62 protein-coding genes (2 of these 62 cut by a window edge) are annotated in these 55,962 nt (G+C 53.6%); 40 read left to right on the forward strand and 22 right to left on the reverse strand.

Annotated elements, in window-relative coordinates; genetic code table 11:
• Positions 1-76, forward strand: partial view of a tail spike protein gene (locus Q1L34_RS12830; protein ID WP_327204560.1) — the 3' portion only. The gene continues 2,135 nt to the left of window position 1, outside the view; only the last 76 of its 2,211 coding nucleotides appear in the window; its start codon lies beyond the left edge, outside the window; its stop codon occupies positions 74-76.
• Between the two features lie 11 nt (positions 77-87).
• Positions 88-342, forward strand: coding sequence for a hypothetical protein (locus tag Q1L34_RS12835; protein ID WP_327204561.1), 255 nt, complete (start codon positions 88-90; stop codon positions 340-342).
• A 48-nt stretch (positions 343-390) separates the two neighbouring features.
• On the opposite strand, the gene Q1L34_RS12840 is transcribed toward Q1L34_RS12835, so the two are convergent.
• From Q1L34_RS12840 to ftrA, 4 genes are all read right to left on the reverse strand, one after another.
• Positions 391-711, reverse strand: a complete 321-nt coding sequence (locus Q1L34_RS12840; protein ID WP_180862630.1) for a hypothetical protein — start codon at positions 709-711, stop codon at positions 391-393.
• 751 nt (positions 712-1,462) lie between these two features.
• On the reverse strand, positions 1,463-1,558 hold the full coding sequence (gene mgtS, locus Q1L34_RS12845; RefSeq protein ID WP_004102377.1) for a protein MgtS: 96 nt from the start codon (positions 1,556-1,558) through the stop codon (positions 1,463-1,465).
• A 148-nt stretch (positions 1,559-1,706) separates the two neighbouring features.
• Positions 1,707-1,922: a DUF4177 domain-containing protein gene (locus tag Q1L34_RS12850; RefSeq protein WP_004862336.1), complete on the reverse strand. Its 216-nt coding sequence runs from the start codon at positions 1,920-1,922 to the stop codon at positions 1,707-1,709.
• 53 nt (positions 1,923-1,975) lie between these two features.
• Complete coding sequence (ftrA, locus tag Q1L34_RS12855) at positions 1,976-2,989, reverse strand: transcriptional regulator FtrA (protein ID WP_306125083.1); 1,014 nt, start codon at positions 2,987-2,989, stop codon at positions 1,976-1,978.
• 68 nt (positions 2,990-3,057) lie between these two features.
• Here ftrA and Q1L34_RS12860 point away from each other — a divergent pair, with 68 nt between their 5' ends.
• The 25 genes from Q1L34_RS12860 to Q1L34_RS12980 all read left to right on the forward strand — a co-directional run bounded on the left by Q1L34_RS12860 (position 3,058) and on the right by Q1L34_RS12980 (position 25,900).
• Complete coding sequence (locus tag Q1L34_RS12860; protein WP_015584265.1) at positions 3,058-3,450, forward strand: rhodanese-like domain-containing protein; 393 nt, start codon at positions 3,058-3,060, stop codon at positions 3,448-3,450.
• A 191-nt stretch (positions 3,451-3,641) separates the two neighbouring features.
• Positions 3,642-4,745 (forward strand): cobalamin-independent methionine synthase II family protein, encoded by a 1,104-nt coding sequence (locus tag Q1L34_RS12865; RefSeq protein WP_004862329.1) that lies wholly within the window; start codon positions 3,642-3,644, stop codon positions 4,743-4,745.
• 175 nt (positions 4,746-4,920) lie between these two features.
• Entirely contained in the window at positions 4,921-6,192 is a 1,272-nt protein-coding gene (urtA, locus tag Q1L34_RS12870) for an urea ABC transporter substrate-binding protein (protein WP_004862326.1), read from the forward strand.
• Positions 6,193-6,329: 137 nt separating this feature from the next.
• Positions 6,330-7,895: an urea ABC transporter permease subunit UrtB gene (urtB, locus tag Q1L34_RS12875; RefSeq protein WP_088402557.1), complete on the forward strand. Its 1,566-nt coding sequence runs from the start codon at positions 6,330-6,332 to the stop codon at positions 7,893-7,895.
• Positions 7,895-8,968, forward strand: coding sequence for an urea ABC transporter permease subunit UrtC (gene urtC, locus Q1L34_RS12880; protein WP_088402556.1), 1,074 nt, complete (start codon positions 7,895-7,897; stop codon positions 8,966-8,968). Before urtB ends, urtC begins: the two co-directional genes overlap by 1 nt.
• Positions 8,968-9,765 (forward strand): urea ABC transporter ATP-binding protein UrtD, encoded by a 798-nt coding sequence (gene urtD, locus Q1L34_RS12885; protein ID WP_004862320.1) that lies wholly within the window; start codon positions 8,968-8,970, stop codon positions 9,763-9,765. The genes urtC and urtD overlap by 1 nt, the downstream gene beginning before the upstream one ends.
• Positions 9,766-9,774: 9 nt before the next feature.
• Entirely contained in the window at positions 9,775-10,473 is a 699-nt protein-coding gene (gene urtE / locus Q1L34_RS12890; protein WP_015584267.1) for an urea ABC transporter ATP-binding subunit UrtE, read from the forward strand.
• A gap of 793 nt (positions 10,474-11,266) precedes the next feature.
• Positions 11,267-11,500 carry a Flp family type IVb pilin gene (locus Q1L34_RS12895; protein WP_004862315.1) on the forward strand — a complete coding sequence of 78 codons (234 nt, stop codon included), beginning with the start codon at positions 11,267-11,269 and terminating at the stop codon, positions 11,498-11,500.
• Between the two features lie 105 nt (positions 11,501-11,605).
• On the forward strand, positions 11,606-12,478 hold the full coding sequence (locus Q1L34_RS12900; protein ID WP_032717495.1) for a CpaB family protein: 873 nt from the start codon (positions 11,606-11,608) through the stop codon (positions 12,476-12,478).
• 65 nt (positions 12,479-12,543) lie between these two features.
• On the forward strand, positions 12,544-13,956 hold the full coding sequence (locus Q1L34_RS12905; RefSeq protein WP_071359435.1) for a type II and III secretion system protein family protein: 1,413 nt from the start codon (positions 12,544-12,546) through the stop codon (positions 13,954-13,956).
• Between the two features lie 36 nt (positions 13,957-13,992).
• Positions 13,993-15,132 carry a CpaE/TadZ family protein gene (locus Q1L34_RS12910; RefSeq protein WP_004862307.1) on the forward strand — a complete coding sequence of 380 codons (1,140 nt, stop codon included), beginning with the start codon at positions 13,993-13,995 and terminating at the stop codon, positions 15,130-15,132.
• Between the two features lie 57 nt (positions 15,133-15,189).
• A complete protein-coding gene (locus tag Q1L34_RS12915) occupies positions 15,190-16,479 on the forward strand; it encodes a TadA family conjugal transfer-associated ATPase (RefSeq protein ID WP_004862305.1) in 1,290 nt (429 codons plus the stop codon).
• A complete protein-coding gene (locus tag Q1L34_RS12920; RefSeq protein ID WP_004862304.1) occupies positions 16,476-17,381 on the forward strand; it encodes a type II secretion system F family protein in 906 nt (301 codons plus the stop codon). Before Q1L34_RS12915 ends, Q1L34_RS12920 begins: the two co-directional genes overlap by 4 nt.
• A 7-nt stretch (positions 17,382-17,388) precedes the next feature.
• Positions 17,389-18,234 carry a type II secretion system F family protein gene (locus Q1L34_RS12925; RefSeq protein WP_048757086.1) on the forward strand — a complete coding sequence of 282 codons (846 nt, stop codon included), beginning with the start codon at positions 17,389-17,391 and terminating at the stop codon, positions 18,232-18,234.
• A complete protein-coding gene (locus Q1L34_RS12930) occupies positions 18,222-19,526 on the forward strand; it encodes a tetratricopeptide repeat protein (protein WP_155407395.1) in 1,305 nt (434 codons plus the stop codon). The genes Q1L34_RS12925 and Q1L34_RS12930 overlap by 13 nt, the downstream gene beginning before the upstream one ends.
• A gap of 35 nt (positions 19,527-19,561) precedes the next feature.
• The gene (locus Q1L34_RS12935) at positions 19,562-20,023 is read left to right on the forward strand and encodes a hypothetical protein (RefSeq protein WP_032717493.1); all 462 of its coding nucleotides are present in this window, start codon (positions 19,562-19,564) and stop codon (positions 20,021-20,023) included.
• A 31-nt stretch (positions 20,024-20,054) separates the two neighbouring features.
• Positions 20,055-20,420 carry a hypothetical protein gene (locus Q1L34_RS12940; RefSeq protein ID WP_004862293.1) on the forward strand — a complete coding sequence of 122 codons (366 nt, stop codon included), beginning with the start codon at positions 20,055-20,057 and terminating at the stop codon, positions 20,418-20,420.
• Positions 20,421-20,464: 44 nt separating this feature from the next.
• Positions 20,465-21,025, forward strand: a complete 561-nt coding sequence (locus Q1L34_RS12945; RefSeq protein ID WP_227499829.1) for a GTP-binding protein — start codon at positions 20,465-20,467, stop codon at positions 21,023-21,025.
• A complete protein-coding gene (locus Q1L34_RS12950) occupies positions 21,025-21,498 on the forward strand; it encodes a roadblock/LC7 domain-containing protein (protein ID WP_004862289.1) in 474 nt (157 codons plus the stop codon). Before Q1L34_RS12945 ends, Q1L34_RS12950 begins: the two co-directional genes overlap by 1 nt.
• Positions 21,491-21,886, forward strand: coding sequence for a hypothetical protein (locus tag Q1L34_RS12955; protein ID WP_004862288.1), 396 nt, complete (start codon positions 21,491-21,493; stop codon positions 21,884-21,886). Before Q1L34_RS12950 ends, Q1L34_RS12955 begins: the two co-directional genes overlap by 8 nt.
• Before the next feature lie 55 nt (positions 21,887-21,941).
• On the forward strand, positions 21,942-22,367 hold the full coding sequence (locus Q1L34_RS12960; protein ID WP_071988520.1) for an A24 family peptidase: 426 nt from the start codon (positions 21,942-21,944) through the stop codon (positions 22,365-22,367).
• 14 nt (positions 22,368-22,381) lie between these two features.
• Positions 22,382-22,882, forward strand: a complete 501-nt coding sequence (locus Q1L34_RS12965; RefSeq protein ID WP_071359430.1) for a TadE/TadG family type IV pilus assembly protein — start codon at positions 22,382-22,384, stop codon at positions 22,880-22,882.
• Complete coding sequence (tadF, locus tag Q1L34_RS12970; protein ID WP_125041299.1) at positions 22,860-23,465, forward strand: tight adherence pilus pseudopilin TadF; 606 nt, start codon at positions 22,860-22,862, stop codon at positions 23,463-23,465. Before Q1L34_RS12965 ends, tadF begins: the two co-directional genes overlap by 23 nt.
• 29 nt (positions 23,466-23,494) lie before the next feature.
• The gene (locus Q1L34_RS12975) at positions 23,495-25,240 is read left to right on the forward strand and encodes a TadE/TadG family type IV pilus assembly protein (protein ID WP_126509640.1); all 1,746 of its coding nucleotides are present in this window, start codon (positions 23,495-23,497) and stop codon (positions 25,238-25,240) included.
• 24 nt (positions 25,241-25,264) lie between these two features.
• Positions 25,265-25,900: a lytic transglycosylase domain-containing protein gene (locus Q1L34_RS12980; protein WP_004862278.1), complete on the forward strand. Its 636-nt coding sequence runs from the start codon at positions 25,265-25,267 to the stop codon at positions 25,898-25,900.
• 72 nt (positions 25,901-25,972) lie between these two features.
• On the opposite strand, the gene Q1L34_RS12985 is transcribed toward Q1L34_RS12980, so the two are convergent.
• Positions 25,973-26,443, reverse strand: coding sequence for a helix-turn-helix domain-containing protein (locus Q1L34_RS12985; RefSeq protein ID WP_032717592.1), 471 nt, complete (start codon positions 26,441-26,443; stop codon positions 25,973-25,975).
• 117 nt (positions 26,444-26,560) lie between these two features.
• Positions 26,561-27,757, reverse strand: a complete 1,197-nt coding sequence (gene ydeE / locus Q1L34_RS12990; protein WP_015584269.1) for an efflux MFS transporter YdeE — start codon at positions 27,755-27,757, stop codon at positions 26,561-26,563.
• Between the two features lie 193 nt (positions 27,758-27,950).
• On the opposite strand from ydeE, the gene eamA reads away from it, so the two are divergent.
• Together eamA and Q1L34_RS13000 are read left to right on the forward strand one after the other, a co-directional pair.
• Positions 27,951-28,850, forward strand: coding sequence for an O-acetylserine/cysteine exporter (gene eamA / locus Q1L34_RS12995; RefSeq protein ID WP_015584270.1), 900 nt, complete (start codon positions 27,951-27,953; stop codon positions 28,848-28,850).
• A gap of 126 nt (positions 28,851-28,976) precedes the next feature.
• Positions 28,977-29,870 (forward strand): LysR family transcriptional regulator, encoded by an 894-nt coding sequence (locus tag Q1L34_RS13000; RefSeq protein ID WP_048023635.1) that lies wholly within the window; start codon positions 28,977-28,979, stop codon positions 29,868-29,870.
• Here the strand turns inward: Q1L34_RS13000 and Q1L34_RS13005 are convergent.
• Positions 29,865-30,467 (reverse strand): LysE family translocator, encoded by a 603-nt coding sequence (locus tag Q1L34_RS13005; RefSeq protein ID WP_015584272.1) that lies wholly within the window; start codon positions 30,465-30,467, stop codon positions 29,865-29,867. The two genes, Q1L34_RS13000 and Q1L34_RS13005, sit on opposite strands and share 6 nt — an antisense overlap.
• Before the next feature lie 325 nt (positions 30,468-30,792).
• A complete protein-coding gene (locus Q1L34_RS13010; RefSeq protein ID WP_015584273.1) occupies positions 30,793-31,191 on the reverse strand; it encodes a MerR family transcriptional regulator in 399 nt (132 codons plus the stop codon).
• Between the two features lie 77 nt (positions 31,192-31,268).
• Here Q1L34_RS13010 and Q1L34_RS13015 point away from each other — a divergent pair, with 77 nt between their 5' ends.
• The 3 genes from Q1L34_RS13015 (at position 31,269) to Q1L34_RS13025 (ending at position 34,974) form a co-directional block, all read left to right on the forward strand.
• The gene (locus Q1L34_RS13015; protein WP_015584274.1) at positions 31,269-31,748 is read left to right on the forward strand and encodes a DUF2938 domain-containing protein; all 480 of its coding nucleotides are present in this window, start codon (positions 31,269-31,271) and stop codon (positions 31,746-31,748) included.
• Positions 31,749-31,907: 159 nt separating this feature from the next.
• Positions 31,908-32,966 (forward strand): 7-bladed beta-propeller protein YncE, encoded by a 1,059-nt coding sequence (gene yncE / locus Q1L34_RS13020; protein ID WP_004862260.1) that lies wholly within the window; start codon positions 31,908-31,910, stop codon positions 32,964-32,966.
• 28 nt (positions 32,967-32,994) lie between these two features.
• Positions 32,995-34,974 carry a TonB-dependent receptor domain-containing protein gene (locus Q1L34_RS13025; RefSeq protein ID WP_327204580.1) on the forward strand — a complete coding sequence of 660 codons (1,980 nt, stop codon included), beginning with the start codon at positions 32,995-32,997 and terminating at the stop codon, positions 34,972-34,974.
• A gap of 50 nt (positions 34,975-35,024) precedes the next feature.
• Here Q1L34_RS13025 and Q1L34_RS13030 read toward each other — a convergent pair whose 3' ends face one another.
• The 7 genes from Q1L34_RS13030 to Q1L34_RS13060 all read right to left on the reverse strand — a co-directional run bounded on the left by Q1L34_RS13030 (position 35,025) and on the right by Q1L34_RS13060 (position 41,758).
• Complete coding sequence (locus Q1L34_RS13030; protein WP_004862255.1) at positions 35,025-35,453, reverse strand: cell envelope integrity TolA C-terminal domain-containing protein; 429 nt, start codon at positions 35,451-35,453, stop codon at positions 35,025-35,027.
• A 167-nt stretch (positions 35,454-35,620) separates the two neighbouring features.
• Positions 35,621-36,733 (reverse strand): M20 family metallopeptidase, encoded by a 1,113-nt coding sequence (locus Q1L34_RS13035; RefSeq protein ID WP_015584277.1) that lies wholly within the window; start codon positions 36,731-36,733, stop codon positions 35,621-35,623.
• The gene (locus tag Q1L34_RS13040) at positions 36,733-37,488 is read right to left on the reverse strand and encodes a glutamine amidotransferase (RefSeq protein ID WP_004862251.1); all 756 of its coding nucleotides are present in this window, start codon (positions 37,486-37,488) and stop codon (positions 36,733-36,735) included. The genes Q1L34_RS13035 and Q1L34_RS13040 overlap by 1 nt, the downstream gene beginning before the upstream one ends.
• Before the next feature lie 13 nt (positions 37,489-37,501).
• Positions 37,502-38,581: a phosphotriesterase family protein gene (locus Q1L34_RS13045; RefSeq protein ID WP_048023633.1), complete on the reverse strand. Its 1,080-nt coding sequence runs from the start codon at positions 38,579-38,581 to the stop codon at positions 37,502-37,504.
• A 7-nt stretch (positions 38,582-38,588) separates the two neighbouring features.
• A complete protein-coding gene (locus Q1L34_RS13050) occupies positions 38,589-39,590 on the reverse strand; it encodes an ABC transporter permease (protein WP_004862247.1) in 1,002 nt (333 codons plus the stop codon).
• Positions 39,591-39,608: 18 nt separating this feature from the next.
• Positions 39,609-40,355 (reverse strand): ATP-binding cassette domain-containing protein, encoded by a 747-nt coding sequence (locus tag Q1L34_RS13055; RefSeq protein ID WP_160873108.1) that lies wholly within the window; start codon positions 40,353-40,355, stop codon positions 39,609-39,611.
• 380 nt (positions 40,356-40,735) lie between these two features.
• Complete coding sequence (locus Q1L34_RS13060) at positions 40,736-41,758, reverse strand: LacI family DNA-binding transcriptional regulator (protein WP_004862242.1); 1,023 nt, start codon at positions 41,756-41,758, stop codon at positions 40,736-40,738.
• Positions 41,759-42,101: 343 nt separating this feature from the next.
• On the opposite strand from Q1L34_RS13060, the gene Q1L34_RS13065 reads away from it, so the two are divergent.
• Positions 42,102-43,055: an ABC transporter substrate-binding protein gene (locus Q1L34_RS13065; protein ID WP_327204562.1), complete on the forward strand. Its 954-nt coding sequence runs from the start codon at positions 42,102-42,104 to the stop codon at positions 43,053-43,055.
• A gap of 1 nt (position 43,056) precedes the next feature.
• On the opposite strand, the gene Q1L34_RS13070 is transcribed toward Q1L34_RS13065, so the two are convergent.
• Positions 43,057-43,929, reverse strand: a complete 873-nt coding sequence (locus Q1L34_RS13070; protein ID WP_048023632.1) for a ribokinase — start codon at positions 43,927-43,929, stop codon at positions 43,057-43,059.
• 26 nt (positions 43,930-43,955) lie between these two features.
• Here Q1L34_RS13070 and Q1L34_RS13075 point away from each other — a divergent pair, with 26 nt between their 5' ends.
• From Q1L34_RS13075 to Q1L34_RS13085, 3 genes are all read left to right on the forward strand, one after another.
• Positions 43,956-44,801: a BtpA/SgcQ family protein gene (locus tag Q1L34_RS13075; RefSeq protein WP_004862236.1), complete on the forward strand. Its 846-nt coding sequence runs from the start codon at positions 43,956-43,958 to the stop codon at positions 44,799-44,801.
• Positions 44,801-45,445, forward strand: coding sequence for a TenA family protein (locus Q1L34_RS13080; RefSeq protein WP_004862233.1), 645 nt, complete (start codon positions 44,801-44,803; stop codon positions 45,443-45,445). Before Q1L34_RS13075 ends, Q1L34_RS13080 begins: the two co-directional genes overlap by 1 nt.
• A 101-nt stretch (positions 45,446-45,546) precedes the next feature.
• Positions 45,547-46,107 (forward strand): nucleotidyltransferase family protein, encoded by a 561-nt coding sequence (locus Q1L34_RS13085; protein ID WP_265796041.1) that lies wholly within the window; start codon positions 45,547-45,549, stop codon positions 46,105-46,107.
• Between the two features lie 306 nt (positions 46,108-46,413).
• Here Q1L34_RS13085 and Q1L34_RS13090 read toward each other — a convergent pair whose 3' ends face one another.
• Positions 46,414-46,995 carry a dihydrofolate reductase family protein gene (locus tag Q1L34_RS13090; protein WP_032717483.1) on the reverse strand — a complete coding sequence of 194 codons (582 nt, stop codon included), beginning with the start codon at positions 46,993-46,995 and terminating at the stop codon, positions 46,414-46,416.
• A gap of 394 nt (positions 46,996-47,389) precedes the next feature.
• The gene (locus Q1L34_RS13095) at positions 47,390-48,193 is read right to left on the reverse strand and encodes a helix-turn-helix transcriptional regulator (protein WP_004862226.1); all 804 of its coding nucleotides are present in this window, start codon (positions 48,191-48,193) and stop codon (positions 47,390-47,392) included.
• A gap of 100 nt (positions 48,194-48,293) precedes the next feature.
• Here Q1L34_RS13095 and Q1L34_RS13100 point away from each other — a divergent pair, with 100 nt between their 5' ends.
• Complete coding sequence (locus Q1L34_RS13100) at positions 48,294-49,742, forward strand: MFS transporter (RefSeq protein ID WP_233446197.1); 1,449 nt, start codon at positions 48,294-48,296, stop codon at positions 49,740-49,742.
• Positions 49,743-50,132: 390 nt separating this feature from the next.
• Positions 50,133-50,717, forward strand: coding sequence for a hypothetical protein (locus tag Q1L34_RS13105; protein WP_004862221.1), 585 nt, complete (start codon positions 50,133-50,135; stop codon positions 50,715-50,717).
• Positions 50,718-50,999: 282 nt separating this feature from the next.
• On the opposite strand, the gene Q1L34_RS13110 is transcribed toward Q1L34_RS13105, so the two are convergent.
• Both Q1L34_RS13110 and Q1L34_RS13115 read right to left on the reverse strand, forming a co-directional pair.
• The gene (locus Q1L34_RS13110; RefSeq protein WP_327204563.1) at positions 51,000-52,361 is read right to left on the reverse strand and encodes a YncE family protein; all 1,362 of its coding nucleotides are present in this window, start codon (positions 52,359-52,361) and stop codon (positions 51,000-51,002) included.
• A 341-nt stretch (positions 52,362-52,702) separates the two neighbouring features.
• Entirely contained in the window at positions 52,703-52,984 is a 282-nt protein-coding gene (locus Q1L34_RS13115) for a hypothetical protein (RefSeq protein WP_004862215.1), read from the reverse strand.
• A gap of 442 nt (positions 52,985-53,426) precedes the next feature.
• Here Q1L34_RS13115 and Q1L34_RS13120 point away from each other — a divergent pair, with 442 nt between their 5' ends.
• Positions 53,427-53,909 carry a glutathione peroxidase gene (locus Q1L34_RS13120; protein WP_004862214.1) on the forward strand — a complete coding sequence of 161 codons (483 nt, stop codon included), beginning with the start codon at positions 53,427-53,429 and terminating at the stop codon, positions 53,907-53,909.
• A 418-nt stretch (positions 53,910-54,327) separates the two neighbouring features.
• Complete coding sequence (locus Q1L34_RS13125; protein WP_004862211.1) at positions 54,328-54,489, forward strand: hypothetical protein; 162 nt, start codon at positions 54,328-54,330, stop codon at positions 54,487-54,489.
• 68 nt (positions 54,490-54,557) lie between these two features.
• Here Q1L34_RS13125 and Q1L34_RS13130 read toward each other — a convergent pair whose 3' ends face one another.
• Both Q1L34_RS13130 and Q1L34_RS13135 read right to left on the reverse strand, forming a co-directional pair.
• Positions 54,558-54,737 (reverse strand): hypothetical protein, encoded by a 180-nt coding sequence (locus Q1L34_RS13130; RefSeq protein ID WP_065906537.1) that lies wholly within the window; start codon positions 54,735-54,737, stop codon positions 54,558-54,560.
• Positions 54,738-55,265: 528 nt separating this feature from the next.
• Positions 55,266-55,962: the 3' portion of a LacI family DNA-binding transcriptional regulator gene (locus tag Q1L34_RS13135; RefSeq protein ID WP_048023619.1), read on the reverse strand. The gene runs 311 nt beyond the window's last position; only the last 697 of its 1,008 coding nucleotides appear in the window; the start codon falls outside the window, past its right edge; it ends in the stop codon at positions 55,266-55,268.

Here is a 55,962-nt window from a genome sequence, read left to right on the forward strand (position 1 = left end):
ATCTGGCGGTGTCCTCAAACTGCAGTTCAAAAATGCCGCCGGAACAGTCACAACATACACACTCACACAAGGTTAACAGGAGGACTCATGTCTTTGATTGTTGATACGGTATTTAAGGGGATTTCAGTTGAGAGCGCAAAAGTCACCGTCGGTGACATCTATATTGCTGACGGACATACGGTGCTGTCTGTAACGGCAAACTGGTCAGCACCAAGTTCATCTGAATTTTTTAAACAGACGACCTATAACTGCCCGTACGATATCACCGGCGCAGACCCGCTAACCCAGGCCTATACCTGGCTGAAAACGCTCGAAGAGTTCAGTGGTGCAACTGAATCTTAATGCTTACCCGCCAGTAATGGCGGGTTGGACGTAGGAGGGGAACTATTACTAATAGTCATCGTCGTCGTCATTAGACAGACATTCGAAATCTGGGTCGTGTATAACTTTGATTTCTTCTGGAACGTCTTGTACGCCGCTGCTATTTACATCATGGTATGGAGTATCCCCAACTTCCACAGTAACTAACCATGTAACATAGGAGCCATCGACTAATGTAGCAGCAAAAACATATTCCCACGTTTCCGTGTCGTCTTTAAATTGGCGATCAGAGGCTTTCTGGGACTCACCGACCTGTTCCGGAGTAACCTGATATTCTTCTTCTTCATAGGTGTATTCAAAATCACCCTGGGGAATAACTGAGTAACTCATGGGGATTTCCTTTTTTTGTACGTACCTTCTGAATGTAGAAGGCATACTGGTTATTGCATTACTATAACAAAATTTCAAGTTGTCATAGGCCGTAACGATAAGAATATTCATTGATCTTTCTGCTGATAGTTTTACCTGAACACCCGGCGGGTTTGGAATGCAACTGCCGGATGCTGGCTGGTGGCGCGCCCCGGCAGCTGGTGGTCGAGGTGATCGGGGGTGGGGTGAAAGCAATTTATAAATACTTTCCGGTGCAACGCGATGATAAAAAAAATCCCCTTGAGCAGGCACCGCCAAGGGGAAAGTACTTCATAACATTATTGCTGTGTGCGACTTTGCGCACTGATCATCTTCTAGGAAAATTCTTAGGTTATCGAGATATATTTAACAGGTAGGAGGAGAGGCTGGGGGCATGTTCTCGTGGTGGTGGCGTTTACCATTATCGATGTGAGAGAGGACAGGTGTCTTTTGTGACGGTTTTTTGGGGCAGATTTTGGGGCAAAATGACGTTTGGGGCACGGTTTGGGGCAATCAAATGTCCGTATTTGTCCGCTATTGTCCATAGGTCAGGTGAGGAGTGCCGTACGCCAGGCTATTCAGAAAACTATTATTGATGGCGAGGTCACGGACTGGGGAACACAACAATATTTTTTCGCGATAAAGATAACACCATGATAAAAAACCAAAAACAGAAAGCCCCCTGGTGCAGTTGCAGCAGGGGGCTTTTACGGGTGGGGATTATCGTCGTTCATCAGTCATCCCATTTGTGGCTTAGATACGCGGCAAGAAAACCAAAGAACAGGATTGTTCCCAGTACTGCCATAAATACATGCATATTTCCCAGCATGATTAACCTCCATCATTGATTAGTGTGCGCTAAGTAGTCCTTATTGAACGTGGTGTACGGTTGTTGCATAAAGAATAACCTGGTCAACCTAAACAAATAATTAACCAGGAAAACTTTTTCGCCGTGAAATAAATAGTGCGGTGAGTGATTAGAGCGGTCGTTCAAGGACGAACAGATAGGCCTCGCGCGACCAGAACAGTCCGGTTCTGCGGCGCTCCACGGACATCGTTTTGACTTCCCAGCCCTGCAGGGTGAACTCATTGAGAAAGCGGCTCATTTTCTCCGGGTCAGCTTTCGCTTCACCAAAAAACATGCTCCCCAGAATCCCCTCTTTGTACAGAACGACTCGACACTCTTTTTTCATCTGACAGGCTCCTTGCGTAATGACAGCAAACTGAAAGCCATTGTGACCGCCTGTTACGATTTTACAACCGCGGCGACAGAAAACTTCTTCCGGTAGGCAGATGGGCTGATGGCGAACTGCTGGCGAAAATGGTGGCGCAGGGTGCCGGCATCGGCGAAACCGCTGAGTTCGGCGATTTTATCGATGCTGATGCGGCTATGGGTCAGATGCTGCTGCGCGCGCTGCAACCGCTCATCCAGCAGCCAGCGGGCAGGGGTCTTACCGGTCGCCGCCTGAAAACGGCGCAAAAACGTGCGAGGACTCATCCCCGCCTGTTGCGCCAGCGACGCCACGGTATGGCTGGCGGCAAGATGCTGATACAGATAATCAAACACCAGCCCCAGGCGCTGACTTTCCCGCGCCTGGGCCACGGGCCGGACGACCTGCTGCGCCTGCGCGCCGTCGCGATGCGGAGAGACAACCAGTCGCCTGGCCACGGTATTGGCGGCTTCAATCCCAAAATCCTCACGCACAAGGTGCAGGCACAGGTCGATGCCGGCGGCGCTGCCCGCGGAGGTCATAATGCCGTCAGAACCCACGTACAACACATCGGCGACGACATCAATCAGCGGGTAGCGCTGGCGCAGATTTTCCGTGTATCGCCAGTGCGTTGTCGCTTTGCGGCCATTGAGTAACCCGGCGGCCGCGAGAACAAATACGCCGGAGCAGATTGAGATAATCCGGCAGCCTCGCGCATGGGCGGCGGCTAAGGCATCACCCAGCGCCGCCGGGATCGGCGCATCGATCCCGCGCCAGCCGGGCACCACGATAGTCTGCGCATCCTGAAGCAAATTCATGCCGCCGTCGGTCATCAGCCGGATACCGCCGGTAGCACGTAGCTCACCGTCATCGACGGCGGCGACCGCGAACTGGTACCAGCGTTCGCCCATCTCCGGGCGGGGAAGACCAAAGATCTCCACCGCGATACCAAACTCAAAGGTGCACAGGCCATCATAGGCCAGCACAACGACCCGATGGCGTGACAACGTCACGGGATGGTTTGTCAGGATTTCAACGTTTTCTGTCATGGTTGCCGGCAGAGGATAAGTGGGCGGATTCATTAAATTAGTGGTACCACAGACAAGGAGAATACGCCATGAGTGTTGTAACTGCTTTTGCCCCAGCCACCTCCAGCGAGGCTGCCGCCTGGTTCCGGCATAAACTGAGTTTTGAAACCGACTGCGCGGATGTCTACAGCGCGATGCGCGACGGGGCCTGCGATTTTGTGCTGCTGCACGTTGTCGGCAGTCCGGAGGCCTTTGCCCGACGGCATCTGCCCGGGGCGCTGCATTTACCGCATCGCCTGATCGATGCCTCCCGAATGAGCGAATGGCCAGCTGAGACGCTGTTCGTCGTCTATTGCGCCGGCCCACACTGCAACGGTGCGGATATTGCCGCTCTCAGGCTGGCTGAACTGGGGCGTCCGGTCAAAATGATGCTCGGCGGCCTCACCGGCTGGCAGGACGAGGGGCTGCCTTTCGCCGACTAACTCACCGCGGCCGGTTTCCTGCGGGGAGTAGGCCGCACAATGAATTTATTTCATGACCGATGAAATTTTCTCGTTTGCCGCTGACGGCAGTGCATGACAGTATCTGGACATATAGCCATCCAGAAGTCTAAAATTCAAATGATGAACTATCACGGCAGGCAACTACTTGTGCTTACCGCTAAGGAGACACCATGCAACGTCAACAGGCCCCGTTCCGCGCGGATATCGTCGGCAGTTTTTTACGTCCAGAGGCAATAAAAGTCGCGCGTCAGCAGCTTGCCGAAGGCGCCATAGATGCACAACAGCTGCGCCAGATTGAAAATGATGCTATCCGCCAGCTGGTCAGGCAGCAGTGTGACTGCGGGCTGCACGTGGTGACCGACGGGGAATTTCGCCGCGCGTGGTGGCACTTCGATTTCTTCGATGGCTTAGAAGGCGTTGAACGCTACGATTCCGACAAAGGGATCCAGTTTAACGGCGTGCAGACCCGGGCACACGGCGTTCGCGTCATTGGCAAACTGGCGTTTGGCGATCATCCGATGCTGGAAGATTTTCGCTATCTGAAAAGCGTCAGCGGCGAAGCACAGCCGAAGATGACCATTCCAAGCCCGAGCGTGCTCCATTTCCGCGGCGGGCGTAAAGATATCGATGCCACGGTTTATCCGGATCTCGCCGACTATTTCGACGATCTGGCGACGACCTGGCGCGATGCCATCCGCGCCTTCTATGATGCCGGCTGCCGCTATCTGCAGCTCGATGATACCGTCTGGGCCTATCTGTGTTCCGATGAACAGCGCCAGCAGGTGCGCGATCGCGGCGACGATCCCGACGAGCTGGCAAAAACGTATGCCCGGGTGCTGAATAAGGCTCTGGAAGGCAAACCGGACGATTTGACCATCGGCCTGCACGTTTGTCGCGGGAACTTCCGTTCCACCTGGATCTCGGAAGGCGGTTATGAGCCGGTTGCCGAGGTGCTGTTTGGCGGCGTCAACGTCGATGCGTTCTTCCTTGAGTATGATAATGACCGCTCCGGCGATTTCGCCCCGCTGCGCTTTATCCGTCCGGGCAAGCAGCAGGTCGTGCTGGGATTAATCACCACCAAAAACGGCGAGCTGGAAAACCCGGAGGGAGTGAAGGCCCGTCTGCAGGAGGCCGCGCAGTATGTTGCGCTGCAGCAGATTTGCCTCAGCCCGCAGTGTGGCTTCGCCTCGACCGAAGAGGGGAATGCGCTGACGGAATCCCAACAGTGGGATAAAGTCCGCCTGGTCACCGGGATCGCCGCTCAGGTCTGGTAACCGCTCTTCATAGCGCAGCGTTGCACCGTTTTGAGGCAACGCTGCCTGTCTGTTTCTCTCCTGCCGCGCCGTCGCGCGCTTTCCCGCCGTCAGCCAACCTGGCACCGTTTTTGCCTTATCACTTCCGGATAGTCGTTCATTCATTTTTCGTTTTTGCGATTTTCAGGAGTGAATCATGCAGCGTCGAACATTATTAAAAGCTTTTGCCCTCTCCGCCTCTACTGTTCTCATGGGCTACTCTTTCCAGGTTTATGCCGCCGACACCATTAAAGTCGGGATTATGCATTCACTCTCCGGGACCATGGCGATTTCCGAAACACCGTTGAAAGACGTGGCGCTGATGGCAATTGACGACATCAATGCCAAAGGCGGGGTGCTGGGGAAAAAGCTCGAGCCGGTGGTTGTCGATCCCGCCTCAAACTGGCCGCTGTTTGCGGAGAAAGCCCGTCAGCTGCTAACCCAGGACAAAGTGGCGGCGGTCTTTGGCTGCTGGACATCGGTCTCGCGAAAATCGGTGCTGCCGGTTTTTGAAGAGCTGAACGGCCTGCTGTTCTATCCGGTACAGTACGAAGGCGAAGAGATGTCGCCAAACGTCTTCTATACCGGCGCGGCGCCGAATCAGCAGGCGATTCCGGCGGTGGAATACCTGCTGAGTGAAGATGGCGGCGGGGCGAAACGCTTCTTCCTGCTGGGCACCGATTACGTCTATCCGCGTACCACCAACAAAATTCTGCGCGCATTCCTGCATGCGAAAGGGATCCAGGATAAGGACATCGAAGAGGTCTATACCCCGTTCGGTTACAGCGATTACCAGACCATCGTTGCCAACATTAAGAAATTCTCCGCCGGCGGTAAAACGGCGGTGGTTTCTACCATCAACGGCGATTCCAACGTCCCGTTTTATAAAGAGCTGGCAAACCAGGGGCTGAAAGCGACCGATGTGCCGGTGGTGGCCTTTTCGGTCGGTGAAGAGGAGCTGCGCGGTATTGATACCAAACCGCTGGTGGGGAACCTGGCGGCGTGGAACTACTTTGAGTCCGTCGATAACCCGACCAACAAACAGTTTGTGGCGGATTACCGTGCCTATGCCAAAGCCCACAAGCTGCCAAACGCCGATACCGTGGTGACTAACGACCCGATGGAAGCCACCTGGGTTGGGCTGCACATGTGGGCCCAGGCGGTAACCAAAGCGGGAACCACCGATGTCGATAAGGTGCGGGCAGCGATGGCCGGCCAGACCTTCAACGCGCCATCAGGCTTTACTCTGACTATGGACGCGACCAATCACCATCTGCACAAACCGGTGATGATTGGCGAAATCGAAAGCAACGGGCAGTTCAACGTCGTCTGGCAGACCGATAAGCCGGTACGCGCCCAGCCGTGGAGCCCGTGGATCGCCGGCAACGATAAGAAACCCGATCATCCGATAAAAACTGCCGCTAATTAAGCGCCTCTTTCCCGGGCGCGAACGCCTTGCCCGGGCGACATAAGTAGCCCCGGCAAGCGCCAGCGCTGCCGGGGCTATCCCGGAATCCCGCGCGACCCTCGTTAGCGTTAACGGGGAAATGACACAAGGAGATACTCATGAGCACATGGCGCATAGTGGGGTATTACCTCGCGCTACTGGTGATGATCGTGCCGTGGCGGGCGCAGGCAGCGGATGCGGATGATTTTGTGACGGCCAACCGTACCCAGCAGGCGCGCCTGCTGGAACAGTGGGCCGCCGCACCCGATGCCCGGCGGCTGCCGCTGCTGCGGGCGCTGAAAGCGGAAACCCTGGTGGCTGATGACAGTGGCCACGCCTTCAGCCAGCAACAGGCGCTGGGGGCCGCGCGCACTCCGCAAGGGGCGACAAAACCGGTTCGCCTCACCAACCGCCTGCGTAACCTGGTCGCCGGGGCGTTGGCCACCCATTTGCTTTTCAGTGACAGTGTCACGGAGAGGGCGGCAGCCGTCAAAACGCTACAGCGGGAGGCGACGCCGGAAATGGCGGGGCTGCTGCAACAACGGCTGGCGGTTGAAACCGATGAGGGGGTTAAAACGCAGCTGGACATTGCGCTGGCCCGCCTGCAGCTTGCCAGCCCGGACAGCGCCAGACGGCTGGCCGCCGTTGAACAGCTCGGTCACGCCGTGGATCCGGAGACTCAGGCGCTGCTGATTCCCTATACCGATCTTCAACATGAGCCTGACGCCCGCGTGCGCGATGCGGCGGCAAACAGCCTGAGCCAGATTAAACAGCGTCTGCTGCTCGGCGATATTCTCGGCCAGGCATTCATGGGGCTATCGCTGGGGTCGGTGCTGCTGCTGGCAGCGCTGGGGCTGGCCATCACCTACGGGTTGCTGGGCGTCATCAATATGGCGCATGGCGAGATGCTGATGATCGGCGCCTACAGCTGTTGGCTGGTGCAGCAAGCGCTGGCACAGCTGGCGCCGCAGTGGCTGGCGTTCTATCCGCTGGTCGCGCTGCCGGTCGCTTTCCTGATAACCGGCGGCATCGGTATGGCGCTGGAACGCACTATCATTCGTCATCTCTACGGCCGGCCGCTGGAGACGCTGTTGGCCACCTGGGGGATTAGCCTGATGCTGATCCAGCTGGTGCGCATGCTGTTCGGCGCCCAGAACCTGGAAGTGGCAAACCCGGCCTGGCTCTCCGGCGGCTTGCAGGTTCTGCCGAACCTGATCCTGCCGTGGAACCGCCTGGCGGTGCTCGGCTTTGTGCTGCTGGTGCTGTTCTTCACCTGGTTAATTCTCAATAAAACCCGCTTAGGCATGAACGTGCGGGCGGTGACCCAAAACCGGGCGATGGCCGCCTGTTGCGGCGTGCCAACCGGGCGAGTGGATATGCTGGCATTTGGTCTCGGTTCGGGTATCGCCGGTCTGGGTGGTGTGGCGCTGTCGCAGCTGGGAAATGTCGGCCCGGAACTGGGCCAGGGCTATATCATCGACTCCTTCCTGGTGGTGGTGCTCGGCGGCGTCGGCCAGCTGGCGGGGAGCGTAGTGGCAGCCTTTGGCCTCGGCATCTTCAACAAAATCCTCGAACCTCAGCTCGGGGCAGTGTTGGGCAAGATCCTGATCCTGGTGCTGATCATCCTGTTTATTCAGAAGCGTCCGCAGGGCCTGTTTGCCTTAAAAGGGAGGGTTATTGACTGATGAGCCAACCAATTAGCTTAACATTAGCGCGCAAGGCGCCGCGATCGCTGCAATGGCTTGGTGTGCTCCTGGTGCTGGGGTTGCTGAGCATGCCGTTTCTGGCGCTGCTGCCGCAGTCACATCCGCTGGCGGTCTCCACCTGGCTGCTGACCCTCAGCGGTAAAATTCTCTGTTACGCGATTGTTGCCGTAGCGCTGGATCTGGTCTGGGGTTACGCCGGTATGCTGTCGCTGGGCCACGGCATCTTTTTCGCCCTCGGCGGCTATGCGATGGGGATGTATCTGATGCGCCAGGCGGCGGGCGATGGTCTGCCGGCATTCATGTCTTTTCTGTCATGGAGCGAGCTGCCGTGGTTCTGGTGGGGAACCCAGCATTTTGCCTGGGCGATGCTGCTGGTGGTGCTGGTTCCGGGCGTACTGGCCCTGGTCTTCGGCTGGTTTGCTTTCCGCTCTAAAATCAAAGGGGTCTACTTCTCGATCATGACCCAGGCGTTGACCTACGCCGGCATGCTGCTCTTTTTCCGTAACGAAACCGGTTTTGGCGGCAACAACGGTTTTACCGGATTCACCACGCTGCTTGGCTATTCCGTTACCGCGACCACCACGCGGGCCGTGCTATTTATGGTCACGGTTTTACTGCTGCTGCTGACGTTAGGGATCGGCTATCTGCTGGCGCAGAGTAAATTCGGCCGTGTCCTGACGGCGGTGCGTGATGCGGAAAACCGGCTGATGTTCTGCGGATACGATCCGCGCGGCTTTAAGCTGCTGGTGTGGACGCTATCGGCGGTGCTGTGTGGCCTCGCGGGGGCGCTGTACGTGCCTCAGGTGGGCATTATTAACCCCAGCGAAATGTCGCCAACCAACTCCATTGAAGCGGCTATTTGGGTGGCGCTTGGCGGTCGCGGCACCTTAATTGGCCCGGTGCTTGGCGCCGGGCTGGTGAACGGAGCGAAGAGCCTGTTCACCGTCACTATGCCGGAATACTGGCAGCTGTTCCTTGGTCTGATTTTTATCATCGTGACCCTGTTTCTACCTCGCGGGGTTATTGGCCTGCTGCGCAAAGGAGACCGCTAATGCAACCGGATGAAGGCCTGTTTACCCGCCAGCAGCCCACGGACCGCTTTCGCGAGCAGACCGACCCGGTGCTCGAGCTGGAGAACATCAACGTCACTTTTGATGGTTTCCAGGCGCTGACGGATCTCTCATTGCAGATTGGCGTGGGCGAGCTGCGCTGTATTATCGGGCCGAACGGCGCCGGGAAAACGACGCTGATGGATGTCATTACCGGCAAAACCCGGCCGCAGAGCGGCAGGGCGCGGTATGACCAGTCGATCGATCTGCTCGGGCTTGATCCTATCGCTATCGCCCGCCAGGGGATCGGCCGCAAGTTTCAGAAACCGACGGTGTTTGAGGCGCTGACCGTCGCCGAAAACCTTGAGCTGGCGTTGAAAGGCGATAAGTCGGTCTGGGCCAGCCTGCGGGCGCGGCTGAACGGCGAGCAGGAGGACCGCATCAGCGACATTCTGCGCCTGCTGCGTCTTGATGGCGAACGCGCGCGCCCGGCGGGGCTGCTTTCTCACGGGCAAAAACAGTTTCTCGAGATCGGCATGCTGCTGGTTCAGGAGCCGCATCTGTTGCTGCTGGATGAGCCCGCTGCCGGGATGACCGATGCTGAAACCGAGTATACCGCCGAGCTGTTCCGCACCCTGGCCGGGCAACATTCCCTGATGGTGGTGGAGCACGATATGGGGTTCGTCGAAACCATCGCTGATCGGGTCACGGTGCTGCATCAGGGCCAGGTACTGGCAGAGGGCTCGCTCCGCGAGGTACAGGCGAATGAGCAGGTGATTGAGGTGTATCTCGGTCGTTAAGGAGAGCGAATGTTACAGGTTAATCAGTTACATCAATACTATGGCGGCAGCCACATTCTGCGCGGGGTCGATTTTGAGGCCCGGCAAGGCGAGGTCACCTGTCTGTTGGGGCGCAATGGCGTGGGTAAAACCACCTTACTGAAGTGCCTGATGGGGCTGATCCCGGCGCGCAGCGGTGAAGTCATCTGGCAGGAGAAAATCATCACCCAGCGTAAACCGCACCAGCGGGTGCAGGCCGGTATTGCCTATGTGCCGCAGGGTCGTGAAATATTTCCTCGCCTGACGGTTGAAGAGAATCTGCTGATGGGGCTGTCGCGGTTTCCGGCCAGCGAGGCCGGGCAGGTACCGGAGGAGATTTATCAGCTGTTTCCGGTGCTGAAAACCATGAAACAGCGGCGCGGCGGCGATCTCTCCGGCGGTCAGCAGCAGCAGCTGGCCATCGGTCGCGCGCTGGCCAGCCGGCCGCAATTGCTGATTCTGGATGAGCCGACGGAAGGTATTCAGCCGTCGGTCATCAAAGAGATTGGCGAGGTGATCCGCCAGCTGGCGAACCGTGGCGATATGGCCATTCTGCTGGTCGAGCAGTTTTATGACTTTGCCGCGGCGCTGGCCGATCGCTATCTGGTGATGTCGCGGGGAACGATTATTCAACAGGGGAACGGCGCGGCGATGGAAGCGGAAGGGGTGCGCGGCATGGTGACGATTTAATACGCGGACTTTTTTAAGGGCTTTGCCGCCTTGAGGCAAGGCCTGTTTACCGTTAACAGGTCCCGTCCCATACGAACAGACGCCTGTTCGCCTTTTATTCTGCAATAAGAATAAAATCCAGCATATTTCATTCCCAGCCGTTAAGTCTGTTTATCTATTCGCTATCTATATGATGGCTCCGTTGATGACGGCGCTGCTATTGCTCAGCGTATGTGGTTAATTGCCTGGTTCTGGACGCTAATTGTTTTGTATAAATTCAGACGCTTTTCTTGTTTTAATTATTTGTTATTTATATGTGTTTCCGATATCGATATTCGCCATATATTGTAAGAGATAAAACCCTTCTTAATTTGCTCAGGAACTGTTTAACCTGCGAATTTAATGACGAAACCAGAGCTTAATACTAAATGTTGATTTTTATCGAATGTAATGGTTGTTGAGTTGTTTATTTATTATGAAATCATCTGCTAAAAATAAACTCTGCCTGCTGCCCCATCACGGTAAGAAATACCGTCGCATAATTCCTGATTTATAAGCAATTAGTCCATTTTTCTGAGGCTGTTTTTTCTACAAATGATCGGTAAAAACGATCGTTATATGTTAAATGATAGCTTTTGACTATTAATTGGATTGAAATCGATCGATTATAAATATTAGCTGGCTGCAGAATTATCAGGCTATTCTTCTACTGCCCGGAAAATATCAATACTGAAAAGATAGATTCTTTTTATGAATATATTTTGGGTGACATATAAATTTAAATATTGAATGATGGTTAATAAGGAAACTGGTAATGCTAAACCGTGTTTATGATAAATATCTGGCTGCCTATACCTGTGTTGCTGGATGCATTTATGATTTTAAAAACAATGAAAAAGGCGTCACCGCCGTTGAGTATGCGATTGTCATCGCTGGCGTGGCCGCTGTTGTCGCCGTTATCTTTGGTTCGGGCGGAACCGTGCAGACGATGTTGTCCGATATCTTTACTAGTGTCAAAGATAAGGTCGATGCCTCTATGACGCCATAAGCCTTTGTAAGTTCATTAGTGGTTTTAATACGGGCATAGCAGGACGCAATGCCCGTATTGATGAATTTCAGATACATGGATACTGTCAACGCAAAGTGGAAAACAATGAATATGAAAAGAGGCGGTCTGCTTGTTTATGTGGTGATGATCGTTGTCGGTATTCTGGGGCTGTTTTTCTATTTTAATCAATCCCGCACGGCTGCTCCTTTGCAGGCCAGTCAGCCAGAAAAAAAACCGCAGCAGACGATAAGCGTGGTGGTAGCCACCCGTGATTTAGACGCCAGAACGATACTACGGGCCGGGGACTTTCAGATTAAAACCGTTACGGTTGATGTCGGCAGTACCGATACGCAGTTTAATCTCGTCGGTAAAAACCTGGATAACTGGGCGTTAAAAAGCGCGGTGCCGGCGAATTCATGGATTTTGCCGGGTTTAATGGTGGCGCCGGGCAGCGATGAATACCTGACCCTGTTTTTACGACCGGGAAATATTCTCTATACCTTTGAGCTAAACAAGTCAGACAACTATTTATTAAATAACATCAAAGCCGGGCAGGGCGTGGATATTTATCTCTCCTATCGTCGGATATATCCCAAACATGAAGATACGCTGGAAGTCGGGGCCGAACAGTCCCGCGAGAAAAATCAGCTTTATAACCGCCTGAAACCGCTGATGGGCAATAAGCGGGTGCTGGCGATTCGCCCGGCAAAAACGGTTGTCAATAACGGCGTCAACGTGGTGGAAAAGGGCAGCCAGCTAGTGGTGGAGCTGCAGGACCACGAGGTCAAGATGCTGAAGGGGCTGGGCGGCGAGCTGGCGAATATTCTTCTGTTTCCGGCCACCACCACTCCGGAGGGGAAATCGACCATTGCGCTGCCCTCGCCAGAGGCGGCATGGCCGGTCAGCGACGACGTGATTTTTAATCTACCTCCCGTTCCAGCAAAGCTCACCTCAGAAATTAACGAGCTTCGAGGCTAAATCGCCGCCTGACGTCGGGTGGCTTATAACACCATGGAACCCCGGATACAGGGATATTTTAAAAAATGACTCAACGTTTGTTCTGCATTAAAAGGCTGTTTGTGCTGCTGATTTTTTGCGTGTTTTCTCTGGGGGCCAGGGCGGAGGTCGTCAATCTCAAACCCGGGCAATCGAAAACGCTGCGCTTCGCTAGCGCCGTTAATACGGTGTTTGTGTCAGACCCGGCCGTTGCCGATTACAAAATCGTCAACGATAAAAATATCGTGCTGTATGCCCGCAAGCTGGGCAGTACTGAGCTGGTGGTCTATGGTCCGCAGGCGAAGATCCTGATGAATCTCAGCGTGGATGTCGACCCTTTTCTGAGCGACATTCGCCAGCGCGTGGCGCGTGAATACCCCGGCAGTACGGTGGAGGTGAAACGCTTCCAGAATGCCGACAAAGCCACGTGGATCCTGAGTGGCACGGTGCCTGATGAAGAGACCCGCGACGGGGTTTATCAGCTGGTTGGCAGCCTGGTGGGTTCCGGCGATGGCGGCGGAAAAAGTAACGGCAGCAACGCCAGCAGTGAAAACACCCGTTTTGCGATTGCCAAAGTCTACAACAATGTCATTAACCGCTTACAACTCCCGTCCTCAAACCAGGTCAACGTTAAACTGACCGTGGTGGAGGTAAGCAAAGAGTTTACCGATAACCTGGGTATCGAGTGGAGCAGCCTGACGCTGGATAGCATTATCAACGGCGGCGGAAATGGCGGCATGACCACCAACAGTCCTGGGGTCTTTAATCTGCTGGGGTTTCGCCGCGGGTTTGATGTCGGAAATATCAGCACCCTGATCAACGCGGTAAAAAATGACTCAATTGCCCGGGTGCTGGCTCAGCCTAATCTCACCGTACTTTCCGGAGAGTCAGCCAGCTTTCTGGTGGGCGGAGAAATTCCGATTATGGTGAAGGATCAGGACTCGGTCACCGTGCAGTATAAAGAGTACGGCATTCGCCTGAATATCACCGCTAAGGTGGAAAAACGCCAGAAGATACGTTTATTTGTCTCCAATGAATTAAGCAGCGTCACCGGTTCGTATGCCTATAACGACTACCAGATCCCAACCATGCGTACCCGCCGTTCCAGCTCAACCATCGAGCTGGCGGATGGCGACAGCTTTGTTATCGGCGGCTTATTAAGCGAAGCGGACAAGGAGTCGCTCACCAAAGTACCGTTTATTGGCGATATTCCGGTGCTGGGGGCATTAGCCCGTAGCTCGATGACCGAAAGAAGCAAAAGCGAACTGGTGGTGTTTGCCACGGTGAATCTGGTGAAACCGCAGTCAGAAGCGGCGGCCCGCAATATGTCGCTTCCATCCTTTCGCCGCAGCTCGGTTGAGAAGCTGTTCTTCAACGTCGGCGTTGACCAGAAAATGCGCGAAGAGCGTTTAAATAGTGATGCCGGACGCTTTCTGGAACAGGGCGGCTTTGCCCGCTAACGACATCGCATCATTGACATATTTCTGGAGTGAAAGATGAAGTTGTTTTCGGATTCTAAAAAGAAAAGCGAGCCGGAAGTCGCGCACAAGGCGAAAAAGGGAGGGCCGCAGTCGATAATCATTATCTCCCCTGATAAAGAGATGCTTTCTGATATTAGCAGTTTGTTATTAATTAATAACTTTAATAACGTTATTGGTCATCCTCTTGATTTTTTTGCCTTGCTGGATGACAGCATCTTGCGCGGCGCTGCGACGGTGATTATTGATATCGGCAGCTGCAATGATGTTACGTTGATCTGTGAAACGGCCACACTGCTGATTCCTGCCAGCGCGCGTCAGGTCTTTCTCGGCCGCAATGACTCGATCGCTTTCGCCCAGGCACTGATGAGCGCCGGCGTTTGCTATCTGCATATTCAGTCCCAGCTGGCACAGCTGGCCGGGCAGCTCCAGCAACCGGACAGCGCCCAGGCGACGCGCAGTATGATGAAAATCAGCCTTCTGGGCTGCAAAGGTGGTGCGGGTACCACGACCGTGGCCTGGCAGCTGTTTCAGGCTATCGGTATGCAGACCTCTATCCCCTCGCTGCTGGTGCAGGGCGCCAGCGGTAGCCGGGATCTTGATTTATTGACCTTCTGTGGTCTACCCAGAGACGGGGCGATTACGTCTCTGGGGCCTCAGCAGTCCGCGCGCATAGAACCCCTGGATGCGGCCTGGACCTATGACGATAGCCACTTCAATGCGTTCAATCTGGTGATGTTCGATCACGGCGTCTATGCCCAACCCTACGAGCATCTTGAGACAGTCTTTACGCAATCCAGCACCTTGATTCTTGTGATTAACCGCGATCTGAGCGCTCTGAGGGTGGCTAAGTATTTACTGGATGAGAAGCAGCGCGTTGACCTGTCGCGCGGTGGTAAAGAACTGCGGGTCTTCATCTGCCTCAATGAGAATCACCCTGCGCACGGCGATGAGCTGCGCAATGATGATATTGAGGAGTATCTCGGTTACCCGCTGGCGGTGATTAATCCGTGGAACGTTAAGAAAAACCAACCGTTGTCGGTGACTCCGCTGTGGCGTTTTACCGCACAGAGCCTGTTGGGTAAATCTGAACAAGAGGCAGCAAAGAGGAGACTATTTCCATCGTTTTTCTCATTACGTCCCGACCGTAAGTCGTAGCGGATAAGCGGACTTCGTCACGCGGTGGGAACATAACTTTTAAGGATGATGAAAGCAATGGATACGGAGAGCTTTGAATCCCTGCTCTATTTTCGCGAGCTTGTGCTTAAGAGCGTTGATTTAGAACGGGTTGATGCATTGCGTCACGACCGCGATGCGCTGTTTCGTGAAATCAGTGAGGTGATCACGCGGCAGGTGAATAGTAGCGGTAGATATTTATCCTCCCGCGCCGGTCACGATCTGTGCGAGCTGGTTACCGATGAGATAACTGGCTACGGCCCGTTACGAGAATTAATGGAAGACGACACTATCAGCGATATTTTGGTGAACGGACCGGATCGCATTTTTGTCGAGCGGTTCGGCAAACTTGAACAGGTCGATAAACGCTTCCTCAACGACATTCAGCTCACCGATATCGCCAGACGGCTGGTTTCGCGAGTAGGGCGCCGGGTCGATGATTCCCAGCCGCTGGTAGACGCGAGGATGCCGGACGGCAGCCGTCTGAACGTGGTGATTTCACCGGTGGCTCTGGATGGTGCGTCGATCTCCATTCGTAAGTTTGGTAAGGGCAAGAAATCGCTGGCCGACCTGGTGGAGTACGGCAGCATGAATGAAATGATGGCCAATTTTCTGGTCATCGCCAGCCGCTGTCGGATCAATATTATTGTCTCCGGGGGGACGGGGTCCGGGAAAACTACGCTGCTTAATGCGATGTCGCAATACATCAATGAAGATGAGCGGGTACTTACCCTGGAAGATGCTGCCGAACTGCGGCTACAGCAACCGCACGTGGTTCGCCTGGAAACGCGAATGGCCGGATCGGAAAACCAGGGGGTGGTGAATATGCGCCATCTGGTGGTCAACGCGCTGCGTATGCGTCCAGACAGGATCATCGTCGGCGAGTGTCGTGGTGAGGAGGCTTTTGAGATGCTGCAGGCCATGAACACCGGCCATGATGGTTCTATGTCGACTCTGCATGCCAACTCACCGCGCGACGCGCTGGCGCGGCTGGAGAGCATGATCATGATGTCCAGCGCTTCGTTGCCGTTGGCGGCCATACGCCGAAATATCGCCTCGGCGGTAAACATTATTGTTCAGGTGTCGCGCCTGCCGGACGGCTCGCGCAAGGTGATCAACATTGCCGAGGTGATGGGTATGGAAGGAGACAACATTATCCTACAGGACATCTTCAGCTTCGGCGCAGAAGCGGATCGCAATGAGTACGGGAAAATTCAGGGGACGTTTACCTGTTTTGGGCTGCTTCAGCGTTCGGCTGTGTACCGTCAGGCGCTGGTTCACGGCCTGCTTGAACCTTTAAAACAACTGTTTGGGAACCGGATGCCATGATGATGATCATTTTTAGCTTTCTGCTGCTGGCAGGCTGTATTCAGCTGGGGCTGTGGTATCGCCAGCAGAAGCGCATGCAGCGTTTACAGCAGGCGGAAGCCGCCCGTAACCGGGTGGAACTGACGAGGCGACTGCTGCGTAATCCGTTGGGCGGGTGGTTATCACGCTTGATGGATGATATGCGTCTACATTTACTGGGCAAGCAGCGCAGTACCGCCTTACGCCACGGGCTGATCCTGCTGCTGGTACAGGCCGTAAGCCTCTACGTTAACCGCAATTACCTGAACCTGAGCCCGATCATTATCCATCCCGTATTATTTGTGCTGACTCTGTACGGCCTCTATCTCAGCAGCAAGAAAAAGATGCGTCTGGAATTTGATGCTCAGTTCGCGGAAGCGTTGAATATCATTAATAGCTCCATCCGCGCCGGTAACTCTGTTATTCAGGGGATTGAGCAGTGCGGGCAAAAGATTGATGGTGTGCTGGGCGAAGAATTCAGACAGATATCGCAGCGCCTGGAAATTGGTGAAGATGCGGAAAGCGTATTTATGGCTTCGTGGCGACGTCTGCCGTTTAGCGAATACTACTTTTTCATCATTACCGTACAGCTCAATATGAAAGGTGGGGGTCAGGTCAAAGAGGTGATGTCGCGTCTGGGGACGCTGATCTCCAACGCCCGGGTGCTGGAGAAGAAAAAATACGCCATGACTTCGGAAGTCCGCATGTCGATTAAGATTTTGACAGCTATCCCCATTTTTTTCTTCTTCTTTCTGAAGTTTCAGTCGCCGGCTAATTTCGACATTTTACTGCACCATCCAACGGGCCAGATGATGCTCTATTACGCTATTTGCAGCATTCTGCTGGGGCTGCTGATTGTCTGGATGATGATGAATAAAGTATAGGTGGCTTATGTTTTATATTATTGCGCTAGCTCTGCTGGTATTAGGCACTGGGGGGCTAGCCCGGATCTGGTTATTGAGGCAGCGTCGGCAGCGTATTTATCATCTGCTGGAGCAGAGTAGCAACCAGTACGCTTTTATCCCACAGGATAATACGACGCCGTTTGAGCGGATAATGAGGAAAACCAGTCGCCTGGTCTCGTGGACCGCGATGTTGGATAAAAATATTGTCGCTAAAACGTTAGTCGTATTCATCGCGACGCTACTGCTGGTATTAGTGAATGCTGCCGGGATTTATACATTTTCTCATGAAACGTTATTTCTTTGCGTAATAGCCTGCGTGGTGGTGGTGATTCTGCTACCAAATCTGGTAAAAGAAATGGTCATTAAAAAACATATGAAAAGGATTTCTGACGACCTGCCATTCGTTATCGATATGCTGGCAGTTTGCGTGCAATCCGGGATGACCATTGAAAAAGCTTTGCGTTATATCGCCGACAATACCTATGCCATTAATCCCAATATCGCCACGCTGTTCGACAGGGCGATGCTCAAAACAGAGGTCAACGGTATTAATGCTGCGCTGGAACAACTCTATGAAGAAGTTCCAGGCACGGAAGTCAGGATGCTATGTTCGACCTTACAGCAGAGTATTAAATATGGCTCATCGATATATCAGGTGTTGATCGATCTTTCTAAAGAGATGCGCGAACTGCAGCTGCTGAATACCGAAGAGAAGGTGGCCAGTCTTTCAGCAAAAATGACGTTGCCGATGATCGCCTTCATTATGTTTCCGCTGTTGGTTATCGTTGCAGGGCCGGGTTTTATAGGGATGGTGTCGGTGTGGGAAAAATAATCTCTCTTACGTCGCTTCTGGCGCTCTTCGTTTTGTGTGGGTGCCAGAGCCAAACTGGCAGCGGCAGTGAACTCGATGATAGTCAGCGTGAATATATTCTCAGTAAGGTCAATAACTATAACGGCTTGATCAAGCTCTACCGTGAAAAGCTCAGCCGTAAAGAGGATAAGGATACCCGCTACCAGCTGGCGGAATACTATTATCTGGCGGAGGATTTTGACTCTTCCCGCCAGTATCTACAGCCGCTCATCGCCAACAATCCCGATGAACGGGCATTATTACTGGCAAGTAAAAACTTGATGGAGTTCGGGGATTATAGAGAAGCGCAGGCGGCGATTTCCGGTGTGCTCAGACAGAACCCCAAAAGTGGTGAGGCCTGGAATATACAGGGGATCCTGCTGGCGCAAGATGGCGATTTTCCCGGGGCGACACGCGCGTTTAATAGCGCGAGGCAGCGCTTTGTCGATGACGATATCGTAATTAATAACCTGGCGATGCTGGCCATTATGCAAAACGATTACGCCACCGCCAGAGACTATCTTTTTTCTCTCTATGGCCGGGGGCATGCGAGCCAGAAAGTGCTGCATAACCTCGTCTACGTGCTGGTGAAGCTCCAGGACTTTAACGCTGCGGAAAGCATCCTGCAGCAGGAAAAGATGGCCGACCGTAGCGACGGGTTGATGGAAGCGCTGGCGAAAGTGAATCCGCGCCCGCGCGCGCCGTCTGCAACATTATCGGCTGCGGCTCCGGTATCGATAGCGGAAAGCGCAGCGCCCGCGGTGAAATCGGGGGAGCAGGCTGGCGGCGGGCCCCTGCTGGTCAGAACGGCGGCCGCTGGACGTACCCCGGTTGCCACTCAGGATGAGCTCGCCCGGTTCCTGGATAATCAGCAGACGGCGAAGCCGGCAGGGCTACCGGAAAAAGCTTCTCTGTCATTAACCAGTAGTCTGAAAGATATCTCTGCGGTTCGCTCCGGGCGCCATCCCGGTTATTTCCGCATGATACTGGAATCGCGGCATGCGATTAATTTCCGTGAACTACCTGGTACGGATAAAAATAAGCGTATTTTTGAATTACAGAATGTCAAACTAGGGAATGCATTGCTGCGAGCGGCTGAGGATATTACCAGGGAACACCCTGATATCAATAAATTGACGTTTTATCAGCATCAGGCGGATGCTGTTTTAATTGAGTTTGAATTTACCCGTTCACTGGCAAAAGCGAAAGTGTTTCGCCTTGCTTCGGATAAGGCGCCAGGAGAGAGACTGGTGTTTGATATTTATTATGGCTGAACCGCCGGGTCTATTTTTATACGGAAATAAATATTATGAAAATTTATGAATACAACGATCTGCTGGTGCAGGTGCCGGCGGGAGTTACGCATCTGATGATCGGCGCGGATGGCGTATTACGCGGCTATCGCAGCAGGCCGGATATGTCATTGTCCCGCCCCTGGGAAACGACGGAAAGTATTATTCCTGCTGTGCTGAACTGGGAAAAATCACATGCTGAGATTGCCGCGCTGCGGGAATATTCGCCGATTGTTATTCACGAGTTTGCGTTGCCAGGAACCGAACGTTTCCGCGTCGGCGATAAATACACGCTACATGCGACTATTAATGAAGAACTCTGTTTGACCTCAGAGGTTCATGCAGTTGTCAGCTGCTATACACCGGGCATGAAGCCATGGTGCCAGATATTAAAACTGAAGGTCGAAGGGCTTTCTATCGACAATATCTTACTGGCAAATGTAAAAGAAGTTCTTCATGACTTAAAGGTCACTGATTAATTATAACAAAATGAAATCACAGGAGAAAATAATGGCTGAAATGGAAAAATTACTGGATGGACTGGTAAACCTTGATGGCGCCCTGGGGGCGGCGTTGGTCGATGCGCGTAATGGCATGCTGTTACACGGTGTGGGCTCCGCCGGTCTGGATATCGAAATTGCCGCCGCGGCCATTACTGACGTGCTGCGCGCCAATATCAAGATGCTGAAATTAATGGCGACCGGGGATGAAGTAGAAGACATCCTGATTACGCAGGGCAAACAGTACCACATACTCCGACCGGTGAGGGCTGTGGATGGGGTATTCGTGTATACCATTCTCGATCGCCGCAATGGAAATCTGGCGCTGGCCAGACGCAAAGTGACGGACGTCGAAGAGGCCATCGTCATTTTATAAGTAACCTCGCCCGCGTAACGCGGGCGGAGGACATAAGGTTCGGGATGATGAAAGACTATAAGGTGATCCTGGTAGGACGCAGCGGCTCGGGTAAGACCACGGCTATCCGTAGCGTCAGTGAAATCAACGTCGTGTCAACGGACGTGCTGGCATCGGACCGCGTCGACGCAGAGAAAGAAACCACCACCGTCGGTTTTGACTATGGCGAGTTGACTATTCCTGGCGGGCAAAACCGGATGCGGCTTTACGGCACTCCGGGGCAGGAGCGCTTCACGTTTATGCGCGATATCCTGGAACGCGGCAGCGTCGGTATTCTACTGCTGGCTGATAATCACCGTCCAGACCCGTTGGCAGAGACTCGTAGCTGGTTGCGGGCGCTGAAAACCGGCCCGTTGGCGGGAAATGCAATCGTGCTGCTGGGTATCGTTAAGTGTGATTTGTCCCCCTTACCTGATCTTGAACAATACCAGCGCTTGCTGCGGGAGGAGGGGCTAACTCTTCCCGTCGCGACGCTGGATGCACGCAGCCCGGAAAGGGTCTTATTTCTGCTGAAGGTGCTGTTTTGCCAGCTTGAGCGTGCCAGAAATGAAGAGGTTTATTCCTGATGACAAGCATACTTCCGTTTGCGATTGAAGATGCCGGTACCCTGTCTACTGAACTCAGCCAGCAGATTCAGCAACTGCTGCTGGAGTTTGCCCAGAATTATCCTGTGATGGGGGAGCTGCTGGTGGCGACCGCCGATGGTTATGAGGTTGCGGCCGTTCTCAAAGAAGAGGACCCTGGGCGTTTACATAAAATCGCGGCGATGACCAGCTCTCTGCTGGGGATTGGCGCTGCGATGCTAAATGAAATCGCGGCCGGAGAGCAGAAAGCCATCACCGTCGAGGGCGAGAGGGACAATATCCTGCTCTGGCAGGTCGCTACGCAGCGTTTTTCGTTATGTCTGACCGTCGTGGCTTCCGCACAGGAGCCCCTCGGGCAACTGTTCTGGCTGCTGCGCCAGTTGGCGGCGGCCATTGCTGAGATCTGCCATGCGCAGCCGGATCTGCCGCCGCTACAGGAATATTATTATGAATGATCCGTTAACGATGTCCTTTGCCGTCAGATTATGCTCGGCAGACATGAGCTGTGGTTTTATTTCCGTATCGCCGGTCCTGGATAACAGATCGGAGTTAATTCAGCAGCGTCTGAAGTGGTATCACCAATGGCTACATTCGCTGTGTAGTCATTTGCAGAAAGAGATACCGATCCCGGAAGATATTTTCTCGCTTCTGCTGCTGCAGGCCGTTGAATTAACGGCCGCCGATATGCTTAGCGATGCCATTGCGCTGGCGCCGGTGCTTTACGATCGCGACAGCAGAATCATCGAGAGTGTGACCAGCTATTATTCCTGGCTCCAGGCATATACGATGCCAGCCCCTGAAAATAATGAACTGACGCAACCAGAGAATCTCTCACCTGAATAAAAATGGTTCTTTTTAATATCGAATTTTTATGATGCATGGAGAATAAGGGATTATTGTGAGTATCGCATGGCTATTGACTGCCGGTATTAGTGGAGTTCTTATCTATATTTGCTATGTGGATATACGCTGGCGGCGGATACCTAACCGCGCCACGCTGCTGATACTGCTGCTCTCCTGTCTCGCAGGATTTACGCATATGCCTTATCCGGCGTTCATTCTCCCCGGCATACTGCTGGCGCTGGGATTTATCGCCGCGATGGCGAAGTTGATGGGCGCCGGGGATATTAAGCTGGTGTGTGCGCTGGCGGTGGCGTTGTCAGTACCGGAGACCGGCAATTTTTTGCTGCTGACGGCCATCGCGGGTATTCCCGTCGCCATTGTCAGCCTGCTCTATTTTTATTTCTTCGCCCGCGAGGAACGCGCGACGGTGCCATATGCGCTGGCCATCAGCTGCGGGTACTGGCTACAGCTGTGGGTATAACCATTGGTGAATGTATGTTTAAAAAGGTAAAAAACGGTCTGCGTCATTATTTATGCGCTGAACATGGCGTTGCTGCTATGGAATTTTCCATGGTGTTTATTCCTTTTATTATTTCGATACTTTTTATTGCCGAGATGTGCCGGGTGGTCTTTATTTCCTCGGCGCTCGATCTGATTATCGCCGAGTCGGGGCATATAGCGGCGATCACCAGAGCGCCAGACAATTATCAGCAATATTTCAACGCCGAAATCAATAAACGCATGGCCGACTGGCCGCTCATCTCCCGTGAAATACATGTCGAACTTTCGGTTAGCTGGTGTGACAGTATTTCCGCGGTGATTAACCACACTTGCACCACTATGGATGCGCGTAATAAACCGTTGGCATTTTATAAAGTGACCACTGATTATCAGCCACTATTTTTTTTCTTTCCATCGCAAAGCGTCATCCGTGAACTGAGTCGCAGGATTTTACTGGTACAGGAATTTCAGCGTGAGGCAGAAAATGATGAATAACCCGATGGGCGAGATAAAACGCTCTCTATGCGATGAACGAGGGTCAGTCACGATTGAGGCCGGCCTGTACTTCGTTGTCTTTTTTGTGCTGTGCGCGCTGCTGGTGGATTTCAGCGCCGTTTTTCTGAATAAAAGCTACCTCGCGCGAGTAACTTATTCGCTGGCCAGCGTGGTGCGAGAAAGATCCGTCTTCTATGGCGAAAAAGAGGAGCTAAGCCAGCAGGATGTCAGCGATCTCTACGAACTGGCCGGTGTTTTACTGGAGGAGAGTCGGCTGGCAGGCAGCCGCTATCAGCTGGTGGTGGAGGCCGCCTTTTTTCAGTCCAGCGGCAGCAAAGCGCAAAGACACCTGCTTAATACCCAGTCCATCGCCCGGGGTTCCGGGGACTGCCATAGCCGACCTGGCATAACCAGTTCGCAAATTGCGGATCTGTCGCCGTGGGATACGAAAGGGCGCTGGCTACCTGTTTATCAGGTGACGATGTGCTTGCCGGGTGGCGAGAGCTTGTTTAAACGCACCCTGAATAGCGTCGGAATAGAGATCGGCGATATTGCCATCAGCAATGCGGTGATCCCGCGTTAATACCGTTCCTTATGGGCGAGGTGAAAATTATGCGAAGCCGATTTTTGCGGTTTATCGTTCGTCTTTTGCGTCAGGAATATGGCGCGATAACCGTCATGTTTGCCATTATGTTTCCGCTGTTAATGATGTTCTATTCGGTGGCATATGATGGCGCTAATCTACAAAGCAGTCGCGCCAGGCTGGCAGATGGCCTCAATCAGGGCGTGCTGGCGGTGGCGATGATCGATAACCGCAATACCACTGCCGCGGATGAGGCGGAGAATATTACGCTGTTACATCACTACCTTTCCTACTATGTGCCGGATGCGAGGATCGCGAAAAGCGATCTGGCCGTTTCGGTCGATGTGAACTACAGCACAACGAAAACAGGTAAACTTGACTCCGTGGACTATACCGCCAGCGGAAAGGCCAGCATGCGGCCGCTCATTGGCGCGCAGCAAGAGGTCGGTTTTGACTCTGCAGTAGATATTCGCGCCGACAGCGGCGCGGGAGTGGTCAGACGTACAATCGAAGAGATAAAATACCCGACGGACTATGCTCTTGTGCTGGATTTTTCAGGTTCGATGCTAAATTCGTCATCAGAGCCAGGCCTGACCAGGATCGAATTGTTACGTAAAGTCGTCACGGAGTTTATTGGCGAGGTTTTAAATGATGATTCTGTGACTAATACCGTAGGAATTATTCCATTTACTGCAGGTGTATCAGTTATTCTTCCCGGAGAAAATGTTGCTGGAGGAAATAATTTTGGTTGTTCATATGTTGGTAAGTTCCAGAAAAAATATGCGAAGGTAGATCTGGACTTTTGGTATAATAAAATACGCTTTAATACCTCTTTAGCAACTCCGACAGAAATAACTCAGTCCTATCAGTACGATCAGTTATTATATAACTGGTATAATAATGTTGTACGTCCAGCAACAGGATACAGCATCAATGATATGATTAATAAAGGCTGGTGTGTGAAAAATGCGCAATTTGGTTCTGCGGTTGGTAAAGCACAATATAGCTGCGATGCCGATCCTCGGGCTAGCCTGTTTAAGAATTACCCGGAGTTTCAGGAAGGCCGTGTGGCAGCACATGAACTTATGTACTACGCTTACTCTCAGCGCACGATATTTAATACAGTAACGATGGATTTCCCCGGCTTAGTTACGGGTGATTATATGTTTACCGATGCCTCCATTACCACTTTCAAATACATGGTTAATAATATTAATGATAGACCATTTTTATATGACTGCTATTCGACCTTTGGTGCTATTAACGCTACCACTGCAAGCAATATGCTGAGGAGTAAGACGGCTAAACCAGCCTCTTATCTTATTGAGTTAACTCATGACCGTCAAATAATCGATAAATTCAGAGAGATGAATGTCACTGATGGCACAACCTATGTCACTTCAGGATTACTGCGCGCGCTTCCCGTTATCGCCAAAGGAAATAACCCAAGAAAAGCAATAATTATCATATCAGATGGTATTGATATTGATGGCGGCGCTTTGAGCAAAAAATTATTTGATCAGTATAGTTTGTGTAGCCGCATCAGAGAGGGGTTACTGCGCTATCCTGAGGGAACGCCTACGCAACTGGCGGATATTTTCTTTATTTTTACGGTCAATAGTTCAGAAACGACCAACGCTCTCGACCTCTGGCGCAATTACTGCGCAGGAGACAACGTGTTCCTTGCCACCAACTACCAGGACATTATTAACGTCCTGACGGGGATTGCTAAAAAATCCTCGGTGAAATTTATCAATAAAAATGAGCCGGAATAACCACCCGCGCGACAGGAGGTCAGAGTGTTGGATTTGGCTGTTTTGGCTAATCAGTGCGCGCCAGAGGTCGCTCCCCAGGTGCTGGAACGTTTAATGAAAGTGGAGTCGTCGTTTAATCCATACGCCATTGGCGTGGTAGGCGGACGGCTGGCGCGTCAGCCACGCCACAAGGAAGAGGCTATCGCCACCGCGCAATATCTGGAACAGGCGGGCTGGAATTTTTCGCTGGGGCTAGGCCAGGTGAACCGGCACAACCTCGACAAATACGGACTGGATTATGAGACCGTCTTCGATCCTTGTCATAACGCCCGCGCTGCTGCAGGTATTTTTAATGAATGCTTGCGGCGCGCTTCGGTCAAGTTTTCACCGCAACAGGCGGAGCTGGCGGCTTTTTCCTGCTACTACAGCGGCAACTTCCGCCGTGGGTTTCTCCCTGAAGGTCAGGCGCAGACCAGCTACGTAGATCGGATCATGGCAGTAAAACCGACGCTGACAGTCGGCAATATTGCTCCCATTGCGGTAATTCCGGATGGTAAATCTCGCCCATCGGCAAAAGCCTCCGTCGCAAAAGAAAACCGGCAAACGCCACCCGGAGCGAAGCTATCCCAGATCGCTGGCGCGTCATCACCCAGAGGCGTGAAATCTCTGCGAGGTGACTAGCCGGGGCCCGCCTGCAATCTGTAGACCCGCTCAGCGTCCAGGCAAGCGGGGAATGGTTGCAAGGTAAAATAGCTATTTGCGCAGCAGTCGCTGCAGCCGCGTCTGACGCCAGCTGCGGATCCATCCGCCGAAAACAAACAATCGCATGCCTCTCACCAGCAGCAACGCCCCCCAGATCCCGGCGACCCAGGCAGACCAGTTGTTCTCCGGGTTGGTAAACCGGTTAAGTAAAGCCAGCAACACGCATACCACCACGGCGGTCGACAGTGAGCGGAAAAAGCGGCTTTCCTGATGCACGCGCGCTTTTGCCTCTTCGATGCGTAAATCGAGAGACTCTTCGTGCCCCGCCGGGGAGTCACCGGTGATATCGGCAACGTTAACTTCAAAGACGGCGGCAAGGGCGCTCAGCGTTTCCAGCCCTGGGCGGTCGCCGTTTTCAATGCGCTGAATTGTCCGCACGCTGAGGCCGGCAAGTTCTGCCAGCTGCTCCTGGGACCAGGCGCGCTGCAGACGTAATTGTTTAACCTGATTAGTGCTGTTCATCATGTCTATCTCCGGGTGAAAACCTGAGATGGAGTGTGGCGCCGGGCTCTGTCGGGCACCACGATCCGCAGCCGACAGTTGCACGACATTAACCCGACAGCCGCATGACGCCTGGGGTTACGCGCTGACGGCCGAACAGCCATTCTGCCACGGGCGAATTTTCATTCCGCGGAAGATCATCAGCCAGGCAACGATAATAGCGAGCATCAGCACCACAAACAGCGACCAGTGCGGCATATGGGTCAGGATAGATCCGGTAATCATCGGGTTGAAGGCGGCGCCCAGCCAGCCCAGCGACTGGGCGGAAAAGTAGCTCGCCTTCATGCCGGCGGGGGCGATGTTATCAATCAGCATATACTCACCGGGCGCGTAAATGACCTCGCCAAGCGTAAACACGGCGGCAGAGAGCCCCCATAGCAGCAGGCTGCTGTCGGAAACAATAAATCCCCCCAGACCGAGGACGAAACAGAACGTACCAAAGGTCATGAGCGGACGAATATTCCTGGCGCTCAGGCGACGGCCGACGGCGTACTGCAGCGCAACCACCACGGCGGCGTTGACCGGGAGTACCACCGCCACCACCTTTTCGGCAAAATCGCTATCGGCGACCACCAGCACATACTGCGAAATACAGGAGGCGAATGAACCGCCGACGAACGAGGCCAGCAGGCCGGAAAGCGTAAACCACATCAGCGCGCGGTCGCGCAGCAATACGGAAGGCGACCATTGGGTGGCATTATCCTGGGCAATGGTCGCCGAGGAGCGCTGAACGAAGAGCTGAATACCAACCAGCGGCAATGCGGCGCAGGCCGCCGCCAGCCAAAATGGCAGGTTGATACTGTGCATCACCAGCAGCGTGCCGATGGGCGGGCCGACGGTCCAGCCGATGTTGAGAAAGGTATAGTTGAGGGAGAAGATCCGCGCTTTCTTTTCCGGCGACAGAACATCGGCAAACCACGCCTTCAGCACGGTAGAGAAGACGGAATAGGCGCAGTTGATCAGAGCAAAGAAAAACACCACCAGGCTTACGCTATTGACCAGCGGAATCGCGATAAAGCCGCAGATAAAGGCCAGCACGGCGATAAGCATATAGCGCTTTTTATCAAACTTATCGGCCAGAATGCCAAACCCCATGCTAAAGACGACGCCGACGGTGAGGGCGATGGAGAGCGCATAGCCAATTTTATCCACCTCAAGCTGGTACTGGCGGGTGAGGAAAATGGTCATAAAGGGCAGCGTTGCACCACGGCCGATAGTCAGCAGCAGCGAGGATGCCAGCAGCGCGATGGTGGAGCGCCTGATGGTCGGTATCATGTTGTTTGCCTGATGAAATGTTTTTTTTATGTGGTACTGCTCAGAAATACCATGCTCTCAGGACCTTGTATAGCGCAACCCGGTGTCATCATGTGCTTTGGTACCCTGCTAAAAATAATGATCTATCCGGCGGGCGCTTTTTTGGGTACTTTGATTTTGTTCACAAAAATTCATATAACAACAGAGGCAGGGTATGACACGTAAAGACGGGCTGCTGGCGCTGCTGGTGGTAGTGGTGTGGGGGCTGAATTTTGTGGTGATTAAGGTCGGACTCCACAATATGCCGCCGCTGATGCTGGCGGGACTGCGTTTCTTACTGGTGGCCTTTCCGGCGCTGTTGTTTGTTGCCCGTCCCAAAATCCCGCTGCGCCTGCTGCTCGGCTATGGCCTGACCATCAGCTTTGGTCAGTTCGCCTTTTTATTCTGCGCAATTAATCTTGGGATGCCCGCTGGCCTGGCCTCTTTGGTGCTGCAGGCGCAGGCGTTCTTCACCATTATTCTTGGCGCTTTTGCCTTCGGTGAACGCCTGCAGGGAAAACAGCTGGCCGGGATTGCGCTGGCTATTTTTGGCATCCTGGTGCTGGTGGAAGCCAGCCTCGGCGGCCAGCATGTTCCGGTCGTCGGATTTATGCTGACTCTGGCGGCGGCGTTGAGCTGGGCGTGCGGTAATATCTTTAATAAGAAGATCATGTCCCGCGCCGAGAAACCGCAGATTATGTCCCTGGTGGTGTGGAGCGCGCTGATTCCGGTGCTGCCGTTTATGCTGGCGTCATGGGCGATCGATGGCCCGCAGACGATGGTGGCGAGCCTGATTCATATTGATATGCTGACCGTGCTCTCGCTGCTTTATCTGGCGTTTATTGCCACGATTGTGGGCTACGGCATCTGGGGCTCGCTGCTTGGGCGCTATGAAACCTGGCGCGTGGCGCCGCTGTCGTTGCTGGTGCCGGTAGTGGGGATGGCCAGCGCCGCGCTGTTGCTCGGCGAAACGCTGAACGGCTTGCAGCTGCTGGGGGCCGTTTTGATTATGGCCGGGCTGTATATCAACGTTTTCGGCCTGCGGACCTGGCGGACGGGCGTGGTCCCAAGATAAGTAAAGGCCATATATCTGGACAGGGATGTTTTTTGCATGACGGCGCCAGGGTTGCTTGTCGCTGGTCTTTGACCATGATGTGGTTAGGCTCAGGGGCAAAGCGAATGAGTGACCAAAGGAATATAAATGATTGATGACATCCGCTACCTGATCGTTTTTGCAAAAATTGTAGAGGCGGGATCCATCTCAGGTGGCGCAGAAGCTTTAGGGCTGACGACCGCAACGGCGAGCACGCATCTGGCAAAACTGGAAAAAAATCTGGGTAGTGCTCTGCTATATAGAAATACCCGGAAACTCTCTCTGACTCACGATGGCCTCAGTTTGCTGGAGACGGCCAAATCTATGCTGGAGCTGTATGAGAAGGGGGTTATTGAATTTAAGCAGCGGTCTATATCAACGGCTAACAAGCTGCATATTTCTGTTCCTGCCGTTTTTATCAATAGCGCATTTACTCGCCATCTTGCGGTTTTTATAAAGGAATATCCGGATGTTTTCCTCAATATTTCTTATAGCGACACGCGGAAAGATATTATCGGAGAGAGTATTGATGTTGCTTTTCGGATTGGGGAGCTCCCGGACAGCTCACTCAAAGCCCGGCATCTTTTTGTGCTGCCCCGGCAGCTCGTCGCATCAAAGGCGTTGTTAAGCCAATATAAGCCCATCAACCACCCTGATGATCTTGAACCACTGCCCTGGATTGGACTGACCATGAGGCAGAACCAGCGGGCGTTCAGGCATAAAAATGGCGAGGTGGCGTTAGTAAAGTATACGCCAACGGTTGTCGTTGATAATGTTGAAGCGGCCTATGCTCTTGCAAAGCAACACATTGGACTGGCCGCTCCCCCTCGCTATCTGAGTGAGAATGATGTTAAGCGCGCAGAAATGCAGGAAGTACTCCCGGACTGGTCATTAGAACCTCTAAAGGTATACGCCATATGGCCGGCGAATATATCGACCAGCAGTATTGCCTACAAATTGATTAATAATATTTATAATTCGTTTGAGTCGCATAAATTATGAATGATTCAGGAATGGCAGACAGAGCATGTAGCCAGCCGTAACGATCAGCGAACTGCCCATCAATAAGTTAAACGTACGGATACGTTGTCTGCTCCTGAGCAGCATTGACACTTTGTCACCAAGGACTGCCCATGAAGCCAGTGAGAGATAACAGACTAAAAAATAAATCATGATAAAGACGGATACCGTTGTTCTGGTTGCCGGGTCGGAAAATAACGCCGCTCCTGATGCGCAGGCAGTCCAGGCTTTCGGGTTGAACCATTGCATTAAAAAACCCTGAATGAAACCTGGGGTCTCTGCTTTTTGTAATGACAAATCAGGGTGAGACGACGCTATTTTATAACCCAGGTACATGATAAATACTGCGCCAGCAACGTTGAGATATTTGAAAAATAACGGGTGCTGTTCAATTGCAGCGTAGAATCCGAAACAAACGAATATAAGCAAGGCAGTAAATCCTGTTGTCGCACCAGAGACAAACGGGAAGGTTTTTCTAAATCCATGCGCCGCCGCTGACGATATAATGATCATATTTACCGGGCCTGGTGAAAATGACATGGTGAGGGAAAATATAAACATCGTAACAATTAAAATCATTATTTCTCCGCGAATGTTAAATGTTTAATCAGCATGGGGGTATTGTCCAATAGCGTTGCTGATATCCCGACAGGCTACCTATAAATAGGCATTAGAGTAAGTGGCTTTTCTCTAAAGGTGTATTTGATGTTTTCACCGCACAGTGGCCATAAAGCCCGGCTCATTACCGGGGCACTGAGGTTTGTTTATCGTTGTAATGATATGAATTTATCGTTTTTTTAAGTTGGCAGGGCGACCGCCAGCCCCGTACACGTAACAGACGGGGCTAACCCGATGCGCATTCTGAGAGGCGGTGGCATAATCAGCATATGCTCGCTGGGAAATGTTACCTGACCAGTCGAAGTCCTCGTGAAACGATTCTCTTGAACTCCTCACAATGGGTATGCTCGGGCTGAGTACAGCGCGCAACATGTTTTAGTCCGCGGCTTAATAATTGCAGTCTGCGAATGGTCACGTCAATTTCCCGTGAGCGTTTGTGGAGCAGTTCGCGATTAATATCTGGATGAGCTTCCGTACCGATCATCACGGCGATTTCATCCAGAGAAAACCCTGCGGCCTGTCCCAGCGCAATGAGTTGCAGTTTATAAAGCACATTCTCATGGTACTGCCTGCGAAGACCATTTCGCCCGACAGGCCGAATTAATCCTTTCGTTTCGTAATACCGCAATGCGGAGGGTTTAACCCCGGCAAGGTCAGCGATCTCTCTGATATCCCGTTCTTTCATTGTTGACTTAAACCTCACTTTAAGTTGCACACTGGCTGTCAGCTTAGCATTCCATCAATAAGGAGCAGACATTGGATATGATTATTCTCGGTAAAACGGTCATAACAGGCATCGGCGCCACGCTGATCATGGATATCTGGTCACTTTTGCAGAAATACCTGCTCAAAGCACCGCCGCTAAACTATGCGCTGGTTGGGCGCTGGATTTTATGGTTGCCCAGAGGAAAATACTGGCATTATACGATTGCGACAACGCCGCGAATACAAGGGGAGATGTTCACCGGCTGGATGTTCCACTACCTGATCGGGGTCGTTTTTGCTTTTGTACCGCTTATGCTGAACGCAACCGCCTGGTTCAGCGAGCCCTCTCTTAAAGTCGGTCTTCTGGCCGGTTTATCGACGCTATTTGCTCCGTTCATCATTCTGCAGCCGGCATTGGGTTTTGGTTTCGCTGCTTCACGAACCCCGCGTCCCTGGCTGGCTCGTCTGCTCAGTCTGCTCACGCATCTGGCGTATGGGGGAGGGCTGTATATCTCAGCCCTGATGATGAGCGCCTGAAGATAAAGCATTTTCGTCCGGTCATTTCACCAGCTTATAGCGCGGCGGCTTCAACGCTAGCACAAAAAATGGTAGGGAATATGAAGATAAATGCAATTGCAAATGATATTTATTTTCATTAATGTTTGCATTCCGTAAACTACTGTAAAGAAAAATTACATGTCTACCGTATCCCTGACGAAAGTAACGCTTTGCGCGCTGGCCATTTCATCTTCTCTGCCTGTTTTCTCTGCCTCGGCTAAGGATTTTACCGAGCAGGCCTTCCGCTCACAGCCTCTTGGCCACGGCGTTTATGAGCTGGCTTATGACAACAGTCAGAAGACGCTCTATGCCGCCTCCGCGCCCTCGTTTGAGAAAGATAAAACGACGGGCGTTGTATTTCGGCTGGCGGCCGATTCTCTGCAGATTAATCAGAAGATAGCCACCGAACGGCGTACCTTTGCACTTTCTCTGGATGAAGAAAACCATATCCTGTATTTGGGCAATGCGCTGGATGGTTCGCTAACGCTCGTGGATACGTTGACCAATAAGGTGATTAAAACTATTCAGCTAAGCGATGATGCGGATCCTGAGAAACAGGCTCACGTGCGCGAAGTGGTGCTGGATAAGCAAAATCAACGTCTGTATGTGTCCGGGATCGGGCGCAAAGACAAAGGGCTGCTGTGGGTTGTCGATACGCGAAAGCAGCAGCTTAGCGAAACGCTGAATCATCTCGAACCGGTGGGGTTTGCCGTTGATGACGCGGGTAACAAAGTTTATGTAGTTACCGGCAACGGGGAGTTGGTGACCCTCGATGGCAAAACGTCGAAGCTCCTTGCCCGCGTGAAGGTCGACCCGGCTGAACCGGACCATTATTTCCTCAATATCGCCCTGAACAGCGCCGCAGGAGTCGGGTATATCGCTGATACCAACACCCGCGATGTGCTGGTGGTGCGGCTGGACTCCGGCAAGCTGGTGGATCGTATTGCCTCGCCCAATTCGGTCGCCGTGCTCTATAACGCCGCGCGCGATGAAATCTACGTTACCCATCGCAACGATCGTTCGATTAGCGTCATCGACGCAAAAACCCATCATCTCAAACACGCCATCAAAACGGCGGCCATGCCCAACAGTCTGGCGCTTTCTGCGGATGCCGGAACGCTTTATGCCAGCGTCAAACAGGACGAAAAAAGCGACCAGGCTGACTACGTTCTCAAGATTGATCTAACTAAATTCTAAGGACTTTTTTGTGACGATTAAGACACACATGGAGGTGGCGATTGCGCTCGCCTTCGTCAATCTGCCCGCGGCTGCCTACGCTGCAGATGGCGTTGCCGTAAACGAAGAGCAGATGGTAGTCACCGCCACGGGTTTCAGCCAGGAGAGGCGCGAGGCGCCGGCGACGATCTCGGTGCTTGATGAGAAGGCGCTGAATACCCGTTCCAATCAGAATGTCGCGGAAGCGCTGCGCGAGATGCCGGGCGTGCTGGTGGGCAACGGTCACGGCAGTCTGGCGACCGGCGATGTACAGATGCGCGGTATGGATTCGACCTATACCTCGTTTATGGTCAACGGTATCAAGCAGTCTACCCGCGAATCCCGTCCCTACGGGCATCACATTGGTAGCGAAGTGGCTTTTATGCCGCCGCTGGCTGCCATTGATCGGGTGGAGGTCATTCGCGGCCCCATGTCCTCGCTGTATGGCTCTGACTCGATTGGTGGCGTGGTCAACGTCATCACCAAAAAGTCCTGGAACCTCGAAAAATGGACCGGGGTGCTGGAGGATAATTACTTCCTGCAGGAAAAAAGTGAATACGGCAACACTAATCAGACCAACGCTTTCTTGATGGGGCCTGTCATCCCGGGCAAACTCGGGATCAGCGTGGGCGCAGACTACCTCGATCGTCGCGATGATGATAGCCCAACCAAAGAGCGCTTCGTGAAGCATCAGGCCGGGAATCTGGACGCCACCATTTCTCTTTCGCCAACCGATACTCAGCTCTGGGATCTGAACGCCTCTAAAGGCAATCAGGAGAAAACCCATAACGATAAAGCGTGGTACTGGGGCTTTGACCGCGATGCGGCCTCACTGTCACAGCATGCCTGGTACGGCGATGATCTGGTGGAGGTGAAGAACTTTATCAGCTACGAGAAGGCCCGCACGGAGTACCGCGTGCCCGGGATGGATTCGCAATTTATTAAGCAGAATAATTTTGAGGCCAATAGCGCGAATACCTTTACTCTGGCCGATCACAAGCTGACGTTAGGCGTAAACTTCACGCGCAATGAGCTGAATGACACCTTCGGTATCGCGGATAAGCAGGCGCCTGGCGTCACTCCGGTGAGTAAAATCACGCGTCATGGCTGGGCGGTTTTTGCGGAAGATGCATGGATGATGGTGCCGGACTTTACGCTGACCACCTCTGCGCGCCTGGATCATGATAGCTACTTTGGCTATCACGTCACGCCTAAGCTGTATGGTAACTGGACTATCGACGAGACCTGGGCGCTGAAAGGGGGTGTCTCCGCCGGTTATAAAAAACCGGATTTACGGCAGAACAACGCCGGTTTTACCAGCGTCTATGGTGCTTATCCCTATTCTGAGATTGGTATCGGCAACGACGATCTGAAGCCGGAACAGAGCATCAACACCGAACTGGGCGTGTACTGGCAGCAAAACGCGCTGGCGCTGGATGCGACGCTTTTCCATACCAAATTTAAAGATAAAATCAGCGACCACACCATCTGTACCTCATCGGCCAGCCAACAGTGTCAATACAATGGCTATACCGCTGATAGCGTGTCGCAATATATTAACGTCGGGGATGCGGAGATCTACGGCCTGGAGCTGAACGGCGACTGGCAGGTGACCGCGGCGCTGAAGGCCAACGCCAACTATACCTATACCCACAGTGAACAGAAAAGCGGTGAGTATAAGGGCTATGCGCTAAATGATTTTCCGAGCAGTATGGCCAACGTTTCGCTGTCGTGGAATACAACGTCCGATCTGGAGCTGTGGACCAAGGCGAGCTGGCGCAGCAACTCGCCGGATATCGGCAAGTCCAGCTCAACGGATGCCTATGCGCTGGTTGATTTAGGCGCGCGTTACCATCTGAATAAACACGTCACGTTGATGAGCGGGATCTACAATCTGTTTGATGTGAATCCGGTTTACACCACCACCTACAGGCAGACCGCGATGCTGGAAGGGCGGCGCTATAATTTCGGCGGCCGCGTGGAGTTCTGAGAATGATGCAGGGGCCAAGGGCCCCTGAGACAATATTGCGGAAATCCCGCTCACGGTCTGAAATCCATAATGGCATTGTTGAATGTCTGATAGGTTTGTTCATCCGGGGCTGGCGGAATCTGCGCCTCTTGTAGCGCGGCTATAATTTCCGCGCATAAAGCCGGATCGCCATGCGCTTGCGTTGGATTCTGCACCTTCCCGTCACGCTGGAACGTTAAGCGCACGGAGCATTTTTGCCCCTGATACGCCTGCGGCTGGTCTATTTTAGCGAAGATAGCCGTTCTGACCTGATGCAGATAGCGCAAATTAGTCGCCCGCGGCGAATTGTCTGACCCCATCTCATAATCTGCAAACAGCTTATCCACTTCTGCCGATAATTTAGCCTTTTCAGCGCTCTCAGGTGGGGAAGCGGTGCCTGAGCAGGCCGTCAGGAGTAAAGAGAGGAAACAAAAGAGTAGCGGACTGCGTCTCACGGTCATGGTAATGCCTCCTTGCCTGGTATGATAAATTCGGCGTGATATGCGGTCATCCTCTGCTATTCAGCGAGGGTATTCAAATGTTTATCAACGAGTGTGCCTGCGGAGGTTCGAACGCAGGCATTCTTTCCGTGTGACGCTGTCACTTTTATGCGACTCCGGCAGGCAGATTACCGCATCCAGTCGCGGATAATTTCTCCGTACAGCTGTTCCGCTTCCTCCAGTCGGCTGAGCAGGCAGTACTCATCGGTTTGATGAGCCAGAGACGGCTCGCCGGGGCCGAGAATAATACAGGGCGGGTTGCCCAGCGCAGGCAGCAGCAGGGAGGCATCGGTAAAGTAGGGAACCACGCGCGGCTCAAGCGGCCGATCGTGCAGCGGCTGGCAGCGTTGATAAACCTGCTTTATCCAAACGTGGTCCGCTTCGCTCAGTACCGCGGGCAAGTCAACCAATGTCGACACCGTGACGCTCTCACCAAGCAGCGTGGTCAATCGCTGCCGGATAGTGGCGTGCTGTAAATTGGGCGCGCTACGGATATCGACATCAAAACGCGTGCGGTCCGGCACGGAGTTGATATTGAGCCCGCCTTCGATTCGTCCGACGTTAAGAGTGGGCTGTTTCATCAGCGGATGCGGCGCGCCTGGCGAGAAATGTTGAATCTTACCTACCGCATCCGCCGCCAGATAGATAGCGTTAATCCCCAATTCCGGCATCGCGCCGTGCGCGGTTTTCCCTCGCGTTTCACAACGTAGCCAGAGGGCGCCTTTATGCCCGATAACCGGGTAATTGGCGGTGGGTTCGCCGACGATCAGCGCCCCGATCTCCGGCAACGGAGCGGAGGCGATCAGCGCCCGGGCGCCGTCACAGCCGGTTTCTTCCCCTCCGGTAATCAGCAATACCGCACCGCTGCCGGCGAGAATAGTTTCCCGCTGATGAACGCAGGCGACGGCAAATGCCGCCACCGCTGCTTTCATATCGCTGGCGCCGCGTCCATAAAGACGACCGTCCTCCGTCTGTGAACCGAAAGGATCGTATCGCCACTGCGCGTTCCCAAGCGGCACGGTATCCAGATGTCCGGTAAAAGCCAGCGGTTTACCGGCTGTCATCCCGGGCAGACTGGCGATCAGATTGCTGCGTCCCTCGCCGAACGACGACAGCGAAACCTCAAAGCCGCTCTCTTGAAGCCAGTCGGCAAAGAAGCGCATGCAGTCAGCTTCGCTACCCGGCGGGTTGATGGTGTTAAAGCCCAGCAGCTGCCGGGCCAGTTGAAGGGTGGTGGTCATCAGTCGCGTTCCGTCAGCCAGTCGAGGCAGTTAATCCACAGCTGGCGATAGCCGGGCCATTTGGCAAACTCTTCCGGCAGCCAGTGTGCGGACATATCGCTGGTCCACACCAGCGAGCGACCCTGTTGATATTCGCGAATAGCCAGCAGCGGATGACCGGTTCCGGCGACGGTAGCCAGCAGTTTGCCCTGCGGATGCATTTCCACTTCGTTATAGCCCAGCAGCCACGGCCATTCGCCAGGAATATCGTTAAACAGGGCGTGAGATTCTGTCACTTCGGCATAGCAACCTTCCGGGGTTTCAATACGATCGTCCCATGCCAGACAGCGCACCGGCAGAACTTTCTCCACCGCGGTATGGCGATAGCGTGCGCCGCCGTTAATTCCCTGGAAGCTGTAATAGCCCCCAATCATCATCAGCGCACCGCCGGCGGCAACGTAGTCATGGATCAGCGTCAGCCGGTTGGCGGTGCGCCGGCTTTTCAGCCAGGTATCCGGATGCAGCAGCAGCGTATTGGCGCCAATATCCGACAGGATAATTGCATCCCACTGCCGCAGCGCTTCCTGAGTCAGCGGGAAGTCGGTCGCCGCCGCGTGGGCAGGCATGTAGGTAATCGCGTAATGACTGTCCGCAAGCGCGGCGAGAAAATCCGTTGCGCCGGTGTGCCAGGTAGCGGTGGCAAACTGATCGAAGCCTTTAATGTGCGTTGAAGTGCTGGTCCAGGATTCCCCGACCAGTAAGATTTTTTTCTGCATTATGATTTTCCTTTTATCCGCCAAAGACCCGTTGGGGATTGCCAATCATCAAGGTTTCAAGCTGTTCGCCGCTGACGCCGTGGCGCCGCAGACGAGGAACAAAATGCTTGAGTATGTAGCCGTAACCGTGGCCGCCGTAGCGGGTGAGCATGGTTTTCAGGAACACATCCTGCGACAGCAAAATCTGCTGGAGATAGCCATCGTCAATCAGCTCGCGAATCGCACGGGCGTTCTCCTCGTCGGAGGGCGACTGCGCCGACTCGTCGGCATAGTAGTAGCTCATGCCGATCATGTCGTATTCGAGAAACGCTCCGCGCTGCGCCAGTTCGCGCTGGTAGCGCTTATCGGCAAAGCTGGGATTCATATGACACAGCACCGCATGACGGAGATCGGCGCCTTCCTGTTCGAGAATATCCAGCACCCGGTGACCCAGTCTCTCCCAGCCCGGCAGATGGACCTCGATCGGCACGCCGGTCGCGGCGCTGGCCCGGCCGGCCGCGCGCAGAGACTTCTCTTCATCCGGCGTAAAGCGGCTTGAGATTCCGATTTCGCCGATAAGCCCGGCGAGCACTTCCGGTTTCTCCTCCGCGCCGCCAAGATCGTAAATCAGCCGTTCGGCCAGCTGTTCGACGCTGCTGGTTTTTACCCACTCGGGGTGTGACGGCTCCAGATAGAGGCCGGTACCCATAACAATGTTCAGACCGGTCAGACGCGCGATGCGCGCCAGCGCTTTGGGGTCGCGGCCAATGCCGATATTGGTCGGGTCGACCACCGTTTCCCCGCCAAGCGCGCGATATTTGGTCAGTTCTTCAATCGCGACGTCGACATCAAATAGCTGGCAGTTATCGCGGCTCATCAGCGGGTTCAGCGACAGTTCGCCGAGGTTTTCCATCTTCACCGGCATTTCGGCTAGATGGCGATCGCTACAGCAGCAGGGCGGCACCCATTTGCCGGACGCGTCCAGCAGAATATGCTCATGCATCAGCGTGACGCCCATCTCGCTAATCGGCAGCGGGCCCAGCACCGTCATGACGTAACCGCTGCTGACGCCGACCGGCAGCGGGGAGGGATGGCGAAAAATTGATCCTTTCATCAGCTATCTATCCTTTTGCCGCCGAGCGCGTGGGGTTGAGAATGCGGGTGTTCAGCCAGATAGCCAGCAGGATGATAGTGCCGGTGGCTATCTGGGTGTAGAACGGTGAAATATGCGACAGGATCAGCCCGTTCTGAATCACCGCAATCGACAGCGCGCCGAGCAGCGTGCCGATAATCGTCCCGAAGCCGCCAAACAGACTGGTACTGCCGAGCACAACGGCGGCGATGACCTGCAGTTCAAAACCTTCGCCCTGGTTGGAGGAGCCGCTGCCGAGACGTGCGGTAATAATCATTCCGGCCAGCGCGGCGGCCATTCCGCTGATGATATAGACCTTCATGGTCACCGCTTTGGTGTTAATCCCGCTGCGTCGTGCGCCTTCGGCATTCGCGCCGATAGCCGTCACATAGCGGCCAAAACGCATATGGTTGAGAACGATATGCCCGATAATCAGAACCATAATGCCAATCAGCGCTGGCATGGGGATACCCACGACCCACGCGCGCCCTATAAAGGTAAACAGGCTGTCAGCGGGAAGCGGAATCGAATAGCCCTGGGTCACCAGCAGCGCGATACCGCGCACAACGGCCAGGGTGGCGAGGGTGACGATAAACGCCGGAATGCCTTCATAGGCAATAAAAAAGCCGTTGATGGCGCCGACTAATCCGCCGAGCAGCAGACCGCCGAGCAAAACCACCGGCCACGGCAGTCCCCAGTTGTTCAGGGCGATAGCGGAAAGCGCGCCGACCAGCGCGAGGGTGGATCCCACCGACAGGTCGATGCCGCCGGTGGTAATCACCAGGGTCATTGCGGTTGCGACGATCAGCAGCGGGGCGCTCTGACGGATGATATTCAGCCAGTTGGTGCCGGTGAGGAAATTGCCGGTAATCAGCGAAAACACCACGCAGCAGAAGACAAAAAATAGCGCGATGCTCACCACGCCCGAGTGGTTATGCAGCAGGCGGCGCGGCAGCGAATGCTGGATCATGCGGGAGCTGCTTAAGTTCATGATACTCATCCTGTTACCTCAATGTGCAGCCGCAGAGCGGGCGGTGAATTTCTCGCCCACAATCAGGTTAACGATATCGCTCAGGCTGGTGTCGGCCACCCGCCGGTCGGCGACGTTGGTACCTTCATACATCACCATGATCCGGTCACAGACCAGGAACAGGTCCTGCAGGCGGTGGGTAATCAGAATAACGCTCACGCCGCGAGCGGAAACGCGACGAATTAGCTCCAGAACCGCTTCAACTTCCGCGACGGCCAGCGCGGCGGTTGGCTCGTCCATGATCAGCACCTTCGGATCAAAAGCCGCCGCGCGGGCGATGGCAATGGCCTGGCGCTGGCCGCCGGAAAGATTTCGCACCAACAGGCGAGTATCAGGAATGGAAATTCCCAGCCCTTTTAGCATCTCCCGGGCATCGGCGTGCATTCTGGCTTCGTCGAGAAAGGGGATGCCGAGGAGCGATTTCATCGGCTCGCGACCCATAAACAGATTGCCCGCGACGTCGACCGTGTCGCATAGCGACAGATCCTGATACACCATCTCGATATGGCAGCGACGCGAATCGGCCGGATTAGCAAACTGGTGCTGTTCACCGTCGATACGAATAGTGCCGCTGGAGGGGATCACCGCGCCAGATAGTACTTTGGTCAGGGTTGATTTCCCCGCGCCGTTATCGCCCACTAATCCCAGCACCTCGCCGGGAGCCAGCTCCAGGTTGACTCCGCGCAACGAACGTATCGACCCGTAGGTCTTGGTGATATTGATCATCTCCACCCTTGGCGGGGTAGTTTGTGGCTGCTGCATCTGATAACTCCCATCGCTATTGCCGGGAAAATGTTCGCCAGCCTGCGGGAGATACCCCATCCGACACGGTTTACATTCTAGTAAACCGGTTTACCTGCGGAGTGGAGCACTCGCCAACACAGTCTGGTCAAACGCTATGTAAGATATTTGTTCGCCAGTAAGAACATTGCAGCATCCGTGCCAGGGCAGGAACAACACCGCAGCCCTGTGACTTAACCTTATGTAATAGATAGTGTTTCTTGATTACATTCCGGTAAACCGGTTTACTGATTATAGTGAAGAGATGGCAGGTTGAACGCTTTTTGCGCCAAAACTGGGCGCTTTTGCGCCATTTTGGGACGCGCTTAACAAATCTTGATCGAGTCGCGGCCAATCCATTCCACCGGCAGGCGGGTTTCTGCCGGGATATCTTTGTCGTCGTTGAGCAAGCGCATCATGATGTTCACCGCAGTGCGGCCCAGCTCCCGGGCGGGCTGGCGGATAGTTGAAATACGCGGCTGGGTGAAATCGGCATAGCTGGCGTCATCGAAGCCGACTAACGACAGCGCCTCCGGCGCCTGCAGTCCGCCGGCGCGCAGCCCATCGAGCAGGCCAAGCACCAGATAGTCGCTGGCGGCGAAGACGGCAGTAGGGCGAACCGGCTGACTAAACAAATACTGCAGCGCCTGTTGGCCGAACTCGCGCTGGTAGTCGCCGTACATAACCCATTCGGGGGGCCAGCTCAGACCGGCCTGCTTCATGGCGGTGCAAAAGCCCTGATAGCGTTCGCGGACGCTCATCAGCTTGTCCGGACCGCCGACGAAAGCGATATGGCGATGCCCGGCGGCGATCAGTTTTTCGGTCGCAATCCGCCCGCCCTGGACGTTATCGGCAAAGACTTTAGGAACCTTACTGCCGGGAATGTCCTCATCCAGCAGCACAATGCGTTCGTGGCGCTGAACCTCTTTGCGCAGCAGGCCGTTATCGGGGCGGTTGGTGGTGAACAGCAGACCATCGACCTGGCAGGTATCCAGCCAGCGTATAAACTGACACTCTTTTTCCGGGTTATTACGAGTGATGCACAGTACCAGGCTGTAGCCGTTGGCAGAGGCGGCCTCTTCGGCGGCATCGGCCAGTTCGGCAAAGAAGGGGTTGGTGATGTCGGGCAGCACCAGGCCAAGGGTTTCGCTTCCGCCTTTACTCAGACGGCGTGCGAGACTATTACCGCGATAGTCCAGTTCGCGTATTGCCGTTTCGATGCGGTCGATGGTTTCCTGCGGCAGCACAATACTGTTGTTCATATAGCGCGACAGGGTAGCCTTCGACAGGCCCGCCAGCTTTGCCACGTCGGATAATAATACGCGTTTTATACTCATTTCCTGCGCCATTTCTGCCAGAATCGGCTATCTGTAACATAGTTAAGCGCGGTGGATACAGCAATATCTCTGTTAACAATATCCTTAAATAAATGCTTGACAAATTTTAAATGGCGGAGAATTGTATAGGCAGTTTACCGCATCATCCGGGAAGTCATTCCCAAACCCGTTTAACTCATTCCAGTCGCGCACCGACACGGACCGGTTGCCGGAATGAAATTAAGCAGGTCCAGCCGAACGTTCGACGATCGTTCTGGCCATATAGACGATATTTGCCCGCCAAAAAATAAGCCTTCTGCGTTCGCATGCGACGCGGAACTCTGCTGGCTATCAACTATTCCCGACGAGGATACTGATGATGTTATTTAACACCGGAAAACTGCGTTTTATTGCTATAGCAACGACGATGCTGGCATCAGTGAGCTTTATTTCTACCGCCAGTGCCGCCGTTCCCACTTATGCGCTGGTACAGATCAATCAGCAGGCTCTGTTTTTTAATTTGATGAATAAAGGCGCGCAGGATGCAGCAAAATCCAGCGGTAAGGATTTAGTTATTTTTAACTCTAACGACAATCCCGTCGCGCAAAATGACGCGATTGAAAACTATATTCAGCAAGGTGTTAAGGGCATTCTGGTTGCCGCTATCGACGTTAACGGAATTATGCCCGCGGTAAAAGAAGCCGCCGCTGCTAACATTCCTGTGATTGCTATTGATGCCGTATTACCGGCCGGGCCTCAGGCGGCTCAGGTGGGCGTGGATAATATCGAAGGCGGCAGAATTATTGGCCAATACTTCGTTGACTACGTGCAGAAAGAGATGGGCGGCCAGGCGCGGCTGGGGATCGTCGGCGCCCTGAACTCGGCGATTCAGAACCAGCGGCAGAAGGGCTTCGAAGAGACGCTGAAAAGCAACCCGAAAATTACCATCGCCAACGTCGTCGACGGGCAGAACGTGCAGGATAAAGCGATGACCGCGGCGGAAAACCTGATTACCGGCAACCCCGATCTGACGGCTATCTATGCTACCGGTGAACCTGCGCTGCTGGGCGCCATTGCCGCGGTGGAGAACCAGGGGCGTCAGAAAGATATTAAAGTCTTTGGCTGGGATCTGACGGCGAAGGCGATTTCGGGTATTGACGGCGGATACGTCACCGCCGTACTGCAACAGGATCCGGAAAAGATGGGGGCCGAAGCCCTCAAGGCGCTGAACAGCATTACGTCGGGAAAAACCGTGCCGAAAACCATTCTGGTTCCGGCAACGGTGGTGACCAAAGCGAACGTTGATAGCTACCGCTCGCTGTTTAAGTAGGTCAGTGCGCGCCGCCCGTGGCTAACAGGGCGGTGAGCTCCTGAGCGTCGGGAAACGCGCTGAGCGTGCCCCGGCGGCTAACGGTAATGGCGGCAGCACGGCTGGCATGGGTAAGCGCCAGGCGATCTGGTTCGACGTCGCGCAGTAGCGCGGATGCCAGCATCACAGCGAGGAACGTATCGCCCGCGCCGGTGGTATCAAGCGCCTCGGCGGGGGCGGCGGGGCAAAACTGACGCTGGCCATCACGGATCAGCCAGGCGCCTGCTGCCCCCTGGGTAATCACTAAGGTTTTTACGCCGTATGGCTGGAGCAATTCAGCCTCTGATTCGTTGACCACTGCGATGTCGATAAGCGGCCACAGATGACAAAAGTCAGGATTGACCGGTGAGGGGTTGAATACCGTTGTCATACCGCGGGTTCTGGCATACTGGAATAGCGCCCGCGTTTTCTCCAGGGAGAAATTGCCCTGTTGTAGCAAAATATCGCCCGCGGCGGCATCGGCCATGTGTGGAATAATATCATCAAGATGGAATGTATCGGCGGCGGCGGTAGTGGTAATGATCGCATTATCGCCATCAGCGCTATTTAAAATAATCGAGGTATCGCTATGTTGGTTAAAATGGCAGTCGGGTAGCAACGTTAATGCTTCATTTTGTATCCGCTGGCGAATCCAGATTCCATTGCTGTCATTTCCTGTGGCAGCAATTAATCGCGTTTCTATTCCACTGCGGGATAATATAATCGCCTGATTCGCGCCTTTACCGCCGATATCCTGCGAAACTTTAACGCCATGAATTGAAGTGCCTTTTTTTGGTATATCCGAAACAGACCAGGTTTCATCTACGGTAATATTGCCGATAACGTAAACACGCATAGTGTTCCCTTAACAGGATGGATAAGATGGTTGCTATCTCAGCAGAAAAAACGAATGCAATACAAGCTATTTTTTCACGTGGTAAAGTTGTTATAGGTGTTATTCATTGCGATCCTTTTCCCGGCACGCCTAAATATCGAGGGAAATCAGTGGGTGATATTGTCGAGCGTGCGCTTCGGGATGCTGAAAATTATATTTCTGGAGGCGTTCATGGCCTGATTGTTGAAAATCATGGCGATATCCCTTTTTCTAAACCTGAAGATATCGGTCATGAAACCTCGGCGCTGATGGCGGTCATTACCGAGAAAGTACGCGAGCGTTTTGGCGTACCGCTGGGAATTAATGTCCTGGCAAATGCTGCGATTCCGGCGATGGCTATCGCTCTGGCGGGGGGCGCCGATTTCATTCGCGTCAATCAGTGGGCCAATGCTTATATCGCCAACGAAGGGTTTATTGAAGGGGCGGCGGCCAGGGCGTTGCGCTATCGCAGCATGCTGCGCGCTGAACATATCCGCGTTTTTGCCGATAGCCACGTTAAGCACGGCAGCCATGCTATCGTTGCCGATCGTTCGATTCAAGAGCTGACTCGCGATGTGGACTTTTTCGAGGCCGACGCGGTGATTGCCACGGGTCAGCGCACCGGCGATAGCGCCACGATGGCGGAAATTGATGAGATTCGCGCGGCGACAGAGCTACCGTTATTAGTGGGCTCGGGGGTGACGCCAGCCAATGTCAGCCAGATCCTCGGACGGACTCAGGGAGTCATTGTGGCCAGCACCATGAAAGTTGATGGCGTCTGGTGGAACGACGTTGAGCTGGCCCGGGTTAAGCATTTTATGTCCGTCGCCCAGGCCGCGCTGGAGGAGGCATAATGGAAGCATTTAGCGATCGCCTGCTGCGCGAACATCAGCAGGTCTGGCAGACGATGCAGAGGCACCGTTTTGTGGTTGATATTGAACAGGATCGTCTGCCGACAACCGTATTCAACCGCTATCTGGTGTTTGAGGGCAACTTTGTCGCCACGGCAATCGCGATTTTCGCCCTCGGGGTCAGCAAGGCGCCGGATATTCAGCAGCAGCGCTGGCTCATCGGCGTACTGAACGCGCTGGTAGACACGCAGATTGCGTGGTTTGAACAGGTCTTGTCAGACCGGCGGATTAATCCCGCGGATTATCCGCACGATTTGCCAGCCGTGCAGCGCTTTCGCGACGGCATGCTGCGGACAGCCCGGTCGGGCAACTATGAACAGATCATTACCATGATGTTCGGGGCGGAATGGATGTACTACTCCTGGTGCCGGGGGGCGAGCGAGCATCGTCAGAGCGATGCTGACGTCAGGCGCTGGGTGGTAATGCACGCCGAAGACGACTTTTATCAGCAGGCTCTCTGGCTGAAGAACGAACTCGATCGCTGCGCCATGGCGCTGAGTGAAAACGAAAAGCAGGCGCTGTCGGCGCTGTACGGGGATGTGCTGCAGTGGGAAATTGATTTCCATCACGCCGCGTACGAGGATTAGCCGCGAGGTAATAGCAGGGGGGCGCCAGCAGCGGCGCCCCCCTGGACATTGATGCTATTATCAGGCAGATAGCAACCTTAATCACTGTTTTCAGGGAAATGATGAAATATCAGGACGTATTGCAGGACCTGTTGTTAAACGACCCGATAAGAATGAAGGCGCTGTATGCCGTTCAGGCGCTGGAACTCAGCGATGGCTGGATTGGTGCCGGCTTTGTCAGAGATGCGGTCTGGGATCATCTGCACGGATACGGGCAAAGGCCAGTCTCGGGTGATGTGGATGTTGTCTGGTTCGACCCGAAAAACTGCAGTTCAGTTGTTGATAGCGCTCTGGAAGAGACGCTCAGCCGGCAATCACCGGTCTTTAACTGGTCGGTGAAGAATCAAGCCAGGATGCATCAACGTAATGATAATGAACCCTATTGCTCGACAGCGAATGCTCTTCGCTACTGGCCTGAGACGGCGACGGCCGTCGCGGTCAGAATAGGCCGTTCCACCCTTATTGAGATCATTGCGCCTTATGGGCTCGACGATCTGTTTGAACGACATCTTCGGGCAACGCCATTCTTTGAGAGCGATAAGCGGGATGTTTTCTGGCAGCGTGTCGTGGCAAAACGGTGGCTGGAACGCTATCCGGATTTGCAGCTAATCCTGCCCGCATAGTGTGGGCCTGGGGTTATAGTGGATTATCGTTGGAGATGATGAAAATGAAAGACTTGTTTACATCGGCAGGCCATCATCGAGAGCGCACGATTTTCATCAGGCCACAGCGCAATGACAACATTGCGCCTCCCTAATATCTATGTAAGTAAAGTCCGCTGCGTGCCAGGAGCGGATGTTGCGACCCCTTAGGCGCTATTGTCAATCAGGGTAGACACATACCGCAAAACATCGATTGGCTACACTTTTGCAGAAATGCAGCCGCTCGGAGTTTTATTCCTGTTGCTGAACTGTCGGAACCTGGCATTATTAATTTCGTTTCACCTCGTATTGCAGACACACTACGCCCGACGGGAAAACGTGACTCTTCACCAGCATGAGTGAGGTTCTGTGTTTTATATTTTGGAACAAGGGAATGCCTTGCCCCAGCAGAATCGGATTGACGAATAGCCAATACTCATCAATAAGGTTTTCCGCCATTAGCGAGTGAGTAGCTGAGGGACTACCAAACATTAAGATTTCGCTACCCGCGCTCTGCTTGAGCTTGCTGATTTCGCCGCTTAAATTGCGACTGATAATTTGCGTATTAGGGTGATTTTTCTCCAGAAGGGTTTTCGACAACACCACTTTGTGGGCAGATTTATACCAACGCGAATGCGCATGGTCATGTGGGCTGGCGTCAGGCTTGTCGGCAGCCGTTGGCCAGTACGATTCCATCATCTGGTAGGTGGTGCGCCCATATAAGGCGGTGTCGGTTTGCTGAATTCGCTGCTCTACGTATTCAAACAGGTCGGGGCTTATGCTTATCCAGGCCAGACCCGCCGGGCCCTCTGCGGTAGAAGCGACAAAACCATCTAGCGACACATGGACAAACGAAACTATTTTTCTCATGATTTTCTCTTTGATTAGGTTTTGATTACATAGCCTGCGAGGCGCGCCAGGGTTTGCTTCCCGCTTTCTATCGCCCCCATTTTCTCCAACGCTATCTTGCGTGCTTACGCATCCGGAAAAAACAGAGGTATCGTTACTTTGATTTGTCCATCCACCGCTCATCACACCGGAGAGGGTGACGAAGGTGTTCCCGGGCACGCTCAAGTTGTATTGGATCAAGATGAATAAAAGAACGAAGTAGTGAGAAAAACAAGTTGCCTCCCGCGGAAAGCCCCTGGTCCCGAAGGTATCTGAAGATCGCCAGATGGGATCGGAACGTAGTTACGTGAGCAGCTGCGGTAGATTCAGCCGTGTTTAAGCCAGCGGGCGAAAGCCACTGGCCCCACGCTGAATGCTAATCAGCAAGCGCTGGTTCCTCTTTTTGGCGCGCATACACCACCAGCCTCAGATGCCTGTCTTCATCCACGGTCAGCGACGTGAATTCGAAAGGCACGGGCTGTTCCTCTATCAGCAAACGGCGGATGCCATTACAAGGCGCGTGAACCTGATGTTGTCGCCACCAGGTTTTGAACTCGGGTGAAACCTGTTCCAGCTCATTGACCAGTTCAGGAATATCGCTGCTCTGGCTGGCGCGAGTGAAGTCACGGCGAAAGTCAGACAACATCAGCGGAGCCTGTTCATCCCAGTCAACCACACGCGCCCGTAGCGCGGAATCGGTGAACAGTAGCCAGAGCAGGTTACGCCGCTCCGGTACATGACGGGCAAAATTAAACAGCTTATCGGCTAACATATTAAAGCCCAGGACATCCCAGCGCAGATTGAGCACAAAAGCAGGATGCGGCAGATCGTGCATCAGCCGCCGCACAAGGGGAGGGAGTACGCACCAGGTTTTTCCGGGGTCGGCAGGAGGACGCTGATGTGCGAGCATAAAGAGGTGTCGACGTTCAGCGGCATCCAGTTTCAGTACCCGCGACAGATTATCCAGAAAGGTGGACGACACCCCAATATCCCGGCCCTGTTCAAGCCACGTGTACCAGGTGAGGCCGACTCCGGCAAGCGCCGCGACTTCTTCACGCCGGAGGCCTGGCGTCCGGCGCCGGGTTCCGCTGGGCAACCCGACGTCGGCAGGTGACAGACGTTCCCGCTGTGCCCGCAGGAAGGCTGCCAGATCGGAACGCGTTCGATTCAGTGTGCGCATCGCTTATCTCGTTACTTAAAGTAATAGTATAAAGTGTTAAATTGTAATGGTTTAAAGAGCAAGAGAGAATCGTCGCATATTCTCCTTACCCTGGATATACATGATGAGTTCACCCCTCTGTTTTTCGATGCCGCGCGAACGTGAAACGCCTCCGTGGGCTGGTTTGACCGTGTTGCTCCTCGCGGGATTCGTCACCATCTTTGATCTGTTTGTCGTTAATGTGGCCATTCCCAGTATTCAGGCCGGGCTGGGGGCAAATTTCGCCGAGATTGGTCTTATTGTCGCCGGATATGAACTCGCGTTTGGCGTTTTGTTGATTACCGGCGGGCGGCTGGGGGATCGGTTTGGCCGCCGTCGCCTCTTCATCATCGGTATGGCTGGCTTTACGCTGGCGTCGGCATTTTGTGGCCTGGCGCCTGATACCGGTTATCTTATCAGCGCCCGGGTGTTACAGGGGCTGGCGGCGGCATTGTTGTTCCCGCAGGTGTATGCCTCCATCCGGGTTAACTTTGCGGGTAATGACAGGCGCAAAGCTTTTGGCCTGTTGGGGATGACTCTGGGGTTGGCCGCGATTGCCGGTCAGGTGCTGGGCGGTTGGCTGGTACATGTAGACCTGTTCGGCCTGAGCTGGCGCACTCTGTTTCTTATCAATGTGCCGGTTGGCGTTCTCGCTATTCTCGCCGCACGATCGATTCCCGAATCCGCCGCCCCGCAAAGACCACAGCTGGACTGGATCGGCGTGGTACTGATCAGCTCCGGGTTGACGCTGTTGCTGGTTCCATTGATAGAAGGGCCGGTGCAAGGCTGGCCCGCGTGGAGTCTATGGTCACCGGGTATCGCGCTGATTGTACTCGCGCTCTTTTGTCGACAACAGGTACGCCGCCGAATGAGTGGTAAATGGCCGCTCGTGGATATGCGCCTGATGGCGAAGCGCCATTTTGCGCTGGGCACGTTGCTGGTATTACTGGTTTATTCGACATCAAGTTCATTTTTCCTCTGCTTTGCTTTACTGGTACAGACGGGGATGGGGTTGGATCCCTTCATGGCGGGAAGCCTGTTTGCGCCCTGTAGCGTAGGGTTTGTGCTTGCGTCACTGGCGGCGCCACGAGTGCTTTCCAGATGGGGAACCCGGACCCTTTTTTGGGGCGCCCTGATCTATGCGCTATTCATCACGGTATTAGTTGCTCAGGTTTGGCTGTCAGGCGCTGAACTGAAGCCGGTGTACTTGCTCCCGGCGCTTGTTATGATCGGTGCCGGACAGGGTTACATTATGACGCCACTGCTGAACCTGGTGCTGGGTTTCGTTGACGAAGCAGACTCCGGCATGGCTTCCGGAGTGGTATCAACAGTACAGCAAGTCGGCGCTGCTCTGGGCGTTGCTGTCGTGGGCATTCTGTTTAATGGCGCTCTTGCAGAGACGACCTCTTTGTCACCAGCCGGACAGTATGCTTCTGCCTTTGTGGCTGGAATGCTTTACAACCTCGCAGCGGCGGGAGCCATCTGCCTGCTGTTGCTGATTCTGGAAAAAACGCAACCAACAACACAATGATCGGGTTTCATCCGTTAGCGCCTTAATCTGACGGTGGATGATTGAGTCTCGCGTATTCACCGTGATAGATGACGGTCCGCTTCTCGCTCAAAGCTGCCGGTTAACTACTGTAAACTCATGAAGGTGTATCGGCAGCCATTCTGCATGCATAGACAGAAACAGCGGAACGCCCGCTGCAACGCGAAAACAGGTAGAAAGAGAGGTCACCGGCAAAAACAGGCTGGAGTGAGGTCTGGCTTTTTCACTTTTCTTCGTTGAGAGGGTTTCCGTGACCGGATCAGGCTATATAGCTGACCGCTGAACAGCGGTCGATAATCCCTGTTAGTCAGCCGCTTAGAGATATAGTATAAATTAATGCTGGCTTGGGTTATTTAACATAGGGAATTGTCAATGCGCGGACCGTCTGTTTTATTCATTGTGCTGGCACTGAGCGGGTGTGTTGTCCATTCGCCGCAGATGGCACAATATAAAGCGGAGTATTCTAACCGACAGGATATTCATTCACATAGCCTTTATCGGTTCATGGCTAAACCCGTTAAATCAAGTGAGGAGAAATACTGGGGCGCAGGCGATTTGACTGAGTTTTTTTACGTTAAAGGTGACAAGACTTCAACTGTAGAGTTAAAACTCGATTATGATTCCAAAACAATGCATATCAAATCGATTGATTCGCAAAACAGAACTCTGGATGAAAGAACATTTGTCCTTCTCGATGGCTCAGAAGAAAAACCATCAGACTCAAACGTGAAATCTCTATATCTGACAAAGGATGGTGAATTAATTAGAAAGGTCAAAAACTGTACCCCAGATATGAGCGCCGGATGCCAGTGGTGGGAGCACCGACTCTTCATCACTCATAATGGAGATTTAGCCGTACAGTATCAGCAAGGAGGTGCCGGTATGCTGTTTCTGATTGTTCCTTTTTATACGAATAGTAGTTACCTTGAAATTTTCCCTCGAGCTCCTGACGTATAGCGTTTTATTCTGATCTGCTTGCAGCCGGAAGGTGAGGTGCCGCAACCGCGGAAGCCGTTTTTTGTGGGCCTCTGGGCAGACATACCGCTTCGTCCAGGTGAGACGGTGAACACCAGAACGAGATTTGTGTTGCTTGATCGCGATGGACGTCAATCAGCTTCGAGTAAAAAGATGTGAATATCGATCGGATACGCTAAAACATACCCCCGGCCCACAGGTGACTGGGGGTTAATAATAATGCCAGGCTGACCTGCCTGCGACTAACCCGGCGGACTCATGGCGTTATTTTTTGGCGGTGATTTTCGTCACTGAACCGGTCTGAACTTTATCTCCGGTCGAGCCATACATAGACACCAGATAAACTGCGCCATCAGGCCCGGCGGTCAGGTTGTTTGGCGTATCATCCACCGGGATATTAGCGACCAGTTTACCGTCCTTGTTCAGCACTGCTACGGTTCCGCCTGCACGCGCGGCGGCGAAAACCTGCGAGGTCACCGGATCCCAGACGACAGATACTCCCCCGGCACCAATATAGGTATCCGCAAGTACCTTACCGTCCGCATCAAGAACCACGACATTGTTCGTCTCCTGGGACGCGACATACAGACGGCCGGTCTGCGGATCGCGAGCGATGTCGGTTGCGCCCTGCGCCTGAGGTACTTTCACCGTCGTACTCTTGCCGGTTTTGAGATCAATCCAGCCTACCCATGGCGTATCGCGGCTGACGCCGTAGAGCTTGCCGCCAGCGCTATCGAGGGTAAGATCGGTACTGTTAAACAGGTTTTTGCCACGCTCCACCACAAACTCCAGCTGACCGATGTGCTCCAGCGTTTTGGTGTCATACACTTCGACAAAACCGGTCAGCGCCGCGCTGACATAGGCCCGATTGTTGGCTTCGTCAATAACCACATCGCGTGGATGTGCGACCGAACCCTCCGGAAAGACTTTGGCGACGGCAAGCGTTTTTGCGTCATAGACGGTCACCGTCTCGGCAAGGGTGTTCGTCGTCCAGACCTGATTATGGGCATTATCAACACCGACGCCGAAGACACCAATCTGCTCGCCCTTTTTGTCTTCAGGCAGTGTTGCCTCCGCTTCGACAGCCAGGGTTCTGGCATTCAGTCTCAGTAGGCGGCTACCATCCTTCGGGCCGCGTGCAGAGGTCACGAACAGCTTTCCGTCAGCCGACACTGCCACCTGGTAAGCCCGCTCACCGACGGACGTTGTTTGCAGCCTGAAAGCCTCCGTGTTTTTTGGCGGGACAATCTGGGACAATTTCAACATGACCTGCGAAACGCTCGCCGGGTTTTGCGTAATAACAGTGAGTGGATGAAGGCCTGTTGCGGCATCGGCCGGAACGGTCAACGGAATAGTGAGGTTTCCCTTCTCGTCGGCGGTCAGTGGTTTCGGTGTCAGGACTTCAGCACCATTGAGAATGGTGACGGTCGTGCCCGCCTGTAGGCTCTTAATGGCTATAACCGTTTTATCTCCGGGCTTGACGGGAATTTCCCGTGACCCGGCACGGATGCTACCAGGAAAGGTCGTGGTGGCGGCTGTCCATTGGCTATCGGCGTATGCCGCTATGGCGGTTGACATCGCAATAGCTGAAGCCAACAGCACTGACCAGACTGAAATTCTTCTCATCTTCTCTCCATAAATTGTATTGATGCTGCATCTCAGCGCAGCCACAGGATTTTCCCACGCGATGAGTCTTATCTTCCGCCATGAGAACCCGCTCTTGTTTTAAGCGCATACAACATAGCACACTGATGCAAATAGTTATCATTACTGTTTGGGGTGGTATCTTAAATGCAGGGCCTTTACTGTATCGCGGGGAAACGTAGTGCGGGTTTTGGCCTGGGTGAGCAGGAGGGAGCACCTTAAGATTCAATCATTAGAAATGATTGAATCTTAAGGTTAGCTGCGAAAAAAAGATCTAGTCACTTACAGCCTGATGAGCCTGAACGCTTTTCAGGCCTGAAAGATCAGTTGGCTTCGTCCTGCAGTCGGTGCCGATAATGTTTCAGGACAACGTGTGTCACGATCTGGCCGTAAATAAAGCCACCCAGCCCAGCAAATATTACGGTGCCGGCCAGGCCGCCAAAGTGCGCTCCCGCGCCGCTGAAGGCCCCGCAGAGGACGAGGCCGCCCCAGGTCTGCCAGTGCCGGAAGGCCGATTTATAGGCATTCCGCCACCGTCTTCCGCGCTCCCGAAAAGATAAGTCTTTTAGTTCGGTAATACTTTTTAGGGTCCAGTAGATTTTCACGGTGTTTTCCTTGTTCCGTTGCTTAGGCTAAGGAAAACATAAAACGCCGGCCTGGGAAAGGATGACTCAAGGTCAGCTTTTCGCTCATCGTCGTCCGATGGTAGCTCTATGGTGGGTTTCGTAGCAAAAACGGACACGATTAACATCATGCAGAGTTCATCAATGGGGAACGGGGCACCGGTCGCCTGTTGGGTGTCCTTCTGGTCCTGTTCGCACGATTTAATTGTGTGAACAGGCAGCCAAGGAACGATGCCGGGATCCGCGTTCGGATTCAGGCCACCACCGCCGGCATTGCTCTTACTAAAACTTGACGTCGCGATTCAGGACCTACCGGGTTATCATCAGCAGGAACAACTTGCCGCTCTCCACGCGATATTCCCGTGCAGCAACACGCTGCGTAGTCATGTCGGTGTCGAACGGGTTCTGCTCTGAGGATTCCGACATGACCGCCTTTTATGAACTGACGGCCAACAGTCTGCGTGGCCAGCGCATCTCTATGGCCGACTACGCCGGCAAACTGGTTCTGGTGGTGAATACCGCCAGCCACTGTGGCTTCACGCCGCAATACGCCGGTCTTGAAGCGCTGTACAAAAAGTACGCCGCCCAGGGGCTTGTGGTGCTTGGTTTCCCCTGTAATCAGTTCGGTAAGCAGGAGCCCGGCGGCGCCGACGAAATCGCCCGGACCTGTCACATCAACTACGGTGTGAGCTTCCCGATGTTCGAGAAAGTAGAGGTGAACGGGGCCGCAGCGCACCCGGTGTTTCGTTTCCTGAAAGATGAACTGCCCGGTGTACTGGGTGGGCGGATCAAGTGGAACTTCACTAAATTTCTGATTGGACGCGACGGTAAACCGCTCAGGCGTTTTGCACCGTTCGTCACGCCGGAGAAAATGGAAACCATAATCCGTGCTGCACTTGAAATCTAAGTGCTCTTGTCATTCGGGCCATTCATTTTTTAGCTGCTGCCGACCAACTGATTAAATCCGTCTGAGAAGAGAGAGAAAGCAAAGGGCTTCTTGCTTTCTTCTGTCAACCATCGCAGGGGGAACGGGGGGATGTCCAATGCCCCGACGCGGCCTTCTGGCAACATCCCGCATCCAGGCGACGCCACGCTAAACAACAGACAAGTTCACCCTTTAAAATGAAGTGTGTTAAGTTCTATTTTCTCTTCTGTATATTAAATGAATAACGTCAGAATTCATTTCTGGCCGTTATAGCGTAGCGGATTGGAAATTCTCGTCTTGTTCATAATGCCTTTTTCTTGTTAAAGTAACGACGTCAGCGTCGAATACTTTGTGTATTACATGGACGTTATTTCTACAATAATCAGGGGATGGGGCGAATATGAAGTATGTTTTTGCGTTTATGCTGAGCGTGGGATTATCAGGATGTACCGCAAATGATTGGGTGGATGCTGCGGGCGGGATAATGCAGGCCCATGACAAACAAGAAAAAGACGCCATGAATAAGCGTATAAAAGCCGCCAATAAAGCTGCAGGGTACTGATTTTTTAATAAATTAATATTCCTCTTCTTAATCAAGACAGCATGAGGAGGAATGGTTTTTAATCAAACTTACTGACTAAATATTCCCCTGACTTTTGCCTGTTGACAAGAGATATAGCCATAATGCTGTCGGTTTTCTCTGTTATCGAAAACGACATAAAAAGGCATGGTCTGTGCGTCTTTTTTCAGCGTCTGGTTGAGGCGGCTCGCGCCGATTTCAGGAACCATTAAAAAATGGGTATAGCGCATTGCATCTCCTTGCAGCGAATATAATTACATGAGGAATTAAAAAACACCCGATATTTTCTGAGCATCTGATCTTTTAAAAAAAGACAGGGAAGTGCAATTATCGGCCTTATCGTTACGCACGTAACGGATTTTTGTGGGACCGCTTGATTATTAGCCATGAATAAGTTTAAAACCTGCTGATGAGTGGTAACCGCGGGTGTTTAGCAATGCAGGGCAGATAAGGTTACGAAATATGCTTTCGGTCGAACAGACAGATCATCGCAACCATTTCCCCAACCCCTGGGGACGATGAAAGCGACCGTTCGCCTTCCAGCCTGGGCGAGACATCTCGCCGGCGTTAATGGCGCTGGCGATACCGGACACGTTAATTCGGCGGTCTATCATGGTCGCGTGAAAAGCGTAGCCGCCTCGCGCACAGATCTTCAGGACATCGTTGCCGATCGATGCGGTTCTGCACGCTCGGATAGTCAATAGCCGTAAGTTACGCGCCACGCCGGCGGCGAGCCTTGTGCCAGAAGGGTCCTCACCTCAGACGAGGCTCGATGTCCGCACCTTGAGCCTGCCCGCCAGCATCACGTGCGTGGCGGCATCTTCCTGGTTGCACAGGTACTCCACCGCCAGGCGTCCCAGCTCGCTGTATGGCAGCTGGATACTGGTCAGCGGCGGGGTGAGCTGCTCGGAGATTTTCTGGTCATCATAGCCCGCCAGCAGCATATCCTGGGGGATGCCAATGCCGTTTACCGCCAGCGCCTGATAGCAACCGATCGCCAGCCAGTCGCTGGCGCAGAAGATGGCGTCCGGGCGTTCATCCAGCGCCAGCAGAGAGGTGGTGGCGGTAAAAGACTCGCTGAACTGCCAGTTGGTCTGGCGCACCAGACTGTCGTCACACGCTAAACCGGCCTGCTGCAGCGCGGCCTGGTAGCCGGCCAGACGCTGGCGGGAGGCTTCCATCCAGCTCTCCCCGGTGATGTGGGCAATACGCTTTGCGCCGCAGGCGATAAGGTGTTTTGTCACCTGGAAGGCGTTGGCGTAGTCGTCCGGAATAAACGACGGCAGCAGCGGCGAGCCGGGGTCGCGCTGGTTGAGCAGCACCAGCGGAATACGGCTGCAGTCCTGAAAAGCAGTCATGTCGACAAGGGTGGTCACGGGGGAGGCGAGAATAATCCCCACGCAGTTGCGCTTCTCCAGCTGGCGGATAATGTTCAGCGCCAGCTCCACGTCATCG

The sequence above is a fragment of the Klebsiella ornithinolytica genome, assembly GCF_030505655.1.
In the GTDB taxonomy this organism is placed as follows: Bacteria; Pseudomonadota; Gammaproteobacteria; order Enterobacterales; family Enterobacteriaceae; genus Klebsiella; species Klebsiella ornithinolytica.

Coding starts and splice junctions, on each gene's coding strand:
- Q1L34_RS12835 (WP_327204561.1), top strand. CDS start 88: ATGTCTTTGATTGTTGATACGGTATTTAAGGGGATTTCAGTTGAGAGC.
- Q1L34_RS12840 (WP_180862630.1), bottom strand. CDS start 711: ATGAGTTACTCAGTTATTCCCCAGGGTGATTTTGAATACACCTATGAA.
- mgtS (WP_004102377.1), bottom strand. CDS start 1,558: ATGCTGGGAAATATGCATGTATTTATGGCAGTACTGGGAACAATCCTG.
- Q1L34_RS12850 (WP_004862336.1), bottom strand. CDS start 1,922: ATGAAAAAAGAGTGTCGAGTCGTTCTGTACAAAGAGGGGATTCTGGGG.
- ftrA (WP_306125083.1), bottom strand. CDS start 2,989: ATGACAGAAAACGTTGAAATCCTGACAAACCATCCCGTGACGTTGTCA.
- Q1L34_RS12860 (WP_015584265.1), top strand. CDS start 3,058: ATGAGTGTTGTAACTGCTTTTGCCCCAGCCACCTCCAGCGAGGCTGCC.
- Q1L34_RS12865 (WP_004862329.1), top strand. CDS start 3,642: ATGCAACGTCAACAGGCCCCGTTCCGCGCGGATATCGTCGGCAGTTTT.
- urtA (WP_004862326.1), top strand. CDS start 4,921: ATGCAGCGTCGAACATTATTAAAAGCTTTTGCCCTCTCCGCCTCTACT.
- urtB (WP_088402557.1), top strand. CDS start 6,330: ATGAGCACATGGCGCATAGTGGGGTATTACCTCGCGCTACTGGTGATG.
- urtC (WP_088402556.1), top strand. CDS start 7,895: ATGAGCCAACCAATTAGCTTAACATTAGCGCGCAAGGCGCCGCGATCG.
- urtD (WP_004862320.1), top strand. CDS start 8,968: ATGCAACCGGATGAAGGCCTGTTTACCCGCCAGCAGCCCACGGACCGC.
- urtE (WP_015584267.1), top strand. CDS start 9,775: ATGTTACAGGTTAATCAGTTACATCAATACTATGGCGGCAGCCACATT.
- Q1L34_RS12895 (WP_004862315.1), top strand. CDS start 11,267: ATGCTAAACCGTGTTTATGATAAATATCTGGCTGCCTATACCTGTGTT.
- Q1L34_RS12900 (WP_032717495.1), top strand. CDS start 11,606: ATGAATATGAAAAGAGGCGGTCTGCTTGTTTATGTGGTGATGATCGTT.
- Q1L34_RS12905 (WP_071359435.1), top strand. CDS start 12,544: ATGACTCAACGTTTGTTCTGCATTAAAAGGCTGTTTGTGCTGCTGATT.
- Q1L34_RS12910 (WP_004862307.1), top strand. CDS start 13,993: ATGAAGTTGTTTTCGGATTCTAAAAAGAAAAGCGAGCCGGAAGTCGCG.
- Q1L34_RS12915 (WP_004862305.1), top strand. CDS start 15,190: ATGGATACGGAGAGCTTTGAATCCCTGCTCTATTTTCGCGAGCTTGTG.
- Q1L34_RS12920 (WP_004862304.1), top strand. CDS start 16,476: ATGATGATGATCATTTTTAGCTTTCTGCTGCTGGCAGGCTGTATTCAG.
- Q1L34_RS12925 (WP_048757086.1), top strand. CDS start 17,389: ATGTTTTATATTATTGCGCTAGCTCTGCTGGTATTAGGCACTGGGGGG.
- Q1L34_RS12935 (WP_032717493.1), top strand. CDS start 19,562: ATGAAAATTTATGAATACAACGATCTGCTGGTGCAGGTGCCGGCGGGA.
- Q1L34_RS12940 (WP_004862293.1), top strand. CDS start 20,055: ATGGCTGAAATGGAAAAATTACTGGATGGACTGGTAAACCTTGATGGC.
- Q1L34_RS12945 (WP_227499829.1), top strand. CDS start 20,465: ATGATGAAAGACTATAAGGTGATCCTGGTAGGACGCAGCGGCTCGGGT.
- Q1L34_RS12950 (WP_004862289.1), top strand. CDS start 21,025: ATGACAAGCATACTTCCGTTTGCGATTGAAGATGCCGGTACCCTGTCT.
- Q1L34_RS12955 (WP_004862288.1), top strand. CDS start 21,491: ATGAATGATCCGTTAACGATGTCCTTTGCCGTCAGATTATGCTCGGCA.
- Q1L34_RS12965 (WP_071359430.1), top strand. CDS start 22,382: ATGTTTAAAAAGGTAAAAAACGGTCTGCGTCATTATTTATGCGCTGAA.
- Q1L34_RS12975 (WP_126509640.1), top strand. CDS start 23,495: ATGCGAAGCCGATTTTTGCGGTTTATCGTTCGTCTTTTGCGTCAGGAA.
- Q1L34_RS12985 (WP_032717592.1), bottom strand. CDS start 26,443: ATGAACAGCACTAATCAGGTTAAACAATTACGTCTGCAGCGCGCCTGG.
- ydeE (WP_015584269.1), bottom strand. CDS start 27,757: ATGATACCGACCATCAGGCGCTCCACCATCGCGCTGCTGGCATCCTCG.
- eamA (WP_015584270.1), top strand. CDS start 27,951: ATGACACGTAAAGACGGGCTGCTGGCGCTGCTGGTGGTAGTGGTGTGG.
- Q1L34_RS13000 (WP_048023635.1), top strand. CDS start 28,977: ATGATTGATGACATCCGCTACCTGATCGTTTTTGCAAAAATTGTAGAG.
- Q1L34_RS13005 (WP_015584272.1), bottom strand. CDS start 30,467: ATGATTTTAATTGTTACGATGTTTATATTTTCCCTCACCATGTCATTT.
- Q1L34_RS13010 (WP_015584273.1), bottom strand. CDS start 31,191: ATGAAAGAACGGGATATCAGAGAGATCGCTGACCTTGCCGGGGTTAAA.
- Q1L34_RS13015 (WP_015584274.1), top strand. CDS start 31,269: ATGATTATTCTCGGTAAAACGGTCATAACAGGCATCGGCGCCACGCTG.
- yncE (WP_004862260.1), top strand. CDS start 31,908: ATGTCTACCGTATCCCTGACGAAAGTAACGCTTTGCGCGCTGGCCATT.
- Q1L34_RS13025 (WP_327204580.1), top strand. CDS start 32,995: ATGGAGGTGGCGATTGCGCTCGCCTTCGTCAATCTGCCCGCGGCTGCC.
- Q1L34_RS13030 (WP_004862255.1), bottom strand. CDS start 35,453: ATGACCGTGAGACGCAGTCCGCTACTCTTTTGTTTCCTCTCTTTACTC.
- Q1L34_RS13035 (WP_015584277.1), bottom strand. CDS start 36,733: ATGACCACCACCCTTCAACTGGCCCGGCAGCTGCTGGGCTTTAACACC.
- Q1L34_RS13040 (WP_004862251.1), bottom strand. CDS start 37,488: ATGCAGAAAAAAATCTTACTGGTCGGGGAATCCTGGACCAGCACTTCA.
- Q1L34_RS13045 (WP_048023633.1), bottom strand. CDS start 38,581: ATGAAAGGATCAATTTTTCGCCATCCCTCCCCGCTGCCGGTCGGCGTC.
- Q1L34_RS13050 (WP_004862247.1), bottom strand. CDS start 39,590: ATGAACTTAAGCAGCTCCCGCATGATCCAGCATTCGCTGCCGCGCCGC.
- Q1L34_RS13055 (WP_160873108.1), bottom strand. CDS start 40,355: ATGATCAATATCACCAAGACCTACGGGTCGATACGTTCGTTGCGCGGA.
- Q1L34_RS13060 (WP_004862242.1), bottom strand. CDS start 41,758: ATGGCGCAGGAAATGAGTATAAAACGCGTATTATTATCCGACGTGGCA.
- Q1L34_RS13065 (WP_327204562.1), top strand. CDS start 42,102: ATGATGTTATTTAACACCGGAAAACTGCGTTTTATTGCTATAGCAACG.
- Q1L34_RS13070 (WP_048023632.1), bottom strand. CDS start 43,929: ATGCGTGTTTACGTTATCGGCAATATTACCGTAGATGAAACCTGGTCT.
- Q1L34_RS13075 (WP_004862236.1), top strand. CDS start 43,956: ATGGTTGCTATCTCAGCAGAAAAAACGAATGCAATACAAGCTATTTTT.
- Q1L34_RS13080 (WP_004862233.1), top strand. CDS start 44,801: ATGGAAGCATTTAGCGATCGCCTGCTGCGCGAACATCAGCAGGTCTGG.
- Q1L34_RS13085 (WP_265796041.1), top strand. CDS start 45,547: ATGAAATATCAGGACGTATTGCAGGACCTGTTGTTAAACGACCCGATA.
- Q1L34_RS13090 (WP_032717483.1), bottom strand. CDS start 46,995: ATGAGAAAAATAGTTTCGTTTGTCCATGTGTCGCTAGATGGTTTTGTC.
- Q1L34_RS13095 (WP_004862226.1), bottom strand. CDS start 48,193: ATGCGCACACTGAATCGAACGCGTTCCGATCTGGCAGCCTTCCTGCGG.
- Q1L34_RS13100 (WP_233446197.1), top strand. CDS start 48,294: ATGATGAGTTCACCCCTCTGTTTTTCGATGCCGCGCGAACGTGAAACG.
- Q1L34_RS13105 (WP_004862221.1), top strand. CDS start 50,133: ATGCGCGGACCGTCTGTTTTATTCATTGTGCTGGCACTGAGCGGGTGT.
- Q1L34_RS13110 (WP_327204563.1), bottom strand. CDS start 52,361: ATGAGAAGAATTTCAGTCTGGTCAGTGCTGTTGGCTTCAGCTATTGCG.
- Q1L34_RS13120 (WP_004862214.1), top strand. CDS start 53,427: ATGACCGCCTTTTATGAACTGACGGCCAACAGTCTGCGTGGCCAGCGC.
- Q1L34_RS13125 (WP_004862211.1), top strand. CDS start 54,328: ATGAAGTATGTTTTTGCGTTTATGCTGAGCGTGGGATTATCAGGATGT.
- Q1L34_RS13130 (WP_065906537.1), bottom strand. CDS start 54,737: ATGCGCTATACCCATTTTTTAATGGTTCCTGAAATCGGCGCGAGCCGC.